Below are 57,671 nucleotides of genomic sequence, written 5' to 3'. Positions count from 1 at the left end.
CCTGATGAATATGGGAAGCCTGGCAACAATAGCCAACCAGCATCCGGATAATTATCTCCTTGTAATCATCGATAACGGTGCATATGGCTCTACGGGCAATCAAATAACTGCGACAGCAGGATTGACAGACCTCAAAGAAGTTGCTTTGGGAGCCGGCGTACAAAATGTTGCCATGGTGTCCGATAAGTCAGACCTTAAAGAGAAACTGGATACAATGGATAGTGGTGTCCTGGTAGTAAAGACCGAACCCGGCAACAAGAAGGTGCCTGTTATCCACCTCTGTCCTGCAGATATAATTAAGCGGTTTATGGAGATATCCTCTCCACCATCCCATTCAAGATGAATGTACCGTCCTTTATACTGTCCCTTAATTTTTCAGCCATTATGAGTGCACGTTTGCGATCTGACTGGCGCACAACAATAGGGACATCCATATTTTTCCCTTCATAATCGAATTTAAGACTGCCCAGGTCTGCCCTGAAAACATCGCTACATAGAGTGGAGCAGAGACCGCAGTTAAAGCATGTGTGCCTGTTCAGTACTACTTTGTCCCCGTTGAAATAGATTGATTCCATAGGACATTTTTTCATGGGTTCACATACATCACATCCACGACATTTGCCGGGATTGAAAGCTACCTCAAGATCTACATCTTTCCATGCATCTGCATAACTTGTTATTGCAACCTTTACCCTGCGATCAGCATCCATCACAGGAAGCGGGATTTTACCATCTGTTTGCCTTATAGCATCGAATACTGAATCATCAACTACAGGCACTGCAACTGCCCAGGAAACAATGCATTCCGGACCTGCAGACGTAGCAAAACCTCCCATATAATCAGCCTCCATGGAATGCATATCCGCAGTTGCTATCAGATTGGGTTTTTCCGGGCTGCTACGCGTTCCTGAACCCAGGATGAAACCTTCCGCACCATTGAGAAGAATGCGACTTCCCACGCCGATACCATGGAGCTGTGGGTCGTTCTTTACAGGGTTTATTTGCCCACACCCCGACAGGGTGGCTTCGGTGGCATCTGGTGCAAAAGTGGTTGCATGGAAAATAGTGGAAACAGTAGACGGAGAAAAATTCACAAAGGCACTGTAATTCTTAAATGCATGACGCGTTGCAAACAGCCGGGCGTATGGCATATCTTCAATGGATACTGTATCTGAATATTTCTTCCCTTCATCGGTAACTACATCGACATCCACAGGATTACCTTCCACAATATCCCGGAAAAGGTGGCCTCCTCCGTAATTTTCCCTATCATGGCTGTGTGCAGTACCAAAAACCATCAAGTCCAGGATACCCAGCCTTTCATTGGGACATGGACCCACATGGGAATCCACTCCATTTATGGTTACAGCTGATGCGCGGGTGAATTTTTCCCCGGTTTTTACCGGAAATGAGAGGACTGCATAAGTTCCACTCATTATCGCTCTGGTGGCAGCAGTCACCACATCAACATCCCCAAAACCAACATCATCCCCTGCATCAATTATATCACAAACTTCCTGAGAGGTGAGAACTGTTGCTTCTTTACGGTTAATTTTCTCAAGAATAGGCCCTACTTCCCGCTCCATATTATTCCTCAGTATCTTTTGTGTTTTTTTCACTTAGATCCGTGAAAAAGTCTCCTATTTCTTTCATATCTTCATGACTTCCCAGTAACACAAGAATATCCCCTTCCAGAATACGTATATCCCCTCCGGGATTTGTGATAATTTCCACCCCTCTCCTAATTGCCAGGACTGTAATTCCGAATCGTTGTCTGAGGGAAAGGTCTTCAAGGGTCATCCCTACCACATCAGCCCTCTGTGGCACACGGAGAGAGACTATATTCACATCCGGGATGTCAAACTGCATTTTCTCATAACTTAAGGGGTTATGCGAAATACTGCGAAACATGTCATATCCATCAGCTCTGACATCTTCTATAAATTTTTTTATCTGGTCCTCCGGAACAAGGTAACGTCTGAGCAGGCGGACAAATATTTCCACAGAAGTTTCAAATTCTTCCGGTATAACCTCATTAGCCCCCTGTTCATAGAGTGGACCCATCTCCTGTAAATAACGTGTTCGTGCAATGATATGAATGTTGGGGTTCATTTTCCTTGCAAGCCAGATTACTCTGCGGGTTGCCGTTGCATCGGAGATACCAACAATCATTATTTTTGCCGAATCAATATCAGCCTTTTCGAGTACACCTTCCTGGGTCGCATCCCCATAAAAAATATTTTCTCCTTTTGAAATACCTTCTCTTACACTTTCTGGATTGGTTTCAATAACCAGATAAGGAATACCCGCTGCCTTTGCAGCTTTTGCCACTGTTTTACCATTAAAACCAAAACCTACGATGATAAGATGGGAAGACATTTTTTCCTTTTTATCGTACATCTTTGTGACATCTTTACGGGCAAAACCGTACTTGAGCTGATGTGGTATAGGTAGTTTGAGAATATTGGCAGCCACAGAAGGAGAATAGGAAATGGAAAAGGAAGTAGCTGCCATTGTGAGAATGGAAATATCCAGAAACATTTGGTATAGGTAGTTGTCCAGGAGACCATACTCAACCCCGAAATTTGAAAGGACGAAAGAGAATTCACCCACCTGAGCAAGTGCCATACCGGTTAGAATGGAATTGCGAAGGGGATATCCCAGAACAATAGAAACAAAACCACTGACAATTCCCTTGAATAACATAACCCCAATAGTTACAAGTAATATAAGTAAGGAGTTTTCCAGGAAAAATTGTACATTAAGCAGCATTCCTATTGATACGAAAAAAATACTCAAAAAAACATCCTTAAAGGGCAGAATATTGTTCAGTGCCTGATGACTGTATTCAGATTCAGATATCACAAGGCCTGCAAGGAAAGCCCCCAATGCCAGGGACAGTCCCGCCCTGTAAGTAAGCATGGCAATAGATAGACATATGACAATCACAGACAGTAAGAACATTTCAGGATTACGGGTTTTGATAATGTGATGTAGGATATGGGGGATCAGCCATCTGGCAAAAAACATAATGAATATAATAATTGCCAGAGATTTCAGAAGAATCATAATAATTGAGTTTGCATCATTTCCACCAACCCCTGCCAAAAACGGAGTTGCCACAATCATTGCCACTACAATGACATCCTGGAACAATAATATAGAAAGGATTGTGCGACCGTGCAAGCTATGCAATTCGGCTCTTTTTTGGAGTGTCTTGAGCACAATTGCTGTACTGCTTAGAGATATCAAAAAGCCCAGGAAAAGGGATTCACTGAAACCAAAACCAAGATATGTAGCTGCAAAAAGAGTTCCAAGGGTTGTAAAAAGAACCTGAAGTCCTCCTCCAAGTATCACAGAACGCTTCATATTCCAGAGTTCTTTTAAAGATAATTCCATTCCGATGGTAAACAGCAAAAGAATAATGCCTATCTCAGAAAGGATATTGATATCATCAGGATTATTTATGAATCCCAGCCCATCAGGACCCACCAGAATACCAGTTACCAGAAACCCGACTATAATAGAAATATGAAGTTTGTTACATATATAAAGCACAAAAATAGATATTCCAAAAACAATGATAATATCATTAAGTATAGCCAATTCCATAAAAATGAATTATGAAAAGATATCTAATAAAGATATTCATTTCAGAGATTTCTAAAACTGGAAGCAAGCCCATTCTAAATACTAGAAATACAGTGGTTTTGCAGGACAAAATCCTTATGTGGCCGATGCCAAACAATCTATAGAGGATTCTGATCAACGTTCCTCTTCCAGAACTTCTATAAAATTTGTTCTTATTATCACTCTACTAGCCTGTTTCCCGGACAATTATTCTGAAATATCTGCTTATTTTTAGATAGCTTCCGCCCTCAGTCCACCACCTTTTTTCTTTTTAACATCCTCATTTGATGCAAATTGAAACAAAACGCCGTCACCATCATCGCATTAATTCACAGATTTAATGGGAGTTCCAAATTTTCAATCTGAAACAAAACACATTCATGACCTTTGTGTTTTTATGACCAAAATTACATTAGCAAAAAATCAATGTAATAAATAATAATATGTCAACAAGAATAAAGGGAAAGGCCCTTTACAGAGCCTAAATTTAGCTGTTTTATATTCCTTCTCTTCATAAATTATCCTTGAACAGGTAATGGCAGGTTTAGGGGATTTTATGCAATTATCTGGCTACAGGTCTTGGTTCAGGACGCCTGTGGGCATTATAATAAATCATTTCTCAGCCGGTTTCCTGAAATTACATCTTCTTCAGTAACCTCTACTTCTTTAATCATACTTGTGTTTGCATCTGCTGTGATACTATAGTTTTCTACTTTAGCATTGTATGGTGTGCCTGTTGTTGAATATGGGAGGGTTAACTCATACCATCCAGATTCATTTGTGGTAGCTGTATTCCAGTATTCAAAAATGCGTCCATTACTCAGGGTTACATTTGTTTTTGCATGGACTTCCCTGTCAGGTCTGGCAAACCCTTCAACTGTGGCGCCGGGTACATATTCAAAAATTTTGATGTTACTGATGTTTTCATAGTTATCGATTCTGGATCCAAGATGCATACTCTGAGAAGTACTGTTGGATTCATATATCAGCCGGAGATTGCTAATTTGTGCGGTGTCTGAAATATGTAATTTTGCCAGGTTCGTATCCATGAATTGCTCACTCATGTAAAATCTTTCGAATTCATTATTAGTAAAAGAATTACCTGTTGCAATATTCATTATATGTGTGAACTTTTCTGCAACCATTGAAGTGTCAGTGATTACATATCTTACATTTCTTTTCTTCAATATTGATACGCATTCCGATTCATTTGAACTTGCAAAAAATCTGGCTGAATCTTTCAGTCCTGTCTGGAAATTATTGGCAACAGGCGGTCTTTCTGCCATATAGAGAATCCAGTTCCCATAGTCCCACCAGCTTAAGACCCCGTATTCAGGTTTTTCTACAGGGTCCAGATAATATGATGTTTTTGGGCTGTTGGATTCCAGCCAGTCAAGGGATTCCTCCCAGTCAGATGGTGGAACCCCGGGGTTTGTCAGGATACTGATAGTAGGTCCAAAGAATAGCAAGCCTACAACTAAAATAAATATTATTGAAATGCATGTGCCATACCCAATTTGCCAGAAAGAAATATTAGATGATGTGTTTTTTGACCGTTTTTTCTTTTTCTTTTTGTCCTTGTCTGAGTCATCCTTAAAAAGATCAAAGACTGCAATTATAAAGTATCCTGTTAATATTGCGATGTTTATGGAGAGCAGATATGTAAACCTTGTCTGGGATAATGCAAGTATTGTTACAATAAAGGACCAGATTATGAAGAATACCATTTCCGGGGGATATTTATCTTTGATTGCATTTCTGAGGATAAGGCTAAAACCAATTACTGCAGTTATGCTGAATATGACGAAGGTATGCCAGAGAGGGGTTAATGTAAAACCATCGTCATAGATGAGCGGCTGTGCTTCGGTGATCATTCCGAGGACTTCTCCCCATCCTAAAAGATAGAGAAGGCCTGAAGTCAGGCTTTGATATAACTCCGGTGAGATGAATGAAAGAGCCGCTGTTCCGGTACCGGCCACCATTATGACAACCACAGGATAGTACCACCATTTCAGACCCTTTGAGCCGATAATCCAGGAGATTGCTCCAAGTACAATTATGGATGCCAATAGGACCGCCACATACAGTACGTGGAACCAGGAAAGGAACATTCCGCTGAATTCGTAACCCGGGCGGATCAGGGTGGAGATGAAAGGTGTGATAACAATAAGGGTCACCAGGTAGGTGGTGAGTGTATTGATCACAAGATATTCGGAGGATACCTTCTGCCGTAGATCTAGCATGAACTGGACCAGCGCATACAGTACAATCAGGCCGATAAATATGGGCGATCCCAGCCATGTGAATACAGAAAGAGCCAGGACGATGCCTGCGGCCCCTGCAAAAACCAGTGGTTTTGCAATTGACCTCTGTGAACCTATTTTTTTGATGCTGGAGAATGAAAGATTTGCATCCTTTCCGTACTTCAGGGAGAGCATGAAAAGGGCATATGCGGTTGTAGAGAGCAGGATTTCGGCCACGTGATGATCGGTAGCCCCAACTCTTGAGACTGCCAGGTGCGCCGGTATAAGGGAAATTACAGCCGCACTTAAGAGGGCTGTCCTTTTATCAAAGAGGCTGGAGGCAATAATATAGATGGGTATGATGGTCAATGCTCCCAGCAGGGCGGGAAAAATAGCACCTGCGACCTCGATAGTATGGATGTCCGGGTTCCCGAAACCAAGTACCATAGCAAACAACGCAGCTGCCTGATCATAAAGGGGAGGCCAGCCTATATCAAAACCATATGGGTAATTAAGATATGAATCAAAGGTTAAAGTAGAGGGAAAGTTCAGAGTAGTGTATATAATTCGTCTCATGTGGTAAAAAGGATCCATCCCGGTAAAGGTTACCTTTCCATCTGCAAAAACTGTCAACGAGGAAATTGCTCTGATGGCAAAGGATGCCAGTACCAGAAATAAAAGTGTTAGTTTGCTGTGTATAATTTGGTTGCGATCGATCATAGGCTCAGCCCAATAGCATTCTGGCTGATTATAGATCTGCACATATAAATATATTTCCAGGTCATCTAAATAATATATAACAATCTTTTAATATCTAAAATTTCATTCTCTATCTTCCCTGATGTAGGTATGTATATCTGAATAGTGGATGCAGATCTAAAAACAATAATATTATGATGGTGCAGGATTTCTCTCGCATAAATGTGGGTGGCTGTGAATGTACTGTTTAAAGAGAGATTATGAAACCAATAGTATATATTTATATAACAAAAAATATTCAATTGTGTGTAATGTGTTCCCAATCAAAAGGTAATAATTGAGTGAATCATCAATGGATTGAGGTCATAAATATTAAAGGAGAAAATTCATGAAATGGAAAAATCGGAATGTGTTGATTACAGGTGTAAGTGGTTTTGTGGGCTCTTACCTGGCCCGGTATCTTATTGATTAGGAGGCAAATGTATACGGGCTTATCAGAAGAAAAGCAGACGGTACAATTCCAAAAAATATAAGCTACAAAAATATCCAGAATGGAATTAATTTTGTTGAAGGAAACCTTGAGGATATCACGGGATTAGCTCATGCTCTGGATGTTTCACAACCGGATGTGATCTTCCATCTGGCAGCTCAATCCTTTGTACCCCGATCATTTTCACACCCCATTGAAACATCTCAGATTAATTCACTTGGTACACATAATTTATTAGAGGCAGTGCGAATTAAAGGAGTAAATCCTACTATTGTCTTTGCAGGATCCTCCGAGGAATACGGCCTTGTGTTTAATTCAGAAGAACATTACAGCCTTATGAAAGAAAAATATGGCAAAATATTCCCGGAACCTGAGATCCCTGAAGTCCCCATAAAAGAAACAAACCCCCTTCGTCCAATGTCTCCCTATGCTGTCAGCAAGGTATATGGTGATTATCTGATGAGGAATTATCATTATACATATGGTCTTAACACTGTCGTATCAAGAGCATTCAATCATGAAGGAGCAGGCAGGGGTATCATGTTTGTTACATCAGTTGTGACAAACCAGGTAGCGGAATTAAAATCCGGAAATCTGGACAAAATAACCATCGGAAATGTCAATGCATTTCGTGATTGGTCTCATGTGATGGATATAATTAATGGTTATTGTGTACTTGCTGACAAGGGCCAGTATGGGGATGTGTACAATCTGGGATCCATGCGCACAACATCTGTGCTGTCCTATATCCTCCTGAGTCTTGAAAATGCAGGTATGCCTGTTGACAGAATTGAAAGTATGAATAACAATAAAGTTATTGATAATCCAATTGATCGGGATTACTCTGAATTTTATGGTGTAGCCTTTGAGAAAACCAACGTTGATAAAATGCTTCTTGAGGGTTCACTGGAATTCTTACTTGAGGATAAAGGGATAATTGCTCACTGCGGTGAGAAGAGGGTCCCTATTGAATTTAATCCGGAAAGATTCAGACCTTCTGAAGTTCCAATTCTCTTTGCTGATACGACAAAGGTGCAGGAACTTGGATTTAAGGCTACATACAGTGTTGAAGATATCATAAGAGACCAACTTAACTATTTTCTGGATGAGAAGAAGAGAGCATGAAGATAGCAATATTTCATGATTATTTCGGAGCTATTGGAGGCGGGGAAAAGGTTGTTTCCACTATCTCTGATTTATTTGATGCAGATGTAATTACTACAGACACCGACGCGGTGGATAAACTGGGTTTAAAGGGGAATGTAATCTCCCTGGGAAGTACCAGAAAAATCCCTCCATTAAAGCAGATATCTGCAACCAGGAAATTCTATTTCAGTGATTTTTCTGAAGAATATGATTTTTCGATTTTCACCGGTAACTGGAGCCATTATGCAGCTCATACGCACCATCCGAATATGTGGTATTGCTATACTCCTGTCAGGGCCTTTTACGATCTATATGACAATTTTTTGCAAAGACAGAATTTTGTAAAAAGACAATTATTCAGAGCCTGGGTGTATGGCCACCGGCATCTGGATCAACATTCTGTGAAAGATATTGACAATATAGTTACTATATCAGGGAATGTCCAGAGGCGAATTAAGAAATATCATAAAAGAGATTCCGAGATAATTTATCCTCCAATTGATGTTTCTATGTTCAGGTGTGAGGAATATGGCGATTTCTGGCTTTCTGTGAATAGATTGTATCCTGAAAAAAGAATTGATTTACAAATAGAGGCTTTTAGGAAAATGCCTGATGAAAAACTTGTAATTGTAGGCGGGTATGCAAAAGGGGATCATGCGGAAAGCTATGCCAGAACCCTGTATAATGACCTTCCCGAAAATATTAAAATAATTGGGGAAATTAAGGATGATGAACTTAGAGATCTCTATTCCAGATGCAGAGGTTTCATTTGCACTGCCATTGATGAAGATTTTGGACTAACCCCTGTAGAAGCAATGGCAAGTGGAAAGCCGGTTGTTGCAGTAAATGAGGGAGGCTTTATGGAGACGGTAACGGAGGATACAGGTCTACTGGTTGATGCAAATTATAGAAGTATCAAAGAGGCTGTACAACTCATATCGAAGGAACCTGATATGTACCGGGATGCATGCATTGAGCGTTCAAAAATGTTCGATGTATCAATCTTTGAAAAACAGATTAAAAATGTGATTAATAATGGTCTTCAAGCACCTGAATAATCTTTACGCTTACAGGGAACTTATCTGGCAGCTGGCATGGAGCGAATTCAAGCTCAGATACAAGAATTCAATTTTGGGATATTTCTGGTCCCTTCTGGAACCCATGCTGATGCTTACAGTTCTATACGTAGTATTTTCCAATCTAATGAGGGTGCAGGTGGAGTATTTCCAGCTTTTCCTGCTTCTTGGTATAATTCTCTGGAACTTTTTGAGCAGGGCGACAAGTATTGGGATGAATTCCATCGTCGGGAAAGCGGATATGATTAAGAAGATCTACTTTCCCAGAGACATCTTTGTAATTTCTTCCTGTATAACAGCCCTTCTAATGAGCATATTTGAATCCCTTATATTCATTTCATTTATGGCTATCTTCAGGGTTCCGATATCTACCAATTTAATTTATGTACCATTTATCCTGATTTTCCTCTTTTTTATATCTCTGGGTCTGACCCTGGCACTTGCTGCACTGAATGTTTTCTACAGGGACGTACAGTTCATCTGGCAGGTCATTTTGCAGGCAGGATTTTTTGCGACACCTATCCTTTATACTATAGATATATTCCCGGCATACCTGCAGAAAATAGTATTGTTGAACCCGGTTGCAATAATGATAATATCAGCCCGTCATACCATCATATATTCATCGCCTGCTACAGTCGGGAATCTGACATTCATGCTGATTTCATCAGTAATTTTCCTCATTATGGGTTATGCTATCTTTAATAGACTGGAACCAAGATTTGCAGAGGAGATTTAATGCCGGCAATTGAAGTTGAACATTTATACAAATCATTTCGCATTCCCCATGAAAAAAGAAACACTTTATTCGAAGCATTGACCGGTGTTTTCAAGCCTGCACCCTATGAGACATTTCAGGCGCTGAAGGATATCAATTTCACAGTTGAGGACGGAGAAGCAATCGGTATTATTGGTGAAAATGGAAGTGGTAAAAGCACTCTGTTAAAACTAATAGCCCAAATCCTGGATTCTACCAGAGGGAAGGTGAATGTCAATAGAAAGGTCACACCTTTCCTGGAGTTGGGGGTGGGTTTCCAGCCTGAACTTACAGCGGCAGAGAACGTGAAGATCTATGCCACAATTATGGGGATGCCAAAAAAAGAGATCGAGAGCAAACTGGATGATGTTCTGGATTTTGCAGGACTTGAAAGATTCAGGGATACGAAATTGAAGAATTTTTCCTCGGGTATGCAGGTAAGACTGGCTTTCTCAACCGCTATACAGAACGACCCGGAGATCCTCCTGCTCGATGAGGTCCTGGCTGTAGGGGATATGGAATTCCAGCAGAAATGCCTGGAGGTACTAAAACAGTACAGGGAAAAAGGAGTTACAATTGTATTTGTCTCCCATGACCTGGGTTCTGTGCGCAGGTTCTGTGACCGGACATTGCTTCTCAACCACGGAGAACAGGTGGCTCTTGATGATACTGAGAAAGTGATAGACCAGTATGTATATGGGGAAGACGCTTCTAACATGTCTAGCAGTGATACAGAAGCAGATACATCCCCTGCAGAAGAGAATTCCGAAGAAAGTACACACCAGAGTAATAAGAAGGTGGAGATTACCGATGTTAAGTTTTACGACAAATTCGGGAATGCATCTAACAGGTTTAATTCGTCTGATCCGATGGTGATCAGAATATTTTATAATGCCCATAAGAAGGTACTGGATCCGGTATTTGGTATTTCACTTTATTCAGAGAATGGGGAACATTTGTTCGGTACAAACACAGAGTTAAGAAAAGTATCAATCGATCATGTAGATGGCGAGGGGTATATCGATCTTGAGGTTGAGAAGATCCCGATGCTTACGGGTCAGTTCCTCCTGACAGTTGCAATACATACCCATGATCAAAAAACGTATGATTGGCATGACAGGCAATATGCATTTGATGTGATCCCGACAAGTATGGATGCAGGACTTATTGAGATTCCCTGTCAATGGAAGATATGATGGAAGTGAGATAATGGACACATTTGAAATTCACGATGATGAGATTGATGTTGAAGAGATCATGAAAAAGATCAAAGACAATATCCGCATGAGAAAGGAAGCTGGTGTTTATCCACAAGACGGGATAGAAATGGGTCCTGCCGGGAATAGCCCTGAATGTAGCACAAATGTTCAGCGAGACCTTGAATACATCAATGCAAACTGGGATATCCAGAACAACAGTTATTTCATCAGTTCACATCGGCCTGTTGTAGGGAAGCCTCTGGTTAAAGGGCGAGAGCTTGTTCATGGTGAGGTGAGAAGATATGTCGATCCCATTATCTGGAAACAGACCGAATTCAACGGAAGCACTGCCCGTTATCTCAACAATGTCAATGAGAAAATCAATGCTTTTGAAAATGTTATAGGTAATGAGATAGAGCAATTGAGACCTGAGATTGATGATAAGATCGAGCAGTTGAGACCCGAGATTGATGATAAGATCGAGCAATTGAGACCCGAGATTGATGGTAAGATCGAGCAGTTGAGACCTGAGATTGATGATAAGATCGAGCAGTTGAGACCTGAGATTGATGGTAAGATCGAGCAGTTGAGGCCCGAAATAGATGGTAAGATCGATCAGTTGAGGCCCGAAATAGATGATAAGATCGATCAGTTGAGATCTGAAATCAATGATTTGATTGAAAGTCAGGTTAGTTCCGTAATTTCTTCGATGAACTCAGACATCGAGAATAAAGCGTGGCTTGCCAATATTTTGGAAAAAAGAAATTCAGATAATAAACCTATTAATTTTGATGATGAAATATCAAAAGAAAGTTCGATTAATTATTTTACATTCAGTGAAGAAGTAAGCAAAGCATGGACAAAAGAAGGTGGAAAACCTATTGATGTCCCTAATATGTATGAGGACTTATTGCCTTTTTTTAACAATTGCAATAATGTATTAGAAATTGGATCGGGGACAGGTTATTTTTTACAATTGCTCAAAAATAATGGTGTCGGAAGCTATGGTATTGATATAAATGAGGACTATGTTCTATATTGTGAAAAATTAGGGTTAAGTATTCAAAATATTGATGCATTGAGTCATTTAATGACTATTGATGATAAATCAATAGATGGTATATTTATGGGACAAGTTGTTGAACACTTAAACATTAATGAACTATTTCAAATATTAAAATTATGTTATGAAAAATTGCAATTTGGATCATATATTGCGATGTCTATGCCAAATATATTGAGTGTTTTAGTCTCAACGAATTTGTTTAACATGGATCCTACTCATGAAACCTATATTCATCCAGAGGTAATTAAATTTTTATTAAAGTCATGTGGTTTTAGAGAGATTCAAGAGAATTTTTATCAGCCGGTACCGGATGAAAGCAAATTAAAAAGAATCGACCCCAGTAATATTCCAAACGAGCAAATAAATAATGAAATTTTGGAAACTTTAAATTTCAATATAAATTTTTTAAATAATTTTTTGTTTGGGTACAGGGATTATTTAGTCATTGGAAAAAAGTGAATATCTATGCAGATTAATCAGGTCTTACCAGCTTTGAGTTGCCATGATGCGGTGAGTAATGATGCAATTGAAATCATGAAATTCTTGCGAAAGCAAGGATTTGATTCCAATATTTATGCAAAACATACACATCCTAAAGTGTCAAAATATACAAAATCGATAGATAAATACCATGGAAACGATCAAAACATTTTGATTTATCATTTTTCATTATATAGTGAGGATGTGACCGATTTTGTTAAAAAATTGCCTGACAAAAAAATATTACTCTATCATAACATAACTCCTCCCAAATTCTTCGATGGACTTTGTGAAACATTAAGCTATAGTTGTGCGAAAGGCTTAGACGAACTTAAAGATTTGTTCAGACATTTCCAAGTTGGAGTTGGAGTCTCTGAATATAATCGCCTATGTCTTGAAAATTATGGCTTTAAAAATACCGATGTTTTACCCATATTAATCAATATAAACAAATTTGAATCACATAATGAAAAAAACCTTAAAAAAAGATCTTATATTGATTCTACAATTAACATTATATTTGTAGGTAGAATTTCACCAAACAAGAAACATGAAGATATTATTAAAACATTTTATTATTATCAGCGTTACATAAATTCAAATTCAGTATTATATCTTGTTGGAAACGAACAAATATCCAGCTATTCAGAATATCTAAGGAATCTAATCGATACATTAGGACTTAGAGATCATATTATATTTACTGGAATGGTAACAGATGAGGATCTTGTAGAATATTATAAAAAAGCACATCTCTTTTTGTGTATGAGTGAACATGAAGGATTTTGTGTTCCTCTTTTAGAAGCAATGTATTTTGAGATTCCCATTATCGCTTACAATTCCACTGGGGTTCCCTATACATTAGATAATTCTGGAATTTTGGTTAATAAAAAACAATATAATAAAATAGCAGAATTAATTAATCTTTTAATTGAAGAAAAGGTTATTCGTGGAAGAATAATACAAAAACAAAATGAAAGACTAATGGCTTTTGATAAAGAGAAAACTGGCAAGAAGTTGATTAAGATTATTGAAGGTTTGAATAATAAAAATTAATTCAATGATATCAAATATGGTGTTATGAAATGCAATATCCGTTTGTTTCTATTGTTGTTTGTACTTATAATCGTAGTAACTATTTAGATGGATGTATTAAATCATTATATAAGCAAACATATCAGAATAGAGAAATTATTGTTGTAAATGGACCCTCAACTGATGATACAGATTGTATTTTGAATAAATTTAAAGATGTTCTGGTAATTAGACAAGAAAAGTTAAATGGATTATCTTATGCAAGAAATTTGGGTATAAGTTACTCTAAAGGTGATATTATTGCATTTATTGATGACGATGCAACAGCTGATGAAAATTGGTTGAAATATTTAGTTGACAAATATACTAATGATTCTGTAGGAGGAGTTGGAGGTCTTGTTTATGGTCCTCAAAAGTCACATATTCAATTTGCTAATGGTGTTATCAATAAATGTGGGATACCTAATGCAGTCAGAGATGATACTAAAAAGTTAAGAAAAGGTGAGTTCCAAATACTTATGGGAACTAATTGTTCATTTAAAAAAAGTGTATTATATGAAATTGGTGGATTCGATCCATACTTTAAATATTATCATGATGAAAGTGACCTTTGTACACGGGTAATTAATAAAGGCTATCAAATTGTGTATCAAAGAGAATCTTTTGTGATACATGATATGGTGGAAGGTCATAATAGAAAGTCACCTTATGATCTAAACTGGGCTGAAATAATAAAAAATGTTATTTATTACACAATGAAAAATTTTGGTAACACGCTTTCTTCTTATACAACACGACCTGTTTATTCTTTATATTGTTGGATAATATATTTTGTTACACCATTCTTTAACAATGAACTTACTTTAGGTTCTATATTAAATATTTATCAACAAATATTAAAGGGTGCGTTTCGAGGTTATAAAGATGGTTTGAGTTTGAATTTATTTGATAAAAATAAGGATATTTCATATCTCGATTTTAACATAGAAAATGAAAAGAAATCAAAAAAACATTCTATAACTGAATATCCTATTAATATTGAAGCAAATGGGTTGAGTAATAAGCTCAATATCGCATTGTTAAGCCAAGAATACTCTAAAAATTGTAATGGAGGAATATGTCGATATACACATGATTTAGCACATGGACTCGCTGACCTGGGCAACGAAGTGCATATAATTTCCAAATCTGAAAATGATAGGGAATATGATTATATGGATGAAAATGTCTTTGTACACAAAATTAATCCTCAAAAAATAGATTTTTTACCTTTGTCACCTGAGATGGACATCTCTCACAAAAACATTTCCTACAGCTATGAAGTATGTCTAAAATTGAATAATTTGATTGAAACCAAAAATATTCAGGTTGTTGAAGCTCCCTTGTGGGATGCAGAAGGGTTCGTTTTCTCTCTTATAAAGAACATTCCGTTAGTTGTTCGAGTTGAAACTCCATTATTCAAAGTAAGCGAAATCCAAAAATGGGATGTAAATAAAGATTTTAAGTTGGCAAATTGGATGGAAGGAGAAGCTGTAAGGCGTGCTGATCGAGTTATCGCAATCAGTAGTGCCATTGGAAAGCTAATTTGTGATCATCACAACGTCTCCGAAAATAATATCGATGTCTCTCCTCTTGGAATCGACCTTCCTATTGAAAGTCAGGCTTTTGACGATCAAGATAACGATATTCTTGAAGTGTTGTTTGTTGGTCGTCTTGAGAAAAGAAAGGGAATTGATACATTATTTAGAGCGATTCCTGCTGTAGTCAGGCGGATTACGAATGTTCGGTTCACTATCGTGGGTAGTGATACAAAAACAGCATCATTTAATGGTTCATATAAAAAACATCTATTAAACATTCTCGATAAAAAATATCATAAATATGTATATTTTATTGGATATGTTTCTAATGATGATCTTGAAAACTATTATAGAAAATGCAATATCTTCGTAGCTCCTTCTCTTTATGAGTCATTTGGACTTATATACTTAGAAGCGATGGCGTGGGGAAAGCCTGTAATTGGATGTGATGTTGGTGGTGTACCGGAGATTATTGTTGATGGCGAAACAGGGATTATTGTTCCTCCTGATGATGCCTCATCACTTGCTGATGCAATCTTAGAGTTACTTGTCGATGAAGAGAAAAGAAAGATTTTAGGGGAATTGGCTATAATGCGGATGAAAAAAAAATATGCGAAAGATATTATGGTAATGAGTTCACTGAATATATATAATTCAATTTGCAGAAAAAGAGGAATTCTATGAAAGAATATTTAGATATTGCATCTAAAATTTCAAGTCCTATTCAAGTGGAAAACGATATTAATATGCGACTTGTTGAAAGAAGGTCATTAAATCGTCTTTGTGATATTGGGGATTGGGAAGTAGGGGGTGCATTAAGTCAGATTATGAGTGATTTAAAGGAAGGTAGTTACATCCATAGAAAATCTTGGGAATATGCTATGTGTATATATGGACTTGAATCCCTTGGAGTTGTAACCTCAGAAAGTCATGCAATAGCGGTAGGTGCAGGTTATGAAAGACCATTGTTTTATTTTGCAAACAAAATTGAAAAGATGGTTGCAACTGATTTGTATAACAGTCCTTCGAATGAAGGTGATCCAAGTATGTTGACTACACCGTCAAATTTTGCACCATTCCCTTATTTAAGAGATAATCTCAAAGTTTCACAAATGGATGGAACAAATTTAGAATTTAATAATAATACTTTTGATTTTGCATTTTCACTTTCATCTATTGAGCATTTTGGTAGTAGGGATAACATTATAAAAGCCATGTCAGAAATGTTCCGTGTTTTGAAACCGAATGGTATTTTATGTTTGGCAACCGAATTGATTCTCAATAATGCTCACCATCCAGAATATTTTACTTTCAATGAATTGAAAAAATATATTCTTCAATCAACTGACTTTAAACTAGTTGGAGGAGATATTGATTTCAGGATATCTAAATCTCTTCTCTTAAATCCTATTGACTTAGATTTAGAAAAGAATCTTAACATAAGTCCGCATATTGTACTTAAGCAGGGAAATGTAATTTGGACTTCTATCATTTTATTTATGGAAAAAAAGTTGGTTGATTAATTATAAATTTGATGTGGTAGGTAGTTTAATATTTGAGAATACTGGAGTAATTTCACATAAGATGGAGTAATATTTCCAGTATTTCTTATTTCTCAAAAAAATTATATATCATTCATATAGTAAAATAAGTTTTTCGTATACAATGTCCCATTCATATTTCCCGGCCTTTTGAACTGTATTTTCTACACACATTTTTTGGAATGAATCATCTAATAGTATCTTCTTTAAAACAGAATCGATCTGATCAGAATCAAGTTCTACAACAAATCCATTAACACCTTCATCAATCAGGTCCTGTGCTGCATTTCTCTTTTCACTAACAGTGATAACAGGAACCCCGCATGCGAATGCTTCTATTACGATTATTCCGAAACCTTCACGGCTTGAAGGTAGGACAAATACTCTGGAAGATTTGATCCGGGCAATGAGGGCATCATATTTCAGGAACCCGGCAAACTCAACATTATCGGCTATTTCAAGTTCCTGGGAGAGTTTTAACAGCCTGTCCTTTTCAGGCCCATCTCCGATGATGCAGCATTTAAGTTGCGGGAGGTTGGCTTTTAATCTGGCCACTGCATTTAATAGAACATCGATATTTTTCTCTTTTATGAGCCTGCCTGCAAAAATTATGTCGCAAGTTTTGTTTGCAGGTTTTATACCTGTTATTTTCTGGAGATTGATTCCGTTCGGAACAACCTGTATCTTTTCCGGGTCCGTTCCAATAGAGATGAGTTGTTTTTTTGTCCACTCTGAAACAGCAATATTTTCTGATGATATTTTCGCAACAATCCTCTCTATAATTTTCCCAAAAAATCCCCTCCTCCCCATATACTCATACCAGTAGTCATCCCAGACCTCATGCCATGTGAAAAAGGCCGGGGTTTTTCTGAGAACAGATACTGTCCTTACGGTGAAGCAGGAAAAATACGGGAAGACACTTACATCAATAACATCAAATTTCTCTTTTAATAAAGGCTTGAAGAGTTTCACTGAAAAAATCAGGGCCTCAGAGATCGACCGCTTTCCATTGATATACAGTTCCCTGGCCGCACATACGCCATGGAGGGTCATACCCTCGTATTCAATAATATTCTCGCCTTCCCACCATTTGACCCCAAAAAGATGGACTTCGTCTCCACGTTCAGCAAGGCGTTTTCCGATCTCATAAATGCGCTTTTCAGCACCCCCTTTGACCCAGGGGTATATCGCATCATAGACAAAAGCGACCTTCAAGAAATCACCTATCAATATCGGTACCAAGAAGCATTACACTCAGGAAAATGGAACCAAAGATCATCTGCAGTCCCAGTGCGGCAAGTACCATTACCACAATAGCGATTTCGACCTCTGACAGGGACCCATAGCCAGTGCTTGCCCAGGTATACACAATCCAAAGGCCCAATATAAAGCTCAGTATCAGCAAACCGGAGCCTATGAACAGCTCCTTTTCCAGAGAGTGGTAACTTAACATCTTCCTGAATACGTCATTCTTTTTATGGTATATGCCATGAATAAGACCATAGGCCTTCATATAGGAGCCAGTGGCGAGTATCTGTCCGCCCACAATAAGCAACATACCTCCCAGAATAAAAGAATGCAGTCGTGTTTCCACTACATTACCCTGCAGGAGAGAAAGAGCAGTAAGTAAAAAGCCTACCAGAAATACAAGAAAGCCCGGCACAAACATAAATTTCAGAGGTTGATACAGCATCATGAATCTTACATGCCGCCAGCCGTCCTGCAGCGACCGGAGTTTGGACGGGGCATAACGTACATGATAGCTGATAGGTACCTCTTTGATCCTCAGGTCATTATAGGACGCCTCTATGACCATCTCCGAGGCAAACTCCATGCCATGGGTCTTGAGTTTCATCTTATCAAGGGCTTCCCTTGTAAATGCCCGCATTCCGCAATGTGCATCCGATATATCTGTTTTAAACAATAAATTCAACATCCGGGTCAGCAAAGGATTCCCAATATACTGGTGGAGCCACGGCATGGCCCCCTTTTGAATATTACCTCTCAACCTGCTTCCAATAACAAAATCCGCCTCTCCATTGATCAAATACTTCATAAATCCGGTTAATTCTTCCAGATCGTAGGTATTATCGGAATCCGCAATCGCAATATAATCACCTGTTGTGCTTGAGAGGCCCGCCATATAGGCATTTCCATAGCCTTCCTTGCCTGAAATGACCCGGGCACCCATGGATGCAGCAATCTCAGGAGTCATATCAGAAGAGTTGTCAACCACGATAATCTCCCCCTCAAGGTTGCATTTTTCAAAAACCTTCTTCGCTTTTGTGATGCAGATCCCAATGGTCTTTTCCTCATTCATGGAAGGCATCACAACGGACAATTTGGGCATGTGGATTGTTAATGAATATGTTGGTTTAAATATTTTTTTATGAACGCAAAAAGATGAATTCAGTTACCCAGAGATAATACACGTAAACTTAGTAACAATATATCTAAAGACATCTGGTAATTTCAGAATTATTGTTAGTTTCAATATTTCCTGGAATTTCGAGGATTTCTACAGAGCCATACCCTCCCTTACGGCAAGGGGCTTGAATGTCAATTAAGCATTCGTCCGGGTGGCTGACAAGCACCCCTGAGATTCCAGGATATACCTGTAATCCCGTGTTCTGTGTTCAATATTCATTGCATCTATCAGATCGGCATTGTTCTCATACCAACATCTATACCCATGAAAGTAGAAGCATCTGTTATTTGTTTATCAGGAACTTCTTTCTCCACACATAAATGGAAATAATAATCTCCGTCTTTATGTTTTACAACTTTGGATGCCTGATATTTCCATGAACCATCAAAATACTGTTTAGCGTAATCATAATTCAAAATGGAATAAGATTTTCTTCCATTAATAGTGGTTATTTTGACCGTATCTTCACTAACAGTAAAATCTCTTTTGTAAGAAAAAGTCATTGATGACGGCGAAAACTCTACTTTTTGCCCTTTTCTGTTTATGTAATGTTTTGTAACATCCTGCAACTTGTCGTGGGATATTACAACTCATCTGGGATTTTAATTTTAATATTTCACGAAGATAGAAGTAAACTTCTGTAATTTCATTGCTGGAATCGGTTTACCTTTGTCAAAAACAAATTTGGAAGCATAATTCATTCCATCCGAATATTTCTGCATAGTTTCCACCAAATCATTATCAGGATTTGCCATTTTCAGGATAACTGTTTTAGTAAGAAACATACACTACTATATTCACTTACTTATTATAAAAAATTACTTTTCTGAATATCAGGCGCATTCCTCTCCTACCTTACGGAAAGGAACTCCTGCTCGATGAGTTGAAGTTACTTTTGACAATTCGTATTTTTGACTAACTTCGAAATTATTCAGTTTTTGAATATATCATTGAATTACTGCAATTATTCTACCAGGCAATTCCACTCCGATCATCTCTTATAGTAAAAATAATATCAATGATCAAATCATTTTGCAGCAAAAACATTAGCATTATCCGCAGGGTCGGTCCATGTCAGAAAAAGCAATACAAAAGATACTGGTAACAGGTGGTGCAGGTTTTATCGGCAGCCATCTGGTAGATCGCCTGTTGTCTGAAGGTTATGAAGTCACAGTTTTTGATAACCTGAGTTCAGGGAACAAGAAATATATCGAACCCCATCTAGACAAACCAAATTTCACATTTCTGGAAGCCGACCTGCTAGATGAACCCGCTATCAACAAAGCCTGCTGTGGCATTGATATGGTCTATCATGCTGCTGCAAACCCCGATGTCCGGCTGGGTGTGGAAAATACAAAGGTACATTTCGACCAGAACATCAGGGCTACCTACAACTTGCTGGAGGCCATGCGCAAAAACGAAGTGCCAAATCTTGCCTTCACATCAACCTCCACAGTCTATGGTGAAGCAACAGTAATACCAACCCCGGAAGATTACGGCCCACTTGTCCCGATTTCCCTCTACGGTGCCTCCAAACTGGCCTGTGAGGCTCTGATTACTTCATATTCCCATACTTTTGACATGAACTGCTGGATATTCCGTTTTGCCAATATCATAGGAAGCCGAAGTAATCACGGCATAATCTTTGATTTTATCAACAAACTTCGCGCCAATCCAAAATCCCTTGAAATTCTGGGAGACGGTAAACAATCCAAATCCTACCTCCACGTTCCAGAATGTGTCAAGGCCATTCTCTTTGCAGTTGAGCATTCCAGAAACACAGTGAATATCTTCAACATCGGTTCAGAGGACACCCTCAGTGCTACAGAGATAGGTGAAGTTGTGGCTGAAGAGATGGGTCTGCAGGACGTTGAATTCACTTATACAGGTGGTTCACGTGGCTGGAAAGGTGATGTGCCGAAAATGAGACTGGATGTGGCGAAGTTGAGGGAGATTGGTTGGAATGCCCGATGTACTTCTCAAGAGAGTGTGAGGAATGCTGTGCGGGAGTTGCTGTGAATTAACATAATATATAAATACACAATGCAAAATACCATAAATCAATCAAAGTAAGTAGAATCTCCAGTGATTATAATATGAAATCGATAATCCTTGCCGGTGGAACTGGCACACGTCTCTGGCCCCTGAGCCGCTCGCAGTATCCCAAACAGTTCTTGAAGTTTGGAAAACATTCCCTGTTCCAGGACACTGTATTGCGCTGTCTTGAGATATCGGATATTTCTGAAATTTTCGTGGTCACCAATTCAACTCAGCAGTTTTACATCAAGGGTCATATCCAGGAATTGGGATACGATCTGCCGGAGGAAAATCTTCTGATCGAGCCTGAAGGCAAAAATACCCTGCCAGCCATCTGTTTTGGGATGAAGGTGATCGAGAAAAAATATGGCAAATCCACTGTAGGGGTCTTTTCATCGGACCATGTAATGGCTTCCTCTGCAATGCAGATTATTGCAGAGGCAGAAATACTCGCAGAAAACCATCTGGTAACCTTCGGTGTAACTCCCACATCGCCTAACACCGGTTATGGTTATATCAAACCTGCAGAACAGATCAATATGGGCTTCAGGGTCTCTGAGTTCAGGGAAAAGCCGGATGTTGAGACTGCAGAACATTACATTGCAGAAGGTTGTCTCTGGAATAGCGGGATGTTCCTTCTTAATACTGAAACTTTTTTCACAGAGATCAAGAAACATGCTCCAGAGTTTTATAACGCTTTTAATTCCTCGGCAAACATGCAGGAAACATACAACAATCTTCCTTCGAAGTCGGTGGATTACGGCATAATGGAAAAATCCGACAACGTGGTCGTGGTCCAGCTTGATGCAAAGTGGAGTGATCTGGGTAATTTCTCTGCCATCTATGAAGAAATGCTAAAGGACCAGGAGGGTAACGTGATTAATGACTGTGACCAGATGAACCTGAATTCCAGTAATAACCTTATCCACTCAAAACCTGGCAAAATGGTAAGCCTCATAGACACAAATGACATGGCAGTGGTGGACACTCCTGATGCCCTTCTCATCTGTCCCAGAAACAGCAGCCATAAGGTCAAGCAGGTAGTTAACCAGCTGAAATCCAGAAACGATCCCAGAGCCAGCATCGGCCAGACTGTCTACCGGCCATGGGGGTCTTATACTGTGCTTGAATGGTCTGATGCTCATGTAATCAAAAAGATACGGGTTTTGCCTGAGCAAAAACTCAGTCTCCAGTTACATTATCACAGGAGTGAGCACTGGGTGGTTGTGACAGGTATGGCAGAGGTCCATGTAAACGGCGAAGAATTCTTTGTCAGGCCAGGCGAGAGTACCTTTATCCGTGCAGGAGAGAAGCACAGGCTGGGCAATCCTAGTACTATCCCACTTGAAATCATTGAGGTACAGCTGGGAGAATATGTGGCAGAGGATGATATTGTCAGGTTTGACGATGAATATGGAAGGAATTGATTCAATCTTTCTTTAGGCTCTACATCAGGCCAAATCCTAAAATATTTGCAACAAAAATATCAGATACACTAAAATATATCGTCTGCCATTGCATCTTCATACTTAATACCCAGATTGCTTCCAAAAAAATCCATTATTCTAAAGTATTGCTAGATGATTTTACTCCTGTATATGTATTAAGCACTGATTATAACTTTCTTTTTTGGATTACTAGGTCAATCAGTTCCAAAATATCATATACTGATATGAAATCACTTGTCTGTTTTCTATCCCCTAAAGTGGTCGGGGATTGTTTGGCCTTTATACTTTCTATGAATTTTGAGATTAGCCCCAAAGAAGGGTTAGAGGAAATCATGTTGGAGATTGTAGATATTGAAAGGACGAATACAAACTATAATAGGTATTCCAAAAGAATGGTGATACACCTAGCGTATTTTCATCAGCCAGTTTACTTACTCAGTAAGGGGATTTGAGTTTAAATATGATATCAATAAAATAATCAAGGTAACCAGTTTTTTCTTTTGTGTTTTTCGCTGGAATTACGGATAGATTAAACTTCTCTTTTTTGTTTATGATAGAAAAGGATACGTATGAATAGAAAGATTTCGGTCTCTGTAGAAACTCTTTCTTCTAACTTTCACTAATGTATTATTTATATAAGAAAAGTCCCAATGTAATTTTGGCTAAAATAAACACAAAGGGAGTGAATATATTTTGTTCCAGATTTAAGATCTGGAACTCCCATTATATCTATAATTGAATGGCATGTCAAAAGATTAATTAAAATTTATCGATTCAGTTATGTCTGTAGCTGGAGGATCACATCTTTCGATTTAACTTCAAGAATGACACAACCTGAATGCATGGCATATGTCATGCCCTGAAAAAAAACGGATCTCATACCAGTGGTACATTTTATTCTCAAGTATGCATCAAAAATTACTGGAATATTTCTGGGTGATTTATGCATCCGGCAGTATTCGACTCCTCAAAACCGGACAATCACAATTTACCTCACTCACATCCGTTTTTCGTACAGGCCTTTACCGTTGCAGTGCTATCATCCCTTTTCTTCCCGGTCCCCCCGATCTCCAGCACCTGCTCTGCCTTGCTTCCATAACGGTAAGCAGCAATTCCCTTACACTTCAACCGGTAGGCCAGCATGTAGATCTCCCGGAAAGCCTCCTCCGTAGCCTCATGAGGCAGGTTCACGGTCTTGGCAACAGCATTATCCACATGCTTCTGGAAAGCCGCCTGCATCCTCACATGCCATTGAGGTTGGATCTCCAGGGCGGTGGCAAAGACCCGTCTGGTATTTTCCGGTATATTCGGACTGTTCTGCAGGGATCCGGTTTCGGCAACTTCCTCCATCAGCTGTGTGCTGTAGAACCCATGTTTCCTTGCCATCTCCTCAAAAACAGGATCGATCTCTGTCAGCCGGGTTCCCATCACATTGCGCCTGTAGGTGAGGGCAAACATCGGTTCAATTCCTGAAGTGGTATTTGCAATTATGCTCAGGCTGCCTGTGGGGGCCACGGTATTCACCGTTGCATTGCGCATTGCAGGATAATCCCTTGCAAGAGTACTCCTGGGCAAATTCGGGAAACTGCCCCGCTGCTCACCGAGTTCCACAGATTTTTGCACGGCTTCTTGCCGGATGAACTTCATCACTTCTTCCGCTGTTGTGATTCCTTCCTCGCAATCATAGGGAATGCCCAGGCGTGCCAGCATGGCGGCAAATCCCATAACACCCAGGCCGATCTTGCGGTTTTGTTTTGTCCTCTGCTCGATTTGCGGGAGAGGATATTTGTTGGCATCGATCACATTATCCAGGAAATGTACTCCTGTATGGACAGTTTTCTGCAATTTCTGCCAGTCGATTGCCCCTTCCTTAACCATCCGCGCCAGGTTGATCGAGCCGAGGTTGCAGGATTCATAGGGCAAAAGAGGAACCTCTCCGCAGGGATTTGTACTCTCGATTGTGCCGATTGCACTCAGGGGATGTTTGCGGTTGATCTCATCCAGGAAAAGCAGGCCGGGATCTCCGGTCTGGCAGGCACACGTCATTATCCGGTCAAACACATCCCGTGCCTTTAATCTCTTCTCAACTTTACCGGTTCGGGGATTTACAAGGGCATAATCCCTGTCCTGGCTGACAGCCTCCATAAATTCATCCGTCACACCCACCGAGAGATTGAAATTGCGCAGCATATCCTCCTTTTCCTTGGCCCCGATGAACTTGCAAATATCCGGATGGTCAACTCTCAGTACTCCCATATTGGCTCCCCTGCGCCTGCCGCCCTGCTTGATCACATCCGTTGCCTTATCAAAGATCGTCATAAAGGAAAGGGGTCCGGAAGCAACGCCTTCTGTGGAGCGCACAGGATCTCCCTCCGGTCGCAGGTCTGAAAAGGAAAATCCTGTGCCACCGCCGGATTGGTGGATGAGGCTCATATCCTGCAGGGACTTGAAGATACTTTTCAGGGAATCTTCCACAGGCAGCACAAAACACGCACTCAATTGCCCCAGTTCGGTGCCTGCGTTCATGAGGGTTGGGGAATTGGGAAGAAACTCCAGGTCTGCCATTACCTGATAAAAATTATCTTCAGTTTTTTCCACACTGTATCCGTAGCTGCTGTCGACTCTGGCAATAGCCTTTGCAACTCTGCGGAACAACTCGTCGGGCTTTTCTGCGACTTTCCCCTTTGCATCCCTTAAAAGGTAGCGTTTTTCCAGCAACGTTTTTCCATTGGCGGACAATTTGGATTCGATTGCTTTATCCTCTTTATCCATACAAACCCCCATTTTAAGATTGGGTTAAGATGCTTTATAATTACTTCGCCGTTTCAGGAGCAATCCTGGCATTCATCAGTTTCCCTTCTCTGTATCAGGGAATAGGTGATCATTATTGCCAGGAGCAACGCAAAGAATGTTTTCACTTCTGCAGGCAGCAGGTCACTTGCACTTCCCGCAATGGTCGTTGCCTCAATTCCCATTCTAATGTATATGAGGTCGAGCAACATCCCAAATACCAGCGCAAAGAGGGCTATCATTGCAAGATAAATGGTAACAGCCTTTTTGCCCATAAACTTCGTAACCATTGTAATGGTTGCAGCATTGGTGGCCGGTCCTGCAAGCAGGAACACAAATGCGGTACCCGGGCTCATCCCTTTGGCGATAAGGGCGGCTGCCAGGGGCGTGGAAGCGGTGGCGCAGATGTAGAGGGGAATCCCTACAAACAGCATCAGGATCATCGAACCGATCCCGCCTCCAAGGTAGCCTCCCACAATTTCCGCCGGGACAATATAGGAAATCACTCCTGCTATCAGCAGCCCCACAACAAGCCACTTTGCAATATCTCCCAGCAGTTCCACGTAAGCATATTTTATGGCATCAATGGCTCGCTCTTTCAGGCCTGCTTGGCCGCAATCATCACCGCCGCAATCACAACCCGGATTTGTTGCCTCTTCCTTTTTTGAAAGCATAGTGGGGTTTGAGAGTGTATTTGTCACGTCCTTTTCCATAATATTGCTTGTAATTCCTGCTCCCAATGCGGTTATGAAGGTAGCAACAGGTCTGAATACTGTCATAACGGGATCAAGCAGGGCATAGGTGATTGCGATTGAGTCAGCTCCGGTCTGGGGCGTCGATATCAAAAAGGACAGGGTGGCACCATTGTTTGCTCCTCTTTTTTTCAGGGACATTGCCGCAGGTATCACACCGCAGGAACATAGGGGCAGGGGAATGCCGGCAATAGAAGCTTTGAGGACCGAACTGAATTTTCCGGCCCCTCTTCCGAGATGTCCGATAATCTTATCATTGGAAACCACAAGTTCCAGCAGTCCCGCAATTCCAAAACCCAGGAAAAGATAGGGTGCAGCCTCTTCGAAAAGGTACCAGGTCTCGTGTATTATTCCGGCCAGAATTTCCATAACGTTTTGTGCAATGCTCATCGGTATTCCTCAATAATATGCTGTCTGCATGTTTCGATCAGCAGCCTGACATGTTCATCTGCAATGTAGTAGACCGCAAACCGCCCCTCCTTCCTGACCCTCACAAGGTCTAGCTGGCGTAGTATCCGCAGATTGTGGGATATTGCAGACTGTGAGGCTTCAAGTGCTTCACTGAGCTCACATACGCACATATCCCTTTCTTTGAGCAGGAACAGGATATTCAGGCGTGCAGGTGATTGCAGTGCCTGGAATATGGCGGACATACGGGTAACTGTTTCAGGTGCTGGGATTGTGAGATTTTCAATCTGGTTCTTATCCATGCGTTTGCAGGCTGAATTATCCATGAACACATAATCAATCCTTCATATATATAAATCTGTTTCTCTGTGGAATGGAAAAATTAACCGTAAAGTTCCTTCTCCAGTAATTATCTGAATGATTTGAGCGGAAAGTAGTATAATTGTTATATAGGGGAGTGGATAATGCAATTATTGGATATATGTTGTCTAAAGACAAGAAGGTATTAAAATGAAGGTTGTAGCATTCAATGGAAGTCCCAGGGAAGACGGGAACACCGCAAAGCTCGTCAAAAATGTATTTTCAGAACTCGAAAGGCAGGGAATTGAGACCGAAATGATTCAGCTGGGAGGCATCCCTGTCATGGGATGTACTGCCTGCATGAAGTGTTTTGAGAACAAGGACCGCCGATGTGTCATATCCAGTGACCTGATCAATGAATGTATAGAAAAGATGATTGAGGCCGACGGGATAATTATTGCAAGCCCTACATACTTTGCCGATCTGACTACGGAAACAAAAGCCCTGATTGACAGGGCGGGTTTTGTAGGCAAAGCAAACGATGAACTTTTCAAACATAAGGTCGCAGCAGCGGTTGTGGCTGTCAGGAGAGCAGGTGCCCTTCACGCATTTGATTCCATCAACCACTTTTTCTTGCTCTCCCAGATGGTCGTACCGGGTTCAAGCTACTGGAATATAGGAATGGGGCTTGCCCCGGGGGATGTAGAGTCTGATACAGAAGGAATGCAGACAATGCAAAACCTTGGCCAGAATATGGCCTGGCTTATGAAAAAGATCAATGGCTGAGTGGCCACATGTTTCCTTTTTGTGGATACGTATTTCCCGTGTATGAAAATGCGTGTCCATAAACTCTCTTATTCTCCCGTCTCATCAAGTATATTTGGACAATTCATTCCGGGCGTGAGCCAAGTTCCAGTTGTGTTGTCATTTTTTCCCCATCCCTGTAATACTCAAGTTCTATTTCGTCACCCGGCTGTTTCTCACTTATATGCGCTATGATCTGGTCACTGTTGTAGACTTCAACCCCGTCTACTCCTACAATTATATCCCCGTTGATGAAGATTATTTCGTCATTGATCTTTACTTCTTCTGCACTTTTCAGCCCGGCCTCCTCGGCAGGTCCGCCTTCCACTACAACCACGACCATTACTCCTCTGGCCGCCTCCTCATTAAGGTCCATGAAATCTGCTGCCCGGGGACTTACAGGTAGCATCTGTATACCAATCCAGGAATGATCATATTCTCCTTTTTCTATTATGGCATCGGCAACCATCCGGGCTTTATTGGAAGGTATAGCAAAACCCAGATTATCTCCGCTACGGGCACGGTTGACTCCGATCACTTTCCCTGAGAGATCAATAAGCGGCCCTCCTGAATTGCCCGGGTTTAACGGTGCATCGGTCTGTATAACATTTGGGATGGAAAATCCGTTTGTTGTAGACATTGTCCTGCCCGTGGCACTGACAATTCCATGTGTTACACTTCCCTCAAGTCCGAAAGGCGTACCTATTGCCATCACCATCTGAGCAGGATTTATCCTGGATGAGTTGGCCATTGGCAGAGGATAGGGCTGGCAGGTTTCATCACAGGGGACTTCATCGACTTTTAATACCGCAATATCAGAATATACATCAGTGCCCGTGATTTCAGCATCCATTACCACTCCGTTGCTGAAATATACTTCTACGGAATCAGCACTTTCCACGACATGCTGGTTCGTTACGATATACCCTTCTGCATCATAAAGAAATCCCGATCCGCCACTTATGAATTGGTCTCCGTTAATTTCTCCTTCTGCCCTTACGGAGACAACCGAGTCAAAGACCAGATTATAGAGATTCTCATATATTTCACCGGAACTGCCGTTGATTATTATGTTTGAAACATTGCTCTCAGGAATATCCGTAGCCGGTGTTTCCTCTCCGTAAAGTATTGTTGTTAAACTGATCCCGAGTACAAATCCGATAAGGAGAAACAATATTGCCATCAGGGGTAGTACGTTTCCTTTTTCTTCCCTGTGCAGAGAAACTGGAACTATCATCATGGTATCCATTGTCGGTAACATTTATTGCGTTTTCGTCTCTTAATAATCATTCTATGAAGTTCATGCACAATATTACTTATACTTGTGTACTATATTTGATTGGATTTGAGTTGGCATGCATACGGAAAACAAATTCTATAAAATATGTATCTTCCTTTTTCTTTTGACTCTGCTACTATGGTTGTCTATTTTCCCTCTGAAATCCTCATTTGATACCGGAGATGTAGCTGTTGAAGGATTGTACCTGTTTTGTGCTTTACTTTCTCTTTTGATTATCTATAAATTGGATGACGCAAGGTTGGTTGCAGGCTGGTTTCTGTTTGTTTATGGTCTGTTTGTTGATTTTTTGGATGAGTTTACCCATGAACCGGATTTTCTCAGCGTTTATTTTGAAGCATTTCTCACCGCATCCGGACTTCTCATTATTGCCTCTGGTTTTTATTATCATTTGAGGGAATGGGAACAAACAAACGAACAATTGAGATATGAAATATCCTTCAAGGAAACCCTGCTGGATGTCATGCGTCATGATCTTTTGAATCTGGCAAATGTTGTAAAGGGTTATTCTGATCTCTTATCAATGACCAACCCTGATCCCGATACAACCAGATATTTAGACAAGATCCGCAAAGGGAACGATGCCCAAATAAAGATGATCAAAGATATATCAGAACTTGCACGTTTGGAATCCGTTACAGCAATCACATTTCAGGAGATGGATTTATCATTAATCCTGAAGGAGGCCCTGAATGAATCGGCATTCCTGTATCACGAAAGAAATATACAGATCATCAATGAACTTGAGGGAGCCTATCCGGTCCATGCGAACAATATTCTGAAACAGGCATTTGTCAATATATTATCTAACGCTGCCAAATATTCTCCGGAGGGCAGTTCTGTCAGGATATATACAGAAGATGTGGATGCATACTGGAGGATAAATATAGCAGATAGCGGCCCGGGTATTGCTGATGAAGATAAAGTTCATATCTTCAAACGCTTCAGCAGGGCTCATAAAGGCAGCACCAGTGGCAGTGGCATAGGCCTTGCAATTGTGTGGCACATCATCCTGTTGCATAAGGGTTCGGTGAACGTGCATGATAATCCTGCAGGTGGCTCAATATTCAGTCTGGAAATTCCTAAAGTCAATTCAGAATTTTGAGTGAATGACTGAAGCGAGTTGTTCGAGTTCCTCCCTGTCAGGATTGGAATCCACAATGGTATGCATTGATCCTCCGCCGTCATTTTCATAACGAGGAATTATATGCACATGGACATGGGGTACAGTTTGCCCGGCAACCAGGCCATTGTTGATCCCGATATTAACCCCCGGCGCCTCAGTAACTGCAATGACTTTTTTAGCGATCCTGTTGACAGAAGCGAATAATTCGGCTGTCTTTTCCTCACTCATTTCCAGGAAACTGGTTATGTGTTCCTTTGGCAGGACGACTGTATGTCCTCTGGATGTGGGATAGATGTCGAGGAACGCATAGGCATGCTCATCTTCATACACTTTGTGGGAGGGAACTTCTCCGGCTATTATTTTGCAAAATAGACAATCCATGTTTTTCACCTACTTCTACTGGTTGCTTTTATTTTATAACAATTCTGGACTCTCTATTTTAGGCAATACGAAACTTTTAAATCATATAGAAAATATGCAGGACTATAAGTTAGGATACCCCAACATTAGGATGTTGTGAAATGAGCAATAAAACATTGGATTTATTGGATGCGGGTCAAAATGCCCGTGTAATCCAGGTAAAAGGCAAAGGTCCTTCCAGGCGGCGCCTGCTTGAAATGGGAATGGTGCCGGGTGTTGGCCTTAGTGTGACCAAGAAGGCCCCGATGGGTGACCCGGTGGATTTCAAGTTGAAAGGCTACAACCTTTCCCTGCGCAAACAGGAGGCACAGATGATTGTCGTAGAGGTTACTGGAGGAGTAAAATGACATCAAGGATCCCTCTTGCAATGTATCCAACCGGGCAGACATGCCGGATTTGCGATGTGTGTGCCGGAAAAGGGCTAAAAAGAAGACTCATGGAGATGGGTTTGACCCCTGAATCCATTATTCAGCCCCTGGGGTGTAACAGGGGGTCTTTTCTGGTATTGGTAAACGGTACACGTTATGCCCTGGGCAGGGGAATGGCCAATAAAATAATAGTTGAGCCAGTTTACGGGGAGGTGCCACAGTTTGGCTGAAAAGATAAAAGTTGCAGTGGCAGGCAATCCCAATGTGGGTAAAACCACAATCTTCAATGCTCTTACCGGAGCACGTCAGAAGGTAGGTAACTGGCCCGGTGTGACTGTAGAAAAGAAGGAGGGCACAAAGAAACACAAAGACCATATCCTGGAAATTGTAGATCTGCCGGGTACTTACAGTTTAACGGCCTATTCGGCCGATGAAGTGGTTGCCAGGGATTACATCCTTGAAGAGAAACCCGATGTTGTTGTACAGGTCCTGGACTCCACAAATCTTGAAAGAAACCTGTACCTGACATCCCAGCTGCTTGAAATGGGTACCAATTTGGTTCTTGCCTTGAACATGTCAGATCGTGCCGAAACACGGGGGGACGATATTGATATCCGCAGACTTGAAAGCCTGTTAGGTGTTTCTGCAATTAAAACCGCGGCAAACGAAGGAAGAGGTATCAATGCGCTTCTGGATTCTATTGTGAACAAAACAGAAAGTAACCCTCCCCTTCCTCATGAAATCGGCTATGGTGGCAGAGTGGAAGAAAATATCTGTGCACTGGAGGAAATTCTGGGCAGTGATCGGGAATTATCAAAAAATTATCCCTCTCGCTGGATGGCTGTGAAATTGCTTGAAGGGGATGAGAATGCCCTTTCCAAATTATCTTCAAGCAGCATTGAAGGAAAAGTGCAGAATTTCCTTTCGGATCTTGACCATGAAGAATACGAAGTTGAAATGGCAGATAAAAGGTATGAGTTTATAGGTACCCTGCTGCCCCAGGTCTGCACAACCTGTGCTGAAGATGTATCTCCCTCGGATATGGTGGACAAAGTCATCACCAACAAGTATCTGGGTATTCCTATCTTCCTCACCCTGATGTGGGGTATGTTCGAACTGACCTTTGCTTTTGCCACTCCTTTTATGGAACTGATCGACATGTTCTTCGGGTGGCTGGCGGCAGCGGTTACCTCAAACATTGAAACTGTTTGGCTTGCTTCCCTTCTGGGTGATGGTATTGTTGCCGGTGTGGGATCTGTCCTGCTCTTTGTGCCCAATATTTTCATCCTGTTCTTCGTCATCGCCCTGCTTGAAAGCAGCGGCTATATGGCAAGAGCTGCCTTCATAATGGACAGACTGATGTATACAATGGGATTGCAGGGCAAGTCATTCATTCCCATGCTCACAGGCTTTGGGTGCTCCGTTCCTGCTATAATGGCAACCCGTACTTTGGAGGATGAAAAGGACAGGCTCATCACGATGCTGGTTACGCCCTTCATGTCCTGTGGAGCCAGGTTGCCGGTGTATATTCTGCTTGCGGGAACATTTTTCAGCAGGCAGGCAGGTTCGGTAATTTTCGGTCTGTATGTATTGGGGATACTTGTGGCTATTGTTTCGGCCAAACTCTTCCGGACATTCATCGCTAAAGGCCAGCCGTCTCCTTTCATCATGGAACTCCCTCCTTATACCAGGCCTTCACTGAAGGATTCCCTGCAACACATGTGGAATCAGGGCTACCTCTACCTCAGGAAGGTCGGGACAATAATTGTCGGTGGGGTCGTGCTCATCTGGCTGTTGGCCTACTTCCCGCAGGGGGCAGACTATGGTAGTGCTGATAGTCTGATAGGCTCACTGGGTAAATTGATCGAACCCCTTGTAGCCCCTCTTGGATTTGACTGGAAAATAGCCGTTGCACTGGTCTTCGGATTTGTGGCCAAGGAAATTGTAGTGGGTTCCCTGGGGACCCTGTATGGTACAGGGGAAGGTGAGGCTCTGTCCTCTGCCTTGGTGGCAGACCCGGGTTTCACTCCTGCAATAGCCCTGGGGCTAATGGTGTTCACTCTGCTCTATGTGCCCTGCATAGGAGCTGTTGCAGTTATCAAGAAAGAAACGGGTTCATGGAAATGGATGTTTTTCCAGGCGGCATATTCAACAGCAGTGGCCTGGATACTGGCACTGGTGACAATAGGTGTTGGAAATATAGTTCTTTAATGAGGTGAGTTTAATGGAAAAAAATCATAATGGTTTGAAGTATATTTCCCTGCTGTGGGGAATACTGTATATGGCCGCAGGCCTGGTTCAGGTCGCCAAGGGAGTGGGTCTTCTGCCCGCTTCCCTTGTATCCTCCAGTCTGTTACCTGCTGAGCTGGCCGGGGGTCTTGTGCTTGTGGTAATCGGTGCGGTATTTTTCGTCGCAACCTTTGAGTTTTCAAAGGACTCCTTTGAAGGATCCGCCTATGCCTATGTGGGAATATTGCTCTGCCTGGTGTTCGGCACCCTGTATTTCCTGAGTATGGTAGCAGATCTTATCAATGCCTATATACTTGCCATGGAAGGTTACGAAAAATGGACATTTGTTGACAGTTTCAAACCAGCATTGTATCTGGGCATTTTATCCGGGGTTGTATATGCTGTCTGGAAAAACAGGTTTAAACCGGTAAATCAGGGAGGATTTTAAGATGGTTCTGGGATACAAGTATGTATTGAAAAAAATGGCAGAAATGGATAGAAGGGGCAGCATCTCCTTCAATGCCCTGTCTGCGGGAATGAATATGAACACCCGGCAACTGAAAGGCATGCTTGAATTAATGGAAAAAATGGGGCATGTCAGGAAAATCGGAGACATTAATGAAAACCCCGAGCTTCTTTCCTGTGGCACCTGTAAATCCTGTGGATGCTGTAATCGTGGGATTTCCTATGGTACTACATACCAGCTTACCGATAAAGGTCGGAGGGTGTGCAGTACCTGATTACTTTGATTGGTCCGGCCAGCAGTTGAATGGTATGATATCACTCCCTTTTTGCAACAGCGCCATTTCTCCGTTTGGCAAACGAGCTTCCGGCCGGATCATTCATCTTTCTTATTTAGGTCGATTGCTGAAAAGTCTTAATCCACAGGCCTTCTGACCAGGGAGCCGTCACGCATCTTGATCGTTATATATTTGCCTTCTTCTCCGGCTTCGTATTTATTGTAACGCAAAACCTCAAATCTGCCGGCATCTGTGAGTTTCCTTATTGTGCGTATATCTTCGTGGCCGATTTTCCCTTTTTTTGCAGGTGGGTCAATATTGGCCTTTTTCTTTGAATATATGGTCCCGCCTTTCATGTCCGCCCCGACATGGCTGCCTGCATCATCTGCCAGCAGTATTCCGTTTTTCATATATGCACCGGCAAAGGCTTCACATTTACCCTCTACGTAAACTGTTCCGCCATTGAGATGGGCTGCAGTATTCATGCCGCTATCCCCTTTGATCAGCAACATTCCTCTTTCCATCAGCAATCCGTTTCCGTTGCCTGCATCTCCTTCTACTGTAATGCTGGCCTCACAATTGCAACGGGCTGCCAGGGTATTGCGCAGGATTCCATCATTGAGCAGGAGATTATTTCCTTCCAGTTTGTTTAGCAGCAGTTTTTCCTGCAATTCCTCGCAGACCAATTCCGTGATTGACACGAATTTGCGATATCCTTCCCTATCGGATTCAACTTCCACTATATTTCCCATGGGTTTTCCGATGTCGCCCATTATGTATAGGTTGCCGGATACCATTCCCATCCCTGCTTCAGCGCCAACATCACCGTCTATTATGATGTTGCCGGCATTTTCTGTCTTCCCGCTGCCTCCAAGGTGGGATATGCTGGTGCCCATTCCCTGAGCAAGCCGTTTTCCGACATCACCGATAATCTGTACAGTACCTGTCTTTTTGAGATGATCGACTATTTCCCTGTATGTGTACTCTGTGCCTTGCTGGTGGGGGATGACAGAATCCGGATTGAAATCACTATTCCAGCAAAAGTTGTAAGTGTAATCGCAGAGGTTGTCCGGCGGATTTGATAGTTCGATCGTGATCATGTTTCCACCCTTAACCATGAATGAGTGCAGGCAGACAGCGGGTACAGACCCAGATGCTTTCTTTTCCATGTCTCAGGGGCATCAGGTATCTCTCATTTTCATCCCTGTCACACTTAAAGCAGTGTATTGACCCGGCTTCGGTATATTTTTCTTCATTCTCCTGCATTTCTTTAACTGCCTGCGGATTGAAATCCATGGTCTGCCTTTCTTCAATGGATATTGCATCCTGTGGACAGACCCCGATACAGAATCCCATGCCATCGCACAGTTCTTCAGATACGACTTTAGCTTTACCATCTATTATCCGGATGGCACCCTCGGCACAGGGGCTGACACATTTGCCACAACCATTGCATTTTTCCTCGTCTATTTTGACTATCATCCGATTTATCATTTTCAAGCCTTCCGTTAATGATGTGTACCTTCCACAACTTCAATTCCTGTATTTTCCAGTGTCTGCCTTATTGAGTCCACATGAGGACATTCCGGATAATTTTCCATTTGCATACAGGAACTGAGATGTACTGTTTCCACTCCGTGTTTTTTCAGGGACCGGGCAAGCCTGAACACCCTTCTCCCCGGGCATCCGCCGCATGTGAAAAATGCGGTCATATCCGTATTTTCATCGTAATCACTGAAAGCGACTGTTTTTTCATTGAATGCCTTGAAACATCCTATCCCGGGGCAGGTTTCTGCAACGATAGCACAGCGAACTACTGCTATTTTCTTGTTATCTGGCATTTGTATTCTCCTTTTGTGCATTATCCAGTGCAGAGCCCACACTTTCCCGGACAATATAGCCTGCTTTGTGCAGTATGGTATCCCCGATTTCAGGATCATTATCCATACTTGCAGTACAGGGATATGCATGATGGGCAGAGGAAACCGTTTCCTTGAAATCTGCAGCTTCGGTATAGACAAGTTTACGGGCAACAAACCATGTGCATCCGCAGGGAGCATCCCTGATTACCCGTGCGGTTGTGATTTCCTCATTATCAAGTATTATTTCGATTTTGGGTTTCCCAAACCCCATTTCCACGAATCTGTCAATTACATGTTGGCCTGTTTTCTCAAGGCTGCAGAAAGGCTTGGGGAAAGCATATTCGATTCCCTCTTTCTGAAGTTTTTCTGCAACCTGGCGGACAAGGCCTGCCGGGGCGTGTTTGGGATTTTCAACAGGTGCTATCACGCCTTTTGCATGTGCTTTTTTCGCAACTGTCGGCAGGCCGGCAAATAAATCCGGATGCAGATCCATTGCAAGGAACAGATCACAGGGTTTCAGGTCAGCAGGCAGGTATTCTTCCGGCTCTTCCACAAATTCAGGCAGATCTGCGGGCAGTTCATGGATTTCTGTAAGGAACCCGGAATAGGATTTGCGTCCCTGTCGACAGTGATCGCAGGCTTCCCCGCAGGATGTGCAGAACTGATCGGAATTTATGAGATTGCCCAGCACCTTTTTCCCGAATTCCCCGCTGTACAGGACACTTATTCTTATTGGTTGCGGATCTGCTAAGGTACGACCTCCTGGATATATTTTGTATATCAGGTATATTAGTAATACTGGCATATAAAGAAGGGAGTATCTATTCAGATACCGCCCAATTCAGGAAGCCAGGCAATCCTGATTATGTACAGGAGAACCAGAATCAATATTGCCAGCAGGATCAATATTTTCATTTTGCAAAAGAAAAATCCGGCAGATTTGCCTATCCTGAATATAAAATCCATTCCCCACTATTACCACCTATTGTTTTCACTCTTCCACTACACGCAGGCGGTTCATTACATCGCCGGGTTTGATTTTATATACAACGTCCATTCCATCAATGACTTTTCCAAAAACCGTGTGCATACCGTCCAGGTGGGATTGGGGGGAATGGGTTATGAAGAACTGACTTCCCCCGGTATCCTTGCCTGCATGGGCCATTGACAGGGCGCCCTTTGTATGCTTGCGGGGATTTATTTCGCATTTGATCGTGTAACCCGGCCCACCTGTTCCATCGCCCTTGGGGCATCCTCCCTGTATCACAAAATCAGGAATAACCCTGTGAAAGTTCAGGCCATTATAGAATCCCTGCTTGATAAGTTTTTCAAAATTGGCAACCGTTCGGGGTGCATCATTCTCGAATAATTCAAGCACGATGTCTCCCTTGTCTGTCTCGATAATGGCTTTTTTCATTTTGAAACTCCGTTTTAATGTCGTTTTGAAATTTGAATAATGAGTTTATAGTTATTTCGCTGTTATTATTGTATGTGATATCGGAATCCGTCAGGTTTGTGAATCCGGACAATCTCACCCCCTGTCCCCACAACATCCGATACACCGCTTTCATCGGCCTGCAAGTATCTCCCTCTCCACATGATAAAAATCCCTGCAATGTTATACCGTAACCGTAATGTGTCCTCTTTTATATTTAAAGATACTATTAATATAGACACTGCAAGGTTTGAGAACTAATTATAAGAGAATGCCCGGGATAAAAAAAGAATATGGAAAGGAGAGTAGATAAAAGTAATACCCGGAGGTATTACTTTGCAAGATCGTAGTTCTGGTTTACGATCTTTAAGGCACAGAAGTTTCCGCACATGGTGCATGCATCTGTGTCTTCCGGTGCACGGCTGTTCCTGACATCACGTGCAAGTTCCGGATCAAGTGCCAGACTGTACATCTTTTCCCAGTCAAGGTCACGGCGTGCCCTTGCCATTGCCAGATCCTGATCACGTTTGTTTAGTTTGACCATGTCACCAACGTGGGCTGCGATCTTGGATGTCTTTACACCTTCGATAACATCTTCCTTATTTGGCAGGGCAAGATGTTCTGCAGGAGTTACATAGCACAGGAAGTCACAGCCGGCTGCTGCGGACTGGGATGCACCGATTGCGGTGACGATGTGGTCACGTCCCGGGGCAACATCTGTGACAAGTGGTCCGAGCATGTAGAATGGCTTGTGGTCACTCATGGATTTCATGAGTTTCACATTCATATCGATCTCGTCCAGTGGTACGTGACCGGGGCCTTCTACAATGACCTGGAGGTCATATTCGTCGTGGGCCCTCTGGGCACATTCGGAGTTGATGATCAGTTCCTGGATCTGTGCACGGTCGGTTGCATCATGAACTGCGCCGGCACGCATTCCGTTACCGGTAGAAAGGGTAACTTCGTGTTCTTTGAGGATTTCACAGAGATAATCGAAGTCCTTGTAAAGGGGATTTTCGGCTTCATTGTGGAGCATCCAGGAACTCATGAAGGCACCGCCACGGGAGCAAAGTCCGCCATAGCGGCCATGGGCTTTAAGCCTGTCCAGTACGATGTTGTTGATACCGGTGTGGATTGCCATGAAGTTTGTACCGAGTTTTGCCTGTTCCTCGGTTGCGTTCCACAGGTCGTCTTCTGTCATGTGGACGATGGAACCGTCCCTCTTGGCTGCTGAGATAAAGGCCTGGTAGAGTGGTACTGAACCTACGGACAGATCGATTGCGTCACAGACCTTTTTCCTGATTCCGAGGAAATCCCCGCCGGTACCCAGTTCCATAAGGGTGTCTGCGCCGGCTGCCTGTGCTGCCTTTGCTTTTTCAACTTCCAGTTCTTCATCGACGATATCCGAAGATGCTCCGATGGAAGCGTTCACTTTTGTAGTAAGCCCTTCTCCAATACCACACACTCTGATATCCCTGTAGGGGGTAACAGGTATAACGATTCTTCCGGCTGCAATTCCGCGGCGCACAAATTCAGGCTCAACACCTTCGATTTCTGCAACCTTCTTCATTTCTTCGGTAATAGTTCCGTTCTTGGCATCTGTTACGATTGACATGTTTTTACCTCGTTTTAATGATGGGAAATGGGTACATATTTTATTTAAATCTTATTAAAAAATCAAGTTGTATTGATGTAAAGTGGGTTTGAGTTTGCTGCTGGGTCGGGTTTGATTGCAGATATACAATTAGTTAGCAGCATATCGATATTGTTTTGAATTAAGTAGTAAAAAAAGGAACTCACATGCAAATATCAAACTAATATTTCCCAAAAGTAAAGTGAATTTGTTTATGGGTACCCTCAGGCAAATTCATCTTTGCTGACGGCGAAGGGTACGCATTGTTTCCCTGTGGAGGGATACTACGAGATCACTCAGCATTCCGAATATGAACATCTGGATTCCCGAAATAATGAGCAATGCTGTCAGGGTAGTCATTGGTATATGGGTAATACCTATCATCCATTCGCTTACGACATAGATTCCCAGTAATATGCCACTAAGAGTAAGTATGGCGCCCATTATCCCGAAATAGAACATCGGATTGTGAAATTTGGCCATTTTATAAATCGTACTGCCAATCCCAAAACCATCCTTCAGTGGGTTGAGTTTCGTATCTCCTTCATCAGGACGCGGCCTGTAGGTGATTGGAACAACTTCTACGCGGTGTTCTTTTTTCATACTGTCAACAGCAATCTCGGATTCGATCTCAAAACCCGTCTCATGAAGTTCCAGTTCCCGGATTGCTTGGTTTGTGAATCCCCTGTAGCCAGACAGGATGTCTACAAGATTTTTCCTGTATATAACACTAAAAAATTTGTTAAGTATCTTGTTACCGATAAGATTCAGTTTTGTAAAAGCACCCGGATCAAAATCTGCAAACCGGTTGCCAATAACATGGTCCGCCCTTCCTGCTTCCAGTGGTTCAAGCATTGAATGAACATCTTTTGCAAGATAGGTTCCATCCCCGTCGATCATAATGACATAAGGGTCATCTATCATCGCAAGGGCATCCTGGACAGCCTGACCTTTTCCTTTACCGGTCTGGGCAACAACTCTTGCACCCATTTTATTGGCAATTTCCTGTGTATCATCAGAGCTATTGCCATCAATAACAAAAATATTCCCGAAACCTTCGGTATTAAAATCTTCAATAAGCTGGCCGATGGTGGCACCCTCATTCAATGTGGGTATGAGGATGCAAACATCTTCCCTGTAATCTTCAGTCACACTTTTCCCTTTAAAGGAGGCCCATATTGTCCAGCTGTTGTCTTACTACTTCTACTCCTTCTTCGCAGTTTTCCGGGGATTTGCCACCGGTAACCACCAGTTTGCCGGAACTGAAGATTAGTACGACAACTTTTGGCTCATCGATCCTGTAAACGAGTCCGGGGAATTGTTCAGGTTCATATTCAATATTCTCAAGGCCGAGTCCGATTGCAATTGCATTAAGATTGAGCACAGCTTTGAGATCAGCGGATGCAACAATGTTCTGTACGGTTATATCCGGTTTTTCGAGGGTATCTATGCCAATACCGTTGAGTTTTTTGGCCATATCCGCAATTACAGTGTGTACATCATCTACGTTTTTGGCACCTGTACAGACCACTTTCCCGGAAGTGAAAACAAGAAATGCCGCCTTTGGGTTTGATACGCGATATACGAGACCGGGGAATTTCTGCTTGTTATATTCTGCTCCTTCAAATTCAGCTTCGATCTTTGTAAGGTCGAATTCCTCGGCAAGTTTGGTGGAAGCTACCACATTTTCTATTTTAATGTTATAATCTGTCATATTCTCAGGTCCTTGGAAATTGAAGCAAATAATTCCAGATAGTTTATATATTCTTATTGTTTCTTAATTTAAATACCTATTTAAATAGCTTTACCTTCTTCTGCCTTCCGCAGACCCTTGATAACAGCATCATACTTGCTTTTGACTCTCTCTATAAGGCCACCTTCCAGGTTACGGTGGCTTGGAACAAGGATATCCGCTTTTCTTCCGATTTCCTCACCAGAAGTGTTTGTTTCATAATCCGGGGCAATCAGTATTCCATCTTTTGAAACACCGATATGCAGATCTTTAACAATGCGTGCCACCATCTCGGTTTGCGGGGTGACCCTGGCACTTATGGTCATGGCTCTTGATCGGTATTCATTCTTTAGTTCCTCGAGCAGCTCCAGGGTTTCTTTTACCCTGGCCGGGTCTCCCTCGCTTTTCAGTATATTGACGGCCTCTGCAAGATCATCAAACGTAGTGGATCCGACTTCGATAATCTCTCCTGAATAATGTTTTTCCACCTCTTCCTTATATCCCCGGGAAATAACCATTTTGTAAACCGTATCAAGGGTCTGAAGTTCTTGCTCGGTGGGATTATAAGCATCTACCATGCGGTAATCTTTGATTCCACACATCTGTGCCAGCGATTCATACATGGGAGTAAATCCGACAAACCTGCGTCCAAGCCAGCGGTCAAGTCCTTCTTTGCCACTTTGCTGTTTTGAAAGTTCTATCATCTTGTTGCGGATAAGTTCGGGTTTATTTTTCTCAAGACCGAAATAATCTGCAAAAAGAGGGGTGGTGGAGAGCAGTTTTGTCCTGCCGTGGGGGGTACTTTCGATAAATCCCCGATCTTGCAATTCCCGGATATGATCATATGCCTTGTTGCCGCGCATATCTACAATATCCGATTGTACTACAGGCTGATGATAGGCTATCATGGAAAGGGTGCGTAGCATGGGAGAATTAAGTTCCCGGGGTGCAAAGGGACGGATAATATCGGAATACTTTGACCTGACCTGCATGACATATCTTTCACCCAGGTCCACGACCTCCAGCCCGGATTCTCTTTTTTCATAGTCCCGGATGAGGGTTTCTACAATTTTTGTGACCTGTTTTTTATCTTTGTTAAGTATTTTCTGCAGTTTTTGTATCTCAACTGCACTACCTGCTGCAAAAAGTGCAGCTTCAACGATTTCCCTGTCGGACATTTTTCAAACCAACCCCTTCAAACAGGCTGCTCTTTATTTCCATAAGAGTATATATACAATTCTTCGAAGAGTTCATCCTGTCTCAAACAGATTTTCCTCTGTGAAGCCATGAAAAGGAGGGACAGATACGTCATTACCCTTTCTGAACGGGAGGGTATGGGATCTATGATCTCAGTAAAAGTGACCGTTTCTTTCCCGTGCAGCATCTCTTCAATTATTTCTTCCAGGTCTTCGACACGCCCCTTTATGTCTTCCTCATGAGCAATACCAAGCACATCTTCAGTGGTAGGCTCCTCTTCCATGTGGAGGACACGTTTTTGTCGCCTCCGACCTCTTCTGGATTCAACATTTTCTGCCTTTTTCAATTCGTTTATAAGTTCCTGCAGGGTGACAGGTCTTGTAGCAGCACGCCTAATCGGCAATTTGGGTACCGGATAGTCTTCTTCATTCTGGAATTCGAGATCATCATCAGGTATCTCTTCATCGGGTTCTTCATCTTCTTCCTGTATGATACCTGTGGATTTCATCCTGAGGAGAATGGAAGCATAAAGCAGTGTTCTGCCTGAGATCCTGAGATCCATTATCTTCATTTCTTCTATTTTTTCCAGGAATTTATCCGTAATCTCTACAATATCAATATCCCAGGGATTGATACTTTCATTTTTTGCAAGGTTTACGAGGATCTCTACAGGTTCACAGAGCACATCATCCGATAATTCCAGATCGTCCTCGTCAACACCCAGTTCCTTCAACGTTTTCAGGAATTCAGGATCAATACCCTGTCTCATGTTTTCCAGCAAGGGGATTTCATCGTTTTTTACCGAGATACTATTCACCGTATTTTCACACCCGTAATACTTGTGATATTATCCTGCTGCATTGTAACGCCTATTGTGCGCTCGGCAGCTTCTATCATCGGTTTTCTCAAAGAGACAACTATGAACTGGGCATTGCTTGCCGCCTTTTTAACACGCCTGGCAACCCTTTCAGCATTTGCTCCGTCAAGGAACATATCGATCTCATCAAAAGCATAGAAGGGTGCGGGACGATATTGCTGGATAGCAAATAAAAATGCAAGTGCTGTGAGACTCTTTTCTCCACCTGACATCGCTTCCAGTCGTTGCAGGGTTTTGTCCCGGGGCTGGGCTTTGAGGGTCATGCCTCCGGAGAAAGGGTCTTTTTCATTGTCCAGCACAAGTTCCCCGACACCATCGGAAAGCTCATTGAAGATTTCCTTGAAGGCATCATTAATGCCATTGTAGGTTTCCATGAATGTTTCTTTTTTAAGGTTATCATACTGGTCGATACGATCCAGGATCTGCTCTCTTTCATTGAACAGTATTGCCCTGCGGCTTTTGAGATCAACAATTCTCTGCTCCACTTCCTCATATTCATCTATTGCCCGCATATTCACAGGTTCCAGGGCTTCCATTGCCTTTTCAATCGAAGTTATCCTTGTACGCACGGTTTCGTAACCAGGGACTTCATCAGTCTCTTCAAGGCCACGGCGTGTGATCTCTTCGCGGAGCTGTTCAATTTGTTCCTTCACGGCATCCAGTGTGGCCTCAAGTGCCATTTTCTGATTCTCTGCCTTTTCATAGCGGCTCTTGACCCTGTCAACTTCATCACGTTGGGTTGAGTAGGCCATTTCCTTATTCTTTCTTTCTCCCTGAAGCTGGCGCAGTTCACCTGTGAGTTCTTCTTCACGTTGTTTCTTTTCTTCCAGTTCGCTTTCCAGGGATGTGATCTTATTCTTGAGTTCTTCTATGCGCTCTTTTAGTGTACGCTTTTTCTCATCCATCTGGGCGATTTGTTCCCGATTTTGTTCCATTTTCTCGGTTGCGTATTTTTTATCGAGTTCAAGAGCATTGATCTGCCCGTCAATATCCCTTATTCTTCCGTCCAGGCGGCGCAGTTCCTCATCCAGGGATTCTGCCTGCTTATTGAGCTCGGGAATTTCCGAATCGGCGAGTTTTTCCTCGATCTGCGTTATGTTCTGTTGCAGGGATTGTTCCCTTTCTTCCAGATGCTCTTTCTTTTCAACGGTTTCATTCATCTCCGTTCGCATCTGCTGGCGTTCTTCCTCGATTTGCCTGAGTTCCTCATCCTTGGTATTGAGCAACTTTTCAAGCGTCTCTCCGCGCTTACCAATCTCCTCGAATTGCATCTGTTTGCGTGCGATCTCGTTCTCATACTGCTGGATTTCCTTGTTGGTGTTTGAAATATGCCCCTCGGTAGTATCCAGTTTATTGATCGCATTGCTTCTGCGTGATTCCAGTTTGGTAAGTTCTTCGGATATCCTGACAAGTTTATCTTTTTCAGAGGCTGCAAATGACAGGCCGGACTTGCGCTGGGAGCCACCGCTCATTGCCCCGCTTTTCTCAACGATCTCGCCTTCCAGGGTTACCATACGCAACCCGCCCATCAGTTTTCGGGCGTTTTCAAGGGTGTCAACAACAAGGGTGTCCCGGAATACATACCAGAAGGCTGCTTCGAACTTCGGGTCAAAATCGATAAGATCAATAGCATAACCTATTACACCTTCCCTGTCGGAGAGGTTTTTGTAGGGTCTGCGTGCTTCCATCTTATTCAGGGGCAGGAAGGTTGCCCTGCCCGATCTCTGGCGTTTCAGGTAAGCAATAGCCCGGGAAGCATCTTCGTCCGTATCCACCACAACAGCCTGCATTCGTCCTCCTGCAGCGATTCCCAGGGCGGTTGAATATTTCTGGTTTACTTTCCCCAGCTCTGCTATGGTGCCATAAATACCGGGCAGGCCATGTTTGTCTTTTTCCTTGATTACCGCGTCTACTGCCCTGGAATACCTGCTTGTATCCTCTGCTGCCCTCACACGGGCTTCAAGCATTGCGTAGTCCTGTTGTTTGCTGCGTATGTCACTTTCAAGGTCGTTGACAACCTTTTTTATCTGAGAACGATTGCTTTCCAGGTCATCCAGGTCTTTTGTCAACCCTTCTATCTTTTCGTTGAGTTTGTCAATATCATACTGGACGGATTTAGTATCGCTTTCAGAGGACTTGGCCTTCTCCTTTGCCTGCCGGATCTCATCTTCTATTTCTGCTACGTCTGCGGATTTGCGACGCAGGGAATCCAGCAGCCTGTCCTCGTTACGCATGAGCTCGTTTTTCTGGGTTTTCAGTTGTTCCAGTTCTTCCTTGTTTGCAGAAAGCTCGTCCCTTGTACGGGCAAACTTTTCGTCCACATCGGCAATCCTGCTCTGCAGTAGCATTCTCTGGGTGCGTTTTTCAGAAATTTCCGATTGCAGGGTTTCCTTCTGGAAACTGTGTTCCTTAATCTTTTCCTCGATGCCATCTACCTTATCCTTTGATTCATCGATTTCCAGGAAAGACCTGCGTCTTGCGGCATCGATCTCATCGATTTCCTGGCCTGCATATTCGATACGGTCACTGCATCCCGATATTTCTCCACGGATCTCTTCAATTCGCCTTTTTACCTCGATCTGCTCATCTTCGCCCATCTTCTGGATGCGCTGGTTAAGTAAGCGTAATTCTTCTTCCCTTTGTTCCAGGACATCTTTTTTCTGTTTAAGTTCAGAGGAGATTTCTTCCAATTTTTCCTGCTGGGCGCTGAATTCCTGCCCGACTCCTTCAAGTTCGGTTTTTGCATCCTTGAGTTTAGAAAGCAGCACGAAACCTTCAAACTTCATCTTTTCTTCCTTGAGGGACTGATACTTGACGGCCTGGTCACGTTCTCCCTGGAGCTTTTCCTTTTGCTTATCCACTTCATCTATCAGGATATCTGCCCGTTCAATGCGCTCCCTCACAACTTCAAGCTCATTGAGGGCTCTCTCCTTCTTATTGTCAAACTCTGCTACCCCGGCAATCTCATCTATGATCTTGCGTCGCTCCCCGGCGGTCATTGTGATGATTCGTGTGACATCTCCCTGCATTACGACATTGTATCCTTCGGGGGTGACCCGGGCCTTTGCAAGATAATTGTGCACATCGCCAAGACTTACTGATTTGCCGTTGAAATAGAAATAGCTGTAGTAACCATTGTCTGTGCTACGTACCTTCCGGCTGATCACTACTTCATCGTTGTCAACAGGCAGTTCCCTGTCCTTGTTATCAAAATAAATGGTAACCTGGGCATTGTCGGGATTTTTGCTTTTTTCCCCGTTATATATGAGGTCGGTAAGTTTTTCCGCCCTCAATGTGCGGGAGCTGGACAATCCCAGTACAAAAAGAATACCATCAATTATATTGGATTTACCACTTCCGTTGGGGCCTGAAATAGTTGTGAAATCATCAAAAAAAGGGATTTTTACTTTTTTCCCGAATGATTTGAAATTCAGAAATTCTATCTTTTTAATATACACGCCAATCCTCTTTGGACTTTAGAACGATTTCTTCTTCCTGACGATTATTTCAGAGTCCTCATCTTTGTTTTCGACAGTTTCGTATTCGCACTCCTTTTTATTTTCCAGGGGTCCCTTGTCACCGGCAATTATGTATTCACAGTTCTCGTTCTGGGTTTCTGGCTTGATGGTCTTTTCCACTTTGCGATTCTCACTTTCAGCAACGATGTACTCATCTTTTTCCTCTTCAGAAACCTCATTTTCCTGATTTTTCTCAGAAGGCATCATTTTATCGACATCCCTGATCTGGAAGTGCATACGAGGTTTTCTTTTTTGCTCGGGGGAAGACCGGGATCTTTCAGGGGTATCGTTACTGGTTTCTGCAGGTTGGGGTACAGGCTCCTTTTCCTCGGTATAAGCATCCTGGCTGACTGTTCCTTCTTCATATTTGCTCCATGCATCGGACTCCCTTTCCCCGGGTTGCTGTTTGTTTGCCTGTTCCATTTCCCGGATACGCGATTTCTGGTCCAGGAGTTCCTCAAGGATTCCATTTATATTTGTAGATATTTCTTTGACCTGTTGCTCAAGTTCGGCCAGCCTCTTGTTTATATCCATATCATTTCTCAATTCTTCTCGTAGTTCCGTCATAATAGAACTCTTGAGATTTGTTTTGATATCGGATATTTCCTCTTCTTTGTTACGGATCTGCTTTTCAAGACGTTCAATAATTAAATCTCTCTGCCCGGATTCCATCCAATTCCTCGCAAAACGTTCATTCCCTCAATATGAATATGATTTATTTATTCTTATAAATATTCTATTTAAATTATTCTTATATGCTTTCATTGCGCAATAATGGAAGATATATTTGTAGTGGGATCTTTCTGGACTTCAAATACATTATCAGCCGAATCGATAAGGGTTTCATCGTGGGATACTATCAGTATCTGGCCGACTCCCATGTCCCTCATAAGATCTATTAACTTTAAAAGCTGGTGCACATGTCCCCTGTCCAGGAACACAGTGGGTTCATCCATGATCAGAGGGGGCATTTCATTACGGTATTCCCCGCCGGCCAGTCCTTCCGAAAGTAACCTGTAAATAGCACATCTTAAAACAAGGTTAAAGATCGCCCGCTCTCCTCCGCTCAACAATTTGGGTTCCAGGGGAGTCCCGTCCTTCTCATAGATGGTAAGCTCATAATCAGTATCCAGCTGGATATGTGAGTAGGCATTGTTGGTGTACATAAAGGAAAAGATTTCATTGAGCAATCTGTCCAGTGCATCAATATTGCGTGTACGCAGTTCTGCACGTAATCTCATGTACATGTCTTCCAGGTTTTCTACATCACTTCTTACAGCTTTGAGATACTTTTCCCGGTTATTGAATACTTTTAGTTTTTCCTGCAACGTTTTTTTCCTTTTGAGGTTGGTTTCTATTTGCCCTATTTCCTTTAAAAGATCCGTTTTTTGTTTGTTCTTTTCTTCAATGTCCCCAATTATTTTTTGATAAGCTTGTTGGAATTCATGCAATTTCTTCTCCAGTTCTTCTATATTTTCCTTGCCAAGTTCGTTTTCAAGTTGCTTTTTATTCCTTTTTTTCTCTGCTATCTGTTCATCAATGAAACGCACATTTTCCTGAATATCCACAATAACTGTTTTCAGGTGTTGATGATCACTCTGCATCTGTGTATGATCCTGCCTTATTTTCATCAGGTATTTTGCACTTTCAAGATTTTCTTTCATTTTCTTATGATGCTCGGTGGCAGTTTTTGCAGTTTGCTGTATTTCTTTTATTTCATCTTCGGCTCTTTTAATATCTTTTTCCAGTTCTCCTATCCTTTCTGAAAGTTTCTGTTTTTTCTTTCCATCCTCCTGGTTTTGTTTCTTCAATTCCTCATTGTAGGAGGCCAGGTTTTCCTGTTTTTGATTTATAAGCAATTGCCTCTGTCTTTTTTCATCGACCTGTTTTTTTATTTTGCCTGCCTCTTTTAAGGTGGCAATTTTCTCTTCGGTCCTTTGCGTGTCCTGGATGAGTTTTTCAAGTTGCTCCTCAAGCTCTTTTTTCTGTAATTCTTCCTCCTTAGTATCATTGACAATGGTCGAGCCCTGCAGGTCCTGTCCACATGTGGGGCAGGCTCCTTTTTCCAGCAGGTTTCTATGTTCTGTGAGTGTTTTTGAGAGCTGGTCTAGCCGGGTTCTGACTTCCTTTTCTTTTCCATGGAGATGACGTTGCTTGTTCAAAAGCAGGTCTTCCAATTCCTCCAGATTGTCCAGTTTCCTCCGATCAAAACCCATTGATTGGGCATTCTCAAGGAGTGTCCCGATCTCGTCTTCCAGCACCGAATACTCCAGGTTGATTTCCTCTATTTCCTTTAACCGATTCTTTTCCTGAGTGGATCTTTTTTTGATTGCTTCTTCCAGTGCACTGAGATTTTGTTTTGTTTCAGTCAGGCCTTTCTGTGAATTTTCCCTTTCCTGTAGTTTCAGGTCCTGTTTGTTTTTTATTTGACTGATTTTTTCATAAGCATCCCGCTCTTCTTTTTCTGTACGGGCAGTGAAATTGTCCACATCTGTGGTTTCGTCAAGTTCGAAATAATCATATAATTCCTGTATTTTGTTTTCAATTTCCAGAATGGATTTGTGGAGCCTGTCTCCCTCCTTCCTTTTACTTTCCAGGGATGTGAGAGCTTCTTTTTTCCGTTTTTCCAGTCCGCTTATTCCCCTGTCCAGTTCATCGATCTGCTTTTGGGTTCTGGTATATTGCTCGATGTGCTGGCGATCCTTTTCGATACGGGTGCTGGTTCTGTCTCGCATCGTCTCCAGATTCGCAACTTCCTGTTGCAATTGCTTCAAATCCGTATTCAACTGATTTTTCCTGGCCACGGGTTTGGTTGCGTCAATTGTTTCAATCTCTTCCTGCTGGTCCTTGATCCGGGCATTAGTTTCAGTTATATGTCTCCCCACACCGGTCCTGGCACTTTTTGCCCGCTCCCGGTACTCTTCCAGTCTGCCTATTTGCAAAAGGTCATCTATCATCCTCTGCCTGTCTTTTTTACGGGCATTGATGAGAACGTCAATATCTCCCTGCCTGATATATACACAGTTCTTATAGGCTTCTTCATCCATGCGCAGCAGATTTCGAATGGACTCATACGTCTGTGTGGCCTGGTTTACAACTACTTCCCCGTCAATCTCCAGATAAGATTTAGTGGTGGAGGCTTTGCCCGTTTCGGGATTGTTGCGAAATTCCTGAATGACAGCATACTCCTGTCCCCTGTGCTCAAATTCGAGGTGAATTACAGCTTCTTCACATCCCTTGCGCACCAGGTCTGCAAGTACGAAATCTCTTGGAATCCCCCTGTGGCCGAAAAGTCCCACAAAACAGGCTTCAAGAAGGCTGGATTTTCCACTTCCATTGACCCCTGAAACCACAGTTACCCCTTCGTTGAAATCAATCTCGAGATCGCTGTAACTGCGTATGTTTTTCACTTTAAGTCGTTTAAATCTCAAAGATAATCCCCCAGATTGTACTGTCGTGGAACCTTTGTTTTCTGTGGTTTTTGCTCAACATCCTTGTCCACTGCATTGGTTTCCTTTTTCTTCTTCCTTGGAGGCCGGGATTTTTTATCATCTCCCTTTTCAACGAAGACAGGCTCCTCCTTTTGGGATGGCTCTTCTTTCCGATTACTTTCAACTTGTTTTTGCCGGTGAATGTTTAAGGGAATTTCCTGACTGAAATCCATTTGTTCTATCATCGTCGCTATAGAAGCTTCTGTTTTGTGGTCGATGGTGGTTTTAGGTATGGACAGGTCCCTTATGATTTCATCAATCAACAGGCCTGCATCTGTAAGATCCATTTTCTTGATTTCTTCCCGGGCAGCAATGTCGGGATCTGAGAATATTATTTCCGGTTGATTTTCAGTCTCGTCAGGGCAATTGCTTCGCAAATCGGATATGCGACTGACCAGTACTCCTTGCTTATCAAGAAATTCTTCTATCTCACTATAGGCAATATCCACCTGCGAATTGCCTTTTAGTTCAATAAAAACGACCTTTTCCTTCACATCATATTCGCGGATCGTATTGAAAATATCGCGGTATGCATCATTCTCATCCTTGATGTCCACGACGATGTGCAAAAATTCTCTCGTATTTATTTGTCGCCTGCCTATATCAATGCCTTTTTGGGAAACAGTGATTAAATTATATCCTCTGGGTTCTTCTTCTGCAGCACTGTTCCTTTCTGTGCTTCCACAGTAGGTAACCCATGTATTTTCCACCTTTGTTTTTTCATACTTGTGGTAGTCCCCGAGCAATATTGCATCCAGTGCACAGGGGAATGAATGGATTACTTCAGCCACATCCCATTCCCCGAAAGGAAACGGTTTCATTAGCTGATGCATTACAAGGATATTGTGTGTAGCTTCCCGGGCAGTTTCAAAAACGGAGTAGTCAAAAGACTGTATCTTCGGACGGGGGATACTGTCTATACCATAAATCGCAATATTGCCTGCCATAAAAGGACTGTTGCCCAGGCGCCTGACCAGACGCATGTTTTCCAGCAGATCGAGCCACTGGGTTTGCTGTTTGCTTTCATGATTACCCACAATTCCCAGCAGGGGAATTTCGGCCGCTTTTAATTTAGACATTATCTGAATTGTTTCGAGAATGTCTTCCAGGGTGGGATTGCGGGAATCGAACAGGTCTCCTGCATGAATTACAGCATCGACTTTCATGTCAATGGCATCATCAATTACCTTTTCAAAGGCTTCCAGGAAATCCCGGCGGCGTACATCGCTGTGATATTGCCGATAACCAATATGTGTATCAGCAGTATGTATTAACCTGATTTCTCTATCCATTACAGCATCCCGTTTTACATAATGTCAGCCTCTATTTAAAAAGGCACTGGAGGAAAGTTTTAAATTCTTTTGTTTATTAATATTGCCGCTGGCAGCTTATAAGGGGAATAAGTCTTGAAGGAGTATGATAATGTCAAATGAAATTATTTTCGGTGGGGTTGAAAGGGTACCAGATGTACGTATGCTTTATGATATGGCTGAAGTTGTTTATGACAAAAAATGGCTTGAAGGAAGGGAAAATGAAGAACTCTATTATATGTACAGGGACCTGTCCCAAAACCCTGGCGATCTTGATAAAATAAAATCACATAACCTCAGGTATGATATCACAATAATACCTCCGGCAATGTTGGGAGTGGAATATGTAAAAACAGCCGGTCATTATCATCCGCAGGTACCGGGCAGCAATCTTTCCTATGCAGAGGTTTATCAGGTACATGAAGGCAGTGCTACCTATCTTCTCCAGAAAGTTAATGATGGTAAGGTTGAGGATGTTGTGGTTGTGGAAGCCAGCGCAATGGACGTGGTGGTTGTACCTCCCGGATACGGGCATATTACGATCAATGCATCGGATTCAACCCTCGAAATGGCCAACTGGGTGTGTCGTGATTTTTCCTCGGTGTATGAGCCTGTAAAAAACAAAAAAGGTGGCGCCTATTATTTACTTGAAGATGGGTTTATAAAAAATTCTGCATACTCGCAGGTGCCTGAAATACGTCACGTTAAACCGATGGATGTGCCTGAATTCGGCCTTTTCAGGAGGGAGGACATGTACGGATTAGTTGAAGATCTTTCCCGGCTGGAATTCCTGACAGTGCCTGAAAAGTATACTGATATTTTCAATCAGATTATCAATGAGTAAACATATAAACTATTGTGTATATTTTTCATAAAAACGATTTAAGGGTGTATCAATGCAGGATAAACGTGGTGTTGTGCAGTTCACGTCTTCAAAGATCGAAGACCTTATATTCAGGACCACCCTGGACTTAAAAAGTATGGAGGGGGATATAATTGTCAACCTCTCCATTGCTGATGCGGATGATATTGTCGATGTACTGGAGTTTTTGAAGCTTACTTCCAACAGCGGCCTTTCAGTAAGTCCTTTCTTAAAGGTCCTGGAAAGCGGAGACGTTATAGGTGATCTAACCATACCGGAGGGTAAGGTAGGCATCGCTACAATGTGTAGTATGACCATAGACGGGGTCTTGCTAAAATCGGGAATTATGACAAATCCCAAATTCGGGGGAGTTGTGCAGATCCGCAATGGTCTGCCCGTCAGATTTACTGATGTGCTGACCTATGCCAGCACCACAATAGATCCTCTTGAAGTACTCATGTCACAGGATATTACCTCTGTAACCCGGATGCTTCAGACCGGTTCGGGTAAGATTCTTGCAAACTTAAGGGAAGTCCATCTTGCAAAAAGGGATGAGATTAACAGTGTTCTTTCGGGAATGATGGATATTGGAATAAATGGTATTCTGGAGGTAGGGGACCCCAACAGCCGTGTACTCGATGTTCCAGTGGAACGTGACCATTTTGGTGTGGTGGTTATCGGGGGTACCAATCCAATGGCTATAATGAAAGAACAGGGAATCAATATCCGCACCAATGCAATGTCTACACTGATGGATATCAATTCCATGGACAAAATCGAAGACTATTTCTAAATTTAGTTTTTCTGGAATTGGGTTCCTATTATTTCATCCAGCTTATTGAGGAATTCGTTTCTGCCCGTTGCAGGTATTGTCGCTCCTGCTGCAATGTCATGTCCTCCTCCTGCGCCGTTTACGAAGCCGGCCGCATCTGACATTGCCTGTGATAGGTTGAGCCCCTTCCTGATAAGGTCCTGTGTTCCCCGGGCGGATACTTTTACACCATCATCTGAATCCGCAAAGGCAATTATGGGCTTGTCCCGTCTTCCGGCAGAAGTAATGCTCATACCGGCGATAATGCCGACAATCGTTTCTTTGATCTTGTTTCCTGCATCAAAATACTGTATGTGGTCCAGTTGTATAATGCCGTTTTCTTTCACAAGTTTTAGGCCGTTGACAAGATTTTGCCTGTGTTCTCCAAGAAGCTTCTTTGCATCCTCGTAAGCCTTTCCCCGTTCTCCCATGCATACGGCCAGTCCGGTCTCTGCGTGGTCATAGCGTGCTGTGGCATTGAGCAGTGTGGAAAATTCGGAAGCGTCCCGCATTTCCGTTCCTTCACGTTCATTGAGCAGGACATAAACTTCCCCGATCAATCTCTCAACCTTGAAGGGTTGAAGCCCGGATTTGATACAGTGTTGCATGACCCCGGATATTATTCTCTGTTTTTCTGCAGATTCAAGATCAATCCAGCGTCTCCATCGTTCATCGCCCCCAAACCGGATATTCATGTCATGGAGAAAGCCTATGCATGCATCCTCGTCACCGGACAGGCCTGGCAGGAAAGGATCAGAAGAAAATTGCAGAAGTTTATAGACCGGGCGGGTTTGTTTACCAAAAAGGGTGAGATCTTTTTCGTAACTTAGATGGCCGTTTTTCACTCCTTCTTCAAGTAGCAGGCGGTTAACACCTGTCAACTGCCCTTTTTTTAGGTGTTGCATGTCTCCGATAGCACCAACCATGGCTATATCAACCAGATCTCTATTCTGGCCAATCTCATTTGCAAGGATGTAGGTTGTTCCGGAGCCGCTTAACTGGTATGATCCGTTAGCACCGAAAAGATGGGGATTGAGGTGATATTTCCCTTCTCCACGAGGCTGGTGATGATCTGATACTATGGCATTGATACCCTTTGCAGTTATGCTGTCCAGCATGCCGCTTCCCAGATCTGTGAAGATTGCAAGTTCCGGATTTATATTTGCGATGTCTTCTATGATATTGTCATCCAGCTGTTTTACAAATCTCATTTCATAATTGATACCTGCACGTTGCAGGGCTTTACATATTATTCCGGCAGAAGTCAGGCCGTCTGCGTCAATGTGGGATACCACATATACAGATTCATGTTTCTGTATTTCTGTATTACATTCTCTTGCATGTTCTTTCATTGATCTGAGTACTTTTTCTATATGTCATTCCCCCGTCTGCATCCATTTATTTTGCTTGGCCCATTTTTCAGGTTCGATATGATATGCGTCACCCTTTCTTTCAAGCTTTGAATAAAGTTTAATTTCATCAATTGTGTATTTCAGTTCTCCTGATTCGTATTTTTCCTCGATATCTTTCCAGGGGATTATATAGGCTTGCCGGGACTTCCCGGACCCCTGTCGTAATTCAACAACCAGAAATCCGGCCCTTCCGGACCTTCTCAGGTATTCCGATATGCGTATTACCTGATGTGCCCCATTTTTGTCTATGGTGAAATGCTGACTGAAATAAAGTGCATTGGCCCCCTTTTCAGTTGAAATACTCTTGCACTCTATCCCTAAATAATAGTCCGGGTTCAAAGAATCTACCATTACATCCAAAAACTGGGGTGTGAAACGATGTTGTTTAATGCGGTGGGCTATCGCTTTTATATTGCAATTCTCAAAATAATCATTGAAAGACTGCACAAGTTTCCTTTCGAATTCTGTCATAACAGCTCTTTACCACCTTTTCTGATACATTCCATCGGTATTATTTTTATAGCTTGTCTTTATTTGCGTTAATTTCATGTATGAAGTTGAACATGTAAGTTTTCATGAGTAAAAAGAGCATTGAAATTCTGCTGGCTGTGGGTTCAGTAACCCTTTTCGCCGTTATGCTTATTGTTGTGCATTCTCTTGGAATGGCAAACGAGGGATACGGTTATGTGGTGTCACTGATGATTTTTGTACTTGTAGTTTCAGTGGTAGGGCTTAAGCTCCCTTCACTGGGATAATTAGTATAAGACAGGTTAAAAAGAGAAAGCGTAAGACCCCTTGAAGGGATTCTTACTTCTTTTTGCAGAATCAGGAATTCTGCTTCATCAGGAAAGTTATGAAATCCGGGCTTAAACGGGTTTCCTTGACCATTTTGTCGATAATTTCTTCTTCGGCAAGCCCTTCTTTCCTGAATTCTTCAATACGGTCATACACACTTCTGGATACTTCAGAATACTCGTTTATGTCTTTCCTGTGTCCCCATACATCGCCTTCAAGTAAGTCAATACCCTGCATTTCAAGATACATTCTTGCAGAGCTGGATATCGTTCTTTTATAGGAGCTGGGGATGTGCAGGGCCTTTACGTTGGGACATTTCATCACAAGGGAAAAAATATCCGTATTGGATGGCCTGAATGCGAGGTGAATAATTTCCTCATTTTCATCCAGGGTCTCGATTTCTTCTTTAGAACTGACTACTCTTATTTTCATTTTAGGTCCCTTCTTCTTTGATGTCAATTTTTCAAGCGGCATAAAATCCTTTCAAAACTGACTTATAATTGTATATACATTAGTTATTCTATATAAATTTTGTTAGGCCTGATTTAATTTAAATTCAAGGCGGTTTGTATTAATATATCCTGATGTTTCATTTTTAAAATGAAACTCCCATTTAATCTCTGATTAAATGTGACTGGAAAAAGTTGAATTATGGAATATAAGGGATGTTTTTTTGTATTAGCTTTGATAAAATGAAATATTAATAAACTTACCGCCATTAAATATTCACAGGAGGTTATAGACTGAAATCTATAGATATAGGAAAAGTGCACATTGATTGGCTGGGGCATGCAGGATTCAGATTGCGTGGGGATAATCTGGTGGTATATATTGACCCCTATAACGTGGGTGGTTATATCGACTACGAAGACCAGGCCGATGTGCTGCTTATCACTCATGAGCATTTCGATCATTGTTCCCCGCAGGATATTCAGAAGGTCAGGAAAAGCACGACTACTACCCTGATTCCGACAAGTTGCAGTCTGCAGTTTCGGGGCGATGCAAGAAGAATTGAAGCCGGGGATGTCCTCAGGGATGAACTTGCAATAAAGGGATTGAATATAGAAGTAGTTGCAGCTTACAATATAGACAAACCCTTCCATCCGGCCGGAGAAGGTGTGGGTTACGTGATTGAGCTGGAAGGTTTGCGGATATATCATGCAGGGGATACAGATTTGATCGATGAAATGGCTTCCATTGAAGCTGATATCGTCCTGCTTCCTATAGGGGGATATTATACTATGGATGAAAAGGAAGCTGCAGAAGCAGTTTCATGTATAAAGCCAGCTTATGTCATACCAATGCATTATGGAAGTGTGGAGGGAACGGACGCCGACACAGATCTCTTCAAAAAACTTGTAGAAAAAAGAAGTAAAGCAAAGGTAATTATTCTTGAAAACAATAGTGATCCCTGAATATTTGAGGTAGTTTGTGTGTCTAAATCCCGAAAAAAGCAGAAAAATCTCATGAAGGATCTGGCAAAACAGAGAATTGAACGCCTTTTCAAACTTGCAGAAGCATCATACAGTGTACACCCTCACAGAAGTAACAGGTATGTTACACTTGCACGCAGGATTGGTATGCGCTACAGAATCCGTTTGCCTGCCTCCCTTCGCAGAAGGGTGTGTCGTAGTTGTAATTCTTATCTTGTACCGGGTAGTAGTTCCAAAGTGCGGCTGAAAAAAGGAACAGTGTGTATAACCTGTCTGTCATGTGGCAGGAAAATGTGCATTCCTTACAAATAATTCTTTTTTTAAAATGAGGACAGTAAGGCCTTGATAAGCAGAGCTGTAATTATGATGACAATCCCCATTGTCAGATAAATTAAGACATTACGATATACTTCCTCTTTTTCAGAACCTGGCTTAATTCCCCAGTGATTGCAACTTCCCTTTGAATCACAACCACCACAGGAAGGAGTTTCATCTTCAGGCGCAGGTCTTTGGATAACCGGGAGTTTTTTCATTTTATCTGACATGTATTAACTTTCTATGTTTTCATTGATAAAACTATTGAAAAAATGATTAACGACGAGAGGGGGATTCGAACCCCCGAGGTGGCGAGCACCACAGGATTAGCAATCCTGCGCCATACCGGGCTTGGCTATCTCGTCCCGGGTAAGCAGTCCATAAGCCAGTCATATATATAAGATTTTGCTTGTATAAAGTGGCAGGCATGCATCCGGTTGCCATCATTCTCATTTTCCAGGGGACTGTGACCTCGCCTCCACCCCGCAACCCTGAGAGCGATGTATGTTCGCGGTAAGTCTGCTCCCTTCCGGGCCTCGACCGGTTTCCGCGGTAAAGATAGAGGGCTGATTCTCCAACCAACCTCTCTAGCAACATCATCCAAACAGGACGGAGTTTCTTAGTTGAGGTCACAGGCTTGAAAATAATCCTGATGACTTCCTTCAGCTTCGTCTCCCGCATATCGGCGATTTCGGGTTACAGGTGACGCCGACCTACCCAGACTAGCCTGCCACCCCTAAATGTGGTTTGATGCTTATAAAATTATTCCTCTGCAGATGCGTTCTCCAATAGTCAACTATCCCTCCCTTACGGCAAGGGGCTTGAATGTCAATTAAGCATTCGTCCGGGTGGCTGACAAGCACCCCTGAGATTCCAGGATATACCTGTAATCCCGTGTT

Annotated in this window: 54 protein-coding genes, 1 tRNA gene, 1 other RNA gene and 1 pseudogene (1 of these 57 running past the window's edge); 23 read left to right on the top strand and 34 right to left on the bottom strand. The window is 42.2% G+C overall.

Going from position 1 to position 57,671, the window contains the following annotated elements:
• Window positions 1-343, top strand: the 3' portion of a protein-coding gene (comE, locus tag CI957_RS02180) for a sulfopyruvate decarboxylase subunit beta (protein WP_096712000.1). 227 nt of this gene lie to the left of the window's left edge; 343 of the gene's 570 nt are visible here — the last part of the coding sequence; its start codon lies off the left edge, out of view; its stop codon occupies window positions 341-343.
• Here comE and CI957_RS02175 read toward each other — a convergent pair.
• From CI957_RS02175 to CI957_RS02165, 3 genes are all read right to left on the bottom strand, one after another.
• Window positions 306-1,586 (bottom strand): methanogenesis marker 16 metalloprotein, encoded by a 1,281-nt coding sequence (locus tag CI957_RS02175; RefSeq protein ID WP_128754129.1) that lies wholly within the window; start codon window positions 1,584-1,586, stop codon window positions 306-308. The two genes, comE and CI957_RS02175, sit on opposite strands and share 38 nt — an antisense overlap.
• 1 nt (window position 1,587) lies before the next feature.
• Window positions 1,588-3,612 carry a cation:proton antiporter gene (locus CI957_RS02170; RefSeq protein ID WP_128754128.1) on the bottom strand — a complete coding sequence of 675 codons (2,025 nt, stop codon included), beginning with the start codon at window positions 3,610-3,612 and terminating at the stop codon, window positions 1,588-1,590.
• Between the two features lie 620 nt (window positions 3,613-4,232).
• Window positions 4,233-6,593 (bottom strand): oligosaccharyl transferase, archaeosortase A system-associated, encoded by a 2,361-nt coding sequence (locus tag CI957_RS02165; RefSeq protein WP_096712003.1) that lies wholly within the window; start codon window positions 6,591-6,593, stop codon window positions 4,233-4,235.
• Between the two features lie 469 nt (window positions 6,594-7,062).
• On the opposite strand from CI957_RS02165, the pseudogene CI957_RS02160 reads away from it, so the two are divergent.
• The 8 genes and pseudogenes from CI957_RS02160 to CI957_RS02125 all read left to right on the top strand — a co-directional run.
• A pseudogene (locus CI957_RS02160) lies at window positions 7,063-8,187 on the top strand (GDP-mannose 4,6-dehydratase); the annotation flags it as partial.
• Window positions 8,184-9,266 carry a glycosyltransferase gene (locus CI957_RS02155; RefSeq protein WP_096712004.1) on the top strand — a complete coding sequence of 361 codons (1,083 nt, stop codon included), beginning with the start codon at window positions 8,184-8,186 and terminating at the stop codon, window positions 9,264-9,266. The pseudogene CI957_RS02160 and the gene CI957_RS02155, both read left to right, overlap by 4 nt.
• Window positions 9,244-10,023, top strand: a complete 780-nt coding sequence (locus CI957_RS02150; RefSeq protein ID WP_164909006.1) for an ABC transporter permease — start codon at window positions 9,244-9,246, stop codon at window positions 10,021-10,023. The genes CI957_RS02155 and CI957_RS02150 overlap by 23 nt, the downstream gene beginning before the upstream one ends.
• On the top strand, window positions 10,023-11,237 hold the full coding sequence (locus tag CI957_RS02145; protein ID WP_096712006.1) for an ABC transporter ATP-binding protein: 1,215 nt from the start codon (window positions 10,023-10,025) through the stop codon (window positions 11,235-11,237). Before CI957_RS02150 ends, CI957_RS02145 begins: the two co-directional genes overlap by 1 nt.
• On the top strand, window positions 11,209-12,765 hold the full coding sequence (locus CI957_RS02140) for a methionine biosynthesis protein MetW (RefSeq protein ID WP_165868981.1): 1,557 nt from the start codon (window positions 11,209-11,211) through the stop codon (window positions 12,763-12,765). Before CI957_RS02145 ends, CI957_RS02140 begins: the two co-directional genes overlap by 29 nt.
• A gap of 6 nt (window positions 12,766-12,771) precedes the next feature.
• Window positions 12,772-13,842: a glycosyltransferase gene (locus tag CI957_RS02135; RefSeq protein ID WP_096712008.1), complete on the top strand. Its 1,071-nt coding sequence runs from the start codon at window positions 12,772-12,774 to the stop codon at window positions 13,840-13,842.
• A 29-nt stretch (window positions 13,843-13,871) separates the two neighbouring features.
• Window positions 13,872-16,085, top strand: coding sequence for a glycosyltransferase (locus CI957_RS02130; RefSeq protein WP_096712009.1), 2,214 nt, complete (start codon window positions 13,872-13,874; stop codon window positions 16,083-16,085).
• On the top strand, window positions 16,082-16,924 hold the full coding sequence (locus tag CI957_RS02125; RefSeq protein WP_096712010.1) for a class I SAM-dependent methyltransferase: 843 nt from the start codon (window positions 16,082-16,084) through the stop codon (window positions 16,922-16,924). The genes CI957_RS02130 and CI957_RS02125 overlap by 4 nt, the downstream gene beginning before the upstream one ends.
• Before the next feature lie 108 nt (window positions 16,925-17,032).
• Here the strand turns inward: CI957_RS02125 and CI957_RS02120 are convergent, their stop codons facing one another.
• The 4 genes from CI957_RS02120 to CI957_RS10830 form a co-directional block, all read right to left on the bottom strand.
• Window positions 17,033-18,157, bottom strand: coding sequence for a glycosyltransferase family 4 protein (locus CI957_RS02120; RefSeq protein ID WP_096712011.1), 1,125 nt, complete (start codon window positions 18,155-18,157; stop codon window positions 17,033-17,035).
• A gap of 4 nt (window positions 18,158-18,161) precedes the next feature.
• Window positions 18,162-19,292 carry a glycosyltransferase family 2 protein gene (locus tag CI957_RS02115; protein WP_096712012.1) on the bottom strand — a complete coding sequence of 377 codons (1,131 nt, stop codon included), beginning with the start codon at window positions 19,290-19,292 and terminating at the stop codon, window positions 18,162-18,164.
• Between the two features lie 305 nt (window positions 19,293-19,597).
• Window positions 19,598-19,939: a transposase gene (locus CI957_RS10835; protein ID WP_128754127.1), complete on the bottom strand. Its 342-nt coding sequence runs from the start codon at window positions 19,937-19,939 to the stop codon at window positions 19,598-19,600.
• Between the two features lie 39 nt (window positions 19,940-19,978).
• A complete protein-coding gene (locus CI957_RS10830) occupies window positions 19,979-20,155 on the bottom strand; it encodes a hypothetical protein (protein WP_164909004.1) in 177 nt (58 codons plus the stop codon).
• Window positions 20,156-20,441: 286 nt separating this feature from the next.
• Between CI957_RS10830 and CI957_RS02105 the strand changes: the two genes are divergently transcribed.
• Together CI957_RS02105 and CI957_RS02100 are read left to right on the top strand one after the other, a co-directional pair.
• Window positions 20,442-21,389, top strand: coding sequence for an NAD-dependent epimerase/dehydratase family protein (locus CI957_RS02105; RefSeq protein WP_096712014.1), 948 nt, complete (start codon window positions 20,442-20,444; stop codon window positions 21,387-21,389).
• 77 nt (window positions 21,390-21,466) lie between these two features.
• Window positions 21,467-22,834: a mannose-1-phosphate guanylyltransferase/mannose-6-phosphate isomerase gene (locus CI957_RS02100; protein ID WP_096712015.1), complete on the top strand. Its 1,368-nt coding sequence runs from the start codon at window positions 21,467-21,469 to the stop codon at window positions 22,832-22,834.
• A 187-nt stretch (window positions 22,835-23,021) separates the two neighbouring features.
• On the opposite strand, the gene CI957_RS11195 is transcribed toward CI957_RS02100, so the two are convergent.
• The 4 genes from CI957_RS11195 to CI957_RS02080 all read right to left on the bottom strand — a co-directional run bounded on the left by CI957_RS11195 (window position 23,022) and on the right by CI957_RS02080 (window position 27,131).
• Complete coding sequence (locus tag CI957_RS11195) at window positions 23,022-23,189, bottom strand: NAD-dependent epimerase/dehydratase family protein (RefSeq protein WP_123151386.1); 168 nt, start codon at window positions 23,187-23,189, stop codon at window positions 23,022-23,024.
• Between the two features lie 659 nt (window positions 23,190-23,848).
• Complete coding sequence (locus tag CI957_RS02090; RefSeq protein ID WP_241645819.1) at window positions 23,849-25,627, bottom strand: adenosylcobalamin-dependent ribonucleoside-diphosphate reductase; 1,779 nt, start codon at window positions 25,625-25,627, stop codon at window positions 23,849-23,851.
• Between the two features lie 53 nt (window positions 25,628-25,680).
• Window positions 25,681-26,787 carry an SO_0444 family Cu/Zn efflux transporter gene (locus CI957_RS02085; protein WP_128754125.1) on the bottom strand — a complete coding sequence of 369 codons (1,107 nt, stop codon included), beginning with the start codon at window positions 26,785-26,787 and terminating at the stop codon, window positions 25,681-25,683.
• On the bottom strand, window positions 26,784-27,131 hold the full coding sequence (locus CI957_RS02080) for a metalloregulator ArsR/SmtB family transcription factor (protein ID WP_128754124.1): 348 nt from the start codon (window positions 27,129-27,131) through the stop codon (window positions 26,784-26,786). Before CI957_RS02080 ends, CI957_RS02085 begins: the two co-directional genes overlap by 4 nt.
• Window positions 27,132-27,315: 184 nt before the next feature.
• Here CI957_RS02080 and CI957_RS02075 point away from each other — a divergent pair, with 184 nt between their 5' ends.
• The gene (locus CI957_RS02075) at window positions 27,316-27,891 is read left to right on the top strand and encodes a flavodoxin family protein (protein ID WP_096712020.1); all 576 of its coding nucleotides are present in this window, start codon (window positions 27,316-27,318) and stop codon (window positions 27,889-27,891) included.
• A gap of 103 nt (window positions 27,892-27,994) precedes the next feature.
• On the opposite strand, the gene CI957_RS02070 is transcribed toward CI957_RS02075, so the two are convergent.
• Entirely contained in the window at window positions 27,995-29,170 is a 1,176-nt protein-coding gene (locus tag CI957_RS02070; RefSeq protein WP_241645817.1) for a S1C family serine protease, read from the bottom strand.
• 142 nt (window positions 29,171-29,312) lie between these two features.
• Between CI957_RS02070 and CI957_RS02065 the strand changes: the two genes are divergently transcribed.
• Complete coding sequence (locus tag CI957_RS02065; protein ID WP_164909003.1) at window positions 29,313-30,311, top strand: sensor histidine kinase KdpD; 999 nt, start codon at window positions 29,313-29,315, stop codon at window positions 30,309-30,311.
• Here CI957_RS02065 and CI957_RS02060 read toward each other — a convergent pair.
• On the bottom strand, window positions 30,300-30,713 hold the full coding sequence (locus CI957_RS02060) for an HIT family protein (RefSeq protein WP_096712022.1): 414 nt from the start codon (window positions 30,711-30,713) through the stop codon (window positions 30,300-30,302). The two genes, CI957_RS02065 and CI957_RS02060, sit on opposite strands and share 12 nt — an antisense overlap.
• 140 nt (window positions 30,714-30,853) lie before the next feature.
• Here CI957_RS02060 and CI957_RS02055 point away from each other — a divergent pair, with 140 nt between their 5' ends.
• The 5 genes from CI957_RS02055 to CI957_RS02035 are packed head-to-tail and all read left to right on the top strand — an operon-like array spanning window position 30,854 to window position 34,089.
• Complete coding sequence (locus CI957_RS02055; RefSeq protein WP_105460284.1) at window positions 30,854-31,099, top strand: ferrous iron transport protein A; 246 nt, start codon at window positions 30,854-30,856, stop codon at window positions 31,097-31,099.
• Window positions 31,096-31,350 carry a FeoA family protein gene (locus CI957_RS02050; protein ID WP_096712024.1) on the top strand — a complete coding sequence of 85 codons (255 nt, stop codon included), beginning with the start codon at window positions 31,096-31,098 and terminating at the stop codon, window positions 31,348-31,350. Before CI957_RS02055 ends, CI957_RS02050 begins: the two co-directional genes overlap by 4 nt.
• Window positions 31,343-33,331, top strand: a complete 1,989-nt coding sequence (feoB, locus tag CI957_RS02045) for a ferrous iron transport protein B (protein ID WP_096712025.1) — start codon at window positions 31,343-31,345, stop codon at window positions 33,329-33,331. Before CI957_RS02050 ends, feoB begins: the two co-directional genes overlap by 8 nt.
• Window positions 33,332-33,344: 13 nt before the next feature.
• Window positions 33,345-33,797, top strand: coding sequence for a hypothetical protein (locus CI957_RS02040; RefSeq protein ID WP_096712026.1), 453 nt, complete (start codon window positions 33,345-33,347; stop codon window positions 33,795-33,797).
• A gap of 1 nt (window position 33,798) precedes the next feature.
• Window positions 33,799-34,089: a FeoC-like transcriptional regulator gene (locus tag CI957_RS02035; RefSeq protein WP_128754122.1), complete on the top strand. Its 291-nt coding sequence runs from the start codon at window positions 33,799-33,801 to the stop codon at window positions 34,087-34,089.
• A 137-nt stretch (window positions 34,090-34,226) separates the two neighbouring features.
• Here CI957_RS02035 and CI957_RS02030 read toward each other — a convergent pair whose 3' ends face one another.
• From CI957_RS02030 to CI957_RS01965, 15 genes are all read right to left on the bottom strand, one after another.
• Window positions 34,227-35,189: a formylmethanofuran dehydrogenase gene (locus CI957_RS02030; protein WP_096712144.1), complete on the bottom strand. Its 963-nt coding sequence runs from the start codon at window positions 35,187-35,189 to the stop codon at window positions 34,227-34,229.
• A 10-nt stretch (window positions 35,190-35,199) separates the two neighbouring features.
• A complete protein-coding gene (locus CI957_RS02025) occupies window positions 35,200-35,583 on the bottom strand; it encodes an ATP-binding protein (protein ID WP_096712028.1) in 384 nt (127 codons plus the stop codon).
• Between the two features lie 14 nt (window positions 35,584-35,597).
• A complete protein-coding gene (locus CI957_RS02020; RefSeq protein WP_096712029.1) occupies window positions 35,598-35,930 on the bottom strand; it encodes a CGGC domain-containing protein in 333 nt (110 codons plus the stop codon).
• Window positions 35,920-36,684, bottom strand: a complete 765-nt coding sequence (locus CI957_RS02015) for a DUF166 domain-containing protein (RefSeq protein WP_128754183.1) — start codon at window positions 36,682-36,684, stop codon at window positions 35,920-35,922. Before CI957_RS02015 ends, CI957_RS02020 begins: the two co-directional genes overlap by 11 nt.
• A gap of 92 nt (window positions 36,685-36,776) precedes the next feature.
• The gene (locus CI957_RS10565; RefSeq protein ID WP_164909002.1) at window positions 36,777-36,917 is read right to left on the bottom strand and encodes a hypothetical protein; all 141 of its coding nucleotides are present in this window, start codon (window positions 36,915-36,917) and stop codon (window positions 36,777-36,779) included.
• A gap of 25 nt (window positions 36,918-36,942) precedes the next feature.
• On the bottom strand, window positions 36,943-37,368 hold the full coding sequence (locus tag CI957_RS02010) for a peptidylprolyl isomerase (RefSeq protein ID WP_096712030.1): 426 nt from the start codon (window positions 37,366-37,368) through the stop codon (window positions 36,943-36,945).
• Between the two features lie 349 nt (window positions 37,369-37,717).
• The gene (gene thiC / locus CI957_RS02005) at window positions 37,718-39,001 is read right to left on the bottom strand and encodes a phosphomethylpyrimidine synthase ThiC (RefSeq protein ID WP_128754121.1); all 1,284 of its coding nucleotides are present in this window, start codon (window positions 38,999-39,001) and stop codon (window positions 37,718-37,720) included.
• A gap of 252 nt (window positions 39,002-39,253) precedes the next feature.
• Window positions 39,254-40,171 carry an S-layer glycoprotein N-glycosyltransferase AglJ gene (gene aglJ, locus CI957_RS02000; RefSeq protein WP_096712032.1) on the bottom strand — a complete coding sequence of 306 codons (918 nt, stop codon included), beginning with the start codon at window positions 40,169-40,171 and terminating at the stop codon, window positions 39,254-39,256.
• A gap of 10 nt (window positions 40,172-40,181) precedes the next feature.
• Window positions 40,182-40,733: a TATA-box-binding protein gene (locus CI957_RS01995; RefSeq protein ID WP_013038250.1), complete on the bottom strand. Its 552-nt coding sequence runs from the start codon at window positions 40,731-40,733 to the stop codon at window positions 40,182-40,184.
• 80 nt (window positions 40,734-40,813) lie between these two features.
• Window positions 40,814-41,929, bottom strand: a complete 1,116-nt coding sequence (gene scpB / locus CI957_RS01990; protein WP_128754120.1) for an SMC-Scp complex subunit ScpB — start codon at window positions 41,927-41,929, stop codon at window positions 40,814-40,816.
• 17 nt (window positions 41,930-41,946) lie between these two features.
• A complete protein-coding gene (locus CI957_RS01985) occupies window positions 41,947-42,765 on the bottom strand; it encodes a ScpA family protein (protein ID WP_105460276.1) in 819 nt (272 codons plus the stop codon).
• Window positions 42,762-46,283: a chromosome segregation protein SMC gene (gene smc / locus CI957_RS01980; RefSeq protein ID WP_128754119.1), complete on the bottom strand. Its 3,522-nt coding sequence runs from the start codon at window positions 46,281-46,283 to the stop codon at window positions 42,762-42,764. The genes CI957_RS01985 and smc overlap by 4 nt, the downstream gene beginning before the upstream one ends.
• Before the next feature lie 18 nt (window positions 46,284-46,301).
• Window positions 46,302-47,015, bottom strand: a complete 714-nt coding sequence (locus tag CI957_RS01975; RefSeq protein WP_096712036.1) for a hypothetical protein — start codon at window positions 47,013-47,015, stop codon at window positions 46,302-46,304.
• Between the two features lie 89 nt (window positions 47,016-47,104).
• On the bottom strand, window positions 47,105-49,774 hold the full coding sequence (locus tag CI957_RS01970; RefSeq protein WP_128754118.1) for an AAA family ATPase: 2,670 nt from the start codon (window positions 49,772-49,774) through the stop codon (window positions 47,105-47,107).
• A complete protein-coding gene (locus tag CI957_RS01965; protein WP_128754117.1) occupies window positions 49,771-51,126 on the bottom strand; it encodes an exonuclease SbcCD subunit D in 1,356 nt (451 codons plus the stop codon). The genes CI957_RS01970 and CI957_RS01965 overlap by 4 nt, the downstream gene beginning before the upstream one ends.
• A 130-nt stretch (window positions 51,127-51,256) precedes the next feature.
• Between CI957_RS01965 and CI957_RS01960 the strand changes: the two genes are divergently transcribed.
• Together CI957_RS01960 and CI957_RS01955 are read left to right on the top strand one after the other, a co-directional pair.
• Window positions 51,257-51,988 (top strand): glucose-6-phosphate isomerase family protein, encoded by a 732-nt coding sequence (locus tag CI957_RS01960; RefSeq protein WP_105460272.1) that lies wholly within the window; start codon window positions 51,257-51,259, stop codon window positions 51,986-51,988.
• Window positions 51,989-52,040: 52 nt separating this feature from the next.
• The gene (locus CI957_RS01955; RefSeq protein ID WP_096712040.1) at window positions 52,041-52,799 is read left to right on the top strand and encodes a DUF128 domain-containing protein; all 759 of its coding nucleotides are present in this window, start codon (window positions 52,041-52,043) and stop codon (window positions 52,797-52,799) included.
• A 2-nt stretch (window positions 52,800-52,801) separates the two neighbouring features.
• Here the strand turns inward: CI957_RS01955 and CI957_RS01950 are convergent, their stop codons facing one another.
• Together CI957_RS01950 and CI957_RS01945 are read right to left on the bottom strand one after the other, a co-directional pair.
• On the bottom strand, window positions 52,802-54,169 hold the full coding sequence (locus tag CI957_RS01950) for a DHH family phosphoesterase (RefSeq protein WP_096712041.1): 1,368 nt from the start codon (window positions 54,167-54,169) through the stop codon (window positions 52,802-52,804).
• 24 nt (window positions 54,170-54,193) lie between these two features.
• Window positions 54,194-54,700: a hypothetical protein gene (locus CI957_RS01945; protein WP_096712042.1), complete on the bottom strand. Its 507-nt coding sequence runs from the start codon at window positions 54,698-54,700 to the stop codon at window positions 54,194-54,196.
• Window positions 54,701-54,804: 104 nt separating this feature from the next.
• Here CI957_RS01945 and CI957_RS01940 point away from each other — a divergent pair, with 104 nt between their 5' ends.
• Window positions 54,805-54,984 carry a hypothetical protein gene (locus CI957_RS01940; RefSeq protein ID WP_096712043.1) on the top strand — a complete coding sequence of 60 codons (180 nt, stop codon included), beginning with the start codon at window positions 54,805-54,807 and terminating at the stop codon, window positions 54,982-54,984.
• Window positions 54,985-55,054: 70 nt separating this feature from the next.
• On the opposite strand, the gene CI957_RS01935 is transcribed toward CI957_RS01940, so the two are convergent.
• Complete coding sequence (locus tag CI957_RS01935; protein ID WP_096712146.1) at window positions 55,055-55,456, bottom strand: DUF1699 family protein; 402 nt, start codon at window positions 55,454-55,456, stop codon at window positions 55,055-55,057.
• 311 nt (window positions 55,457-55,767) lie between these two features.
• On the opposite strand from CI957_RS01935, the gene CI957_RS01930 reads away from it, so the two are divergent.
• Together CI957_RS01930 and CI957_RS01925 are read left to right on the top strand one after the other, a co-directional pair.
• A complete protein-coding gene (locus tag CI957_RS01930; protein ID WP_128754116.1) occupies window positions 55,768-56,439 on the top strand; it encodes an MBL fold metallo-hydrolase in 672 nt (223 codons plus the stop codon).
• Between the two features lie 18 nt (window positions 56,440-56,457).
• Window positions 56,458-56,769, top strand: a complete 312-nt coding sequence (locus CI957_RS01925; protein ID WP_105460268.1) for a ribonuclease P protein component 4 — start codon at window positions 56,458-56,460, stop codon at window positions 56,767-56,769.
• An 8-nt stretch (window positions 56,770-56,777) separates the two neighbouring features.
• Here CI957_RS01925 and CI957_RS01920 read toward each other — a convergent pair whose 3' ends face one another.
• From CI957_RS01920 to ffs, 3 genes are all read right to left on the bottom strand, one after another.
• Window positions 56,778-57,002 carry a hypothetical protein gene (locus tag CI957_RS01920; protein WP_096712046.1) on the bottom strand — a complete coding sequence of 75 codons (225 nt, stop codon included), beginning with the start codon at window positions 57,000-57,002 and terminating at the stop codon, window positions 56,778-56,780.
• Window positions 57,003-57,052: 50 nt separating this feature from the next.
• A tRNA-Ser gene (locus CI957_RS01915) sits at window positions 57,053-57,137 on the bottom strand.
• Window positions 57,138-57,191: 54 nt separating this feature from the next.
• Window positions 57,192-57,505, bottom strand: an RNA gene (ffs, locus tag CI957_RS01910) — signal recognition particle sRNA.
• Window positions 57,506-57,671: the final 166 nt, after the last annotated feature.

Source organism: Methanohalophilus sp. WG1-DM, assembly GCF_004104135.1.
Classification (GTDB): Archaea; Halobacteriota; Methanosarcinia; order Methanosarcinales; family Methanosarcinaceae; genus Methanohalophilus; species Methanohalophilus euhalobius.
The sequence above is the reverse complement of the archived record's forward strand: the minus strand, read 5'-3'. Positions and strand labels throughout refer to the sequence as shown.

What these genes read in the sequence shown, in the direction of transcription:
- CI957_RS02175 (WP_128754129.1), bottom strand. Translation starts at nt 1,586, where the DNA reads ATGGAGCGGGAAGTAGGGCCTATTCTTGAGAAAATTAACCGTAAAGAA.
- CI957_RS02170 (WP_128754128.1), bottom strand. Translation starts at nt 3,612, where the DNA reads ATGGAATTGGCTATACTTAATGATATTATCATTGTTTTTGGAATATCT.
- CI957_RS02165 (WP_096712003.1), bottom strand. Translation starts at nt 6,593, where the DNA reads ATGATCGATCGCAACCAAATTATACACAGCAAACTAACACTTTTATTT.
- CI957_RS02155 (WP_096712004.1), top strand. Translation starts at nt 8,184, where the DNA reads ATGAAGATAGCAATATTTCATGATTATTTCGGAGCTATTGGAGGCGGG.
- CI957_RS02150 (WP_164909006.1), top strand. Translation starts at nt 9,244, where the DNA reads ATGGTCTTCAAGCACCTGAATAATCTTTACGCTTACAGGGAACTTATC.
- CI957_RS02145 (WP_096712006.1), top strand. Translation starts at nt 10,023, where the DNA reads ATGCCGGCAATTGAAGTTGAACATTTATACAAATCATTTCGCATTCCC.
- CI957_RS02135 (WP_096712008.1), top strand. Translation starts at nt 12,772, where the DNA reads ATGCAGATTAATCAGGTCTTACCAGCTTTGAGTTGCCATGATGCGGTG.
- CI957_RS02130 (WP_096712009.1), top strand. Translation starts at nt 13,872, where the DNA reads ATGCAATATCCGTTTGTTTCTATTGTTGTTTGTACTTATAATCGTAGT.
- CI957_RS02125 (WP_096712010.1), top strand. Translation starts at nt 16,082, where the DNA reads ATGAAAGAATATTTAGATATTGCATCTAAAATTTCAAGTCCTATTCAA.
- CI957_RS02115 (WP_096712012.1), bottom strand. Translation starts at nt 19,292, where the DNA reads ATGCCCAAATTGTCCGTTGTGATGCCTTCCATGAATGAGGAAAAGACC.
- CI957_RS10830 (WP_164909004.1), bottom strand. Translation starts at nt 20,155, where the DNA reads ATGTTTCTTACTAAAACAGTTATCCTGAAAATGGCAAATCCTGATAAT.
- CI957_RS02105 (WP_096712014.1), top strand. Translation starts at nt 20,442, where the DNA reads ATGTCAGAAAAAGCAATACAAAAGATACTGGTAACAGGTGGTGCAGGT.
- CI957_RS02100 (WP_096712015.1), top strand. Translation starts at nt 21,467, where the DNA reads ATGAAATCGATAATCCTTGCCGGTGGAACTGGCACACGTCTCTGGCCC.
- CI957_RS11195 (WP_123151386.1), bottom strand. Translation starts at nt 23,189, where the DNA reads ATGATTTCCTCTAACCCTTCTTTGGGGCTAATCTCAAAATTCATAGAA.
- CI957_RS02090 (WP_241645819.1), bottom strand. Translation starts at nt 25,627, where the DNA reads ATGGATAAAGAGGATAAAGCAATCGAATCCAAATTGTCCGCCAATGGA.
- CI957_RS02085 (WP_128754125.1), bottom strand. Translation starts at nt 26,787, where the DNA reads ATGAGCATTGCACAAAACGTTATGGAAATTCTGGCCGGAATAATACAC.
- CI957_RS02080 (WP_128754124.1), bottom strand. Translation starts at nt 27,131, where the DNA reads ATGGATAATTCAGCCTGCAAACGCATGGATAAGAACCAGATTGAAAAT.
- CI957_RS02075 (WP_096712020.1), top strand. Translation starts at nt 27,316, where the DNA reads ATGAAGGTTGTAGCATTCAATGGAAGTCCCAGGGAAGACGGGAACACC.
- CI957_RS02070 (WP_241645817.1), bottom strand. Translation starts at nt 29,170, where the DNA reads ATGTTACCGACAATGGATACCATGATGATAGTTCCAGTTTCTCTGCAC.
- CI957_RS02060 (WP_096712022.1), bottom strand. Translation starts at nt 30,713, where the DNA reads ATGGATTGTCTATTTTGCAAAATAATAGCCGGAGAAGTTCCCTCCCAC.
- CI957_RS02055 (WP_105460284.1), top strand. Translation starts at nt 30,854, where the DNA reads ATGAGCAATAAAACATTGGATTTATTGGATGCGGGTCAAAATGCCCGT.
- CI957_RS02050 (WP_096712024.1), top strand. Translation starts at nt 31,096, where the DNA reads ATGACATCAAGGATCCCTCTTGCAATGTATCCAACCGGGCAGACATGC.
- CI957_RS02040 (WP_096712026.1), top strand. Translation starts at nt 33,345, where the DNA reads ATGGAAAAAAATCATAATGGTTTGAAGTATATTTCCCTGCTGTGGGGA.
- CI957_RS02035 (WP_128754122.1), top strand. Translation starts at nt 33,799, where the DNA reads ATGGTTCTGGGATACAAGTATGTATTGAAAAAAATGGCAGAAATGGAT.
- CI957_RS02030 (WP_096712144.1), bottom strand. Translation starts at nt 35,189, where the DNA reads ATGATCACGATCGAACTATCAAATCCGCCGGACAACCTCTGCGATTAC.
- CI957_RS02025 (WP_096712028.1), bottom strand. Translation starts at nt 35,583, where the DNA reads ATGATAAATCGGATGATAGTCAAAATAGACGAGGAAAAATGCAATGGT.
- CI957_RS02020 (WP_096712029.1), bottom strand. Translation starts at nt 35,930, where the DNA reads ATGCCAGATAACAAGAAAATAGCAGTAGTTCGCTGTGCTATCGTTGCA.
- CI957_RS10565 (WP_164909002.1), bottom strand. Translation starts at nt 36,917, where the DNA reads ATGGATTTTATATTCAGGATAGGCAAATCTGCCGGATTTTTCTTTTGC.
- CI957_RS02010 (WP_096712030.1), bottom strand. Translation starts at nt 37,368, where the DNA reads ATGAAAAAAGCCATTATCGAGACAGACAAGGGAGACATCGTGCTTGAA.
- thiC (WP_128754121.1), bottom strand. Translation starts at nt 39,001, where the DNA reads ATGTCAATCGTAACAGATGCCAAGAACGGAACTATTACCGAAGAAATG.
- CI957_RS01995 (WP_013038250.1), bottom strand. Translation starts at nt 40,733, where the DNA reads ATGACAGATTATAACATTAAAATAGAAAATGTGGTAGCTTCCACCAAA.
- scpB (WP_128754120.1), bottom strand. Translation starts at nt 41,929, where the DNA reads ATGTCCGACAGGGAAATCGTTGAAGCTGCACTTTTTGCAGCAGGTAGT.
- CI957_RS01975 (WP_096712036.1), bottom strand. Translation starts at nt 47,015, where the DNA reads ATGGAATCCGGGCAGAGAGATTTAATTATTGAACGTCTTGAAAAGCAG.
- CI957_RS01965 (WP_128754117.1), bottom strand. Translation starts at nt 51,126, where the DNA reads ATGGATAGAGAAATCAGGTTAATACATACTGCTGATACACATATTGGT.
- CI957_RS01960 (WP_105460272.1), top strand. Translation starts at nt 51,257, where the DNA reads ATGTCAAATGAAATTATTTTCGGTGGGGTTGAAAGGGTACCAGATGTA.
- CI957_RS01955 (WP_096712040.1), top strand. Translation starts at nt 52,041, where the DNA reads ATGCAGGATAAACGTGGTGTTGTGCAGTTCACGTCTTCAAAGATCGAA.
- CI957_RS01950 (WP_096712041.1), bottom strand. Translation starts at nt 54,169, where the DNA reads ATGAAAGAACATGCAAGAGAATGTAATACAGAAATACAGAAACATGAA.
- CI957_RS01945 (WP_096712042.1), bottom strand. Translation starts at nt 54,700, where the DNA reads ATGACAGAATTCGAAAGGAAACTTGTGCAGTCTTTCAATGATTATTTT.
- CI957_RS01940 (WP_096712043.1), top strand. Translation starts at nt 54,805, where the DNA reads ATGAGTAAAAAGAGCATTGAAATTCTGCTGGCTGTGGGTTCAGTAACC.
- CI957_RS01935 (WP_096712146.1), bottom strand. Translation starts at nt 55,456, where the DNA reads ATGAAAATAAGAGTAGTCAGTTCTAAAGAAGAAATCGAGACCCTGGAT.
- CI957_RS01920 (WP_096712046.1), bottom strand. Translation starts at nt 57,002, where the DNA reads ATGTCAGATAAAATGAAAAAACTCCCGGTTATCCAAAGACCTGCGCCT.